Source organism: Streptomyces sp. NPDC002825, from assembly GCF_040295385.1.
Lineage (GTDB): Bacteria > Actinomycetota > Actinomycetes > Streptomycetales > Streptomycetaceae > Streptomyces.
Genome location: NZ_JBEOVH010000037.1, coordinates 1 through 55,110, shown reverse-complemented (window position 1 = coordinate 55,110; position 55,110 = coordinate 1). Strand labels below are relative to the sequence as shown.

The 55,110-nt window shown below is 73.1% G+C and carries 52 protein-coding genes and 4 pseudogenes (1 of these 56 only partly in view); 17 read left to right on the top strand and 39 right to left on the bottom strand.

Going from position 1 to position 55,110, the window contains the following annotated elements:
- From ABT041_RS33840 to ABT041_RS33830, 3 genes are all read right to left on the bottom strand, one after another.
- Positions 1–669 carry the 5' portion of a universal stress protein gene (locus ABT041_RS33840; RefSeq protein WP_351191748.1) on the bottom strand. It extends 204 nt beyond the left edge of the window, so only the first 669 of its 873 coding nucleotides appear in the window; its start codon is at positions 667–669; its stop codon lies off the left edge, out of view.
- 141 nt (positions 670–810) lie between these two features.
- The gene (locus ABT041_RS33835; protein ID WP_351191746.1) at positions 811–2,292 is read right to left on the bottom strand and encodes an acyl-CoA dehydrogenase family protein; all 1,482 of its coding nucleotides are present in this window, start codon (positions 2,290–2,292) and stop codon (positions 811–813) included.
- Positions 2,293–2,450: 158 nt separating this feature from the next.
- The gene (locus tag ABT041_RS33830; protein ID WP_351191744.1) at positions 2,451–2,906 is read right to left on the bottom strand and encodes an RrF2 family transcriptional regulator; all 456 of its coding nucleotides are present in this window, start codon (positions 2,904–2,906) and stop codon (positions 2,451–2,453) included.
- A 449-nt stretch (positions 2,907–3,355) separates the two neighbouring features.
- Between ABT041_RS33830 and ABT041_RS33825 the strand changes: the two genes are divergently transcribed.
- The gene (locus ABT041_RS33825; RefSeq protein ID WP_351191742.1) at positions 3,356–4,222 is read left to right on the top strand and encodes a glutathione S-transferase C-terminal domain-containing protein; all 867 of its coding nucleotides are present in this window, start codon (positions 3,356–3,358) and stop codon (positions 4,220–4,222) included.
- Between the two features lie 114 nt (positions 4,223–4,336).
- Here ABT041_RS33825 and ABT041_RS33820 read toward each other — a convergent pair whose 3' ends face one another.
- The gene (locus tag ABT041_RS33820) at positions 4,337–5,374 is read right to left on the bottom strand and encodes an NAD-dependent epimerase/dehydratase family protein (RefSeq protein ID WP_351191740.1); all 1,038 of its coding nucleotides are present in this window, start codon (positions 5,372–5,374) and stop codon (positions 4,337–4,339) included.
- Between the two features lie 142 nt (positions 5,375–5,516).
- On the opposite strand from ABT041_RS33820, the gene ABT041_RS33815 reads away from it, so the two are divergent.
- On the top strand, positions 5,517–5,762 hold the full coding sequence (locus ABT041_RS33815) for a DUF5133 domain-containing protein (protein ID WP_351191738.1): 246 nt from the start codon (positions 5,517–5,519) through the stop codon (positions 5,760–5,762).
- Between the two features lie 88 nt (positions 5,763–5,850).
- Positions 5,851–8,238 (top strand): ATP-binding cassette domain-containing protein, encoded by a 2,388-nt coding sequence (locus tag ABT041_RS33810; protein ID WP_351191736.1) that lies wholly within the window; start codon positions 5,851–5,853, stop codon positions 8,236–8,238.
- Between the two features lie 46 nt (positions 8,239–8,284).
- Here ABT041_RS33810 and ABT041_RS33805 read toward each other — a convergent pair whose 3' ends face one another.
- Together ABT041_RS33805 and ABT041_RS33800 are read right to left on the bottom strand one after the other, a co-directional pair.
- On the bottom strand, positions 8,285–8,896 hold the full coding sequence (locus ABT041_RS33805; protein WP_351191734.1) for a DUF6058 family natural product biosynthesis protein: 612 nt from the start codon (positions 8,894–8,896) through the stop codon (positions 8,285–8,287).
- Between the two features lie 314 nt (positions 8,897–9,210).
- Positions 9,211–10,491: a D-alanyl-D-alanine carboxypeptidase family protein gene (locus ABT041_RS33800; RefSeq protein ID WP_351191732.1), complete on the bottom strand. Its 1,281-nt coding sequence runs from the start codon at positions 10,489–10,491 to the stop codon at positions 9,211–9,213.
- 319 nt (positions 10,492–10,810) lie between these two features.
- Between ABT041_RS33800 and ABT041_RS33795 the strand changes: the two genes are divergently transcribed.
- Together ABT041_RS33795 and ABT041_RS33790 are read left to right on the top strand one after the other, a co-directional pair.
- Positions 10,811–12,712: an NAD-binding protein gene (locus ABT041_RS33795; RefSeq protein ID WP_351191806.1), complete on the top strand. Its 1,902-nt coding sequence runs from the start codon at positions 10,811–10,813 to the stop codon at positions 12,710–12,712.
- Between the two features lie 206 nt (positions 12,713–12,918).
- On the top strand, positions 12,919–14,124 hold the full coding sequence (locus ABT041_RS33790; RefSeq protein WP_351191804.1) for a cytochrome P450 family protein: 1,206 nt from the start codon (positions 12,919–12,921) through the stop codon (positions 14,122–14,124).
- Between the two features lie 109 nt (positions 14,125–14,233).
- Here ABT041_RS33790 and ABT041_RS33785 read toward each other — a convergent pair whose 3' ends face one another.
- From ABT041_RS33785 to ABT041_RS33765, 5 genes are all read right to left on the bottom strand, one after another.
- Complete coding sequence (locus ABT041_RS33785; protein WP_189806716.1) at positions 14,234–14,479, bottom strand: hypothetical protein; 246 nt, start codon at positions 14,477–14,479, stop codon at positions 14,234–14,236.
- Between the two features lie 62 nt (positions 14,480–14,541).
- A complete protein-coding gene (locus ABT041_RS33780; protein ID WP_351191729.1) occupies positions 14,542–15,018 on the bottom strand; it encodes an NUDIX hydrolase in 477 nt (158 codons plus the stop codon).
- Between the two features lie 60 nt (positions 15,019–15,078).
- The gene (locus tag ABT041_RS33775; RefSeq protein ID WP_351191727.1) at positions 15,079–16,284 is read right to left on the bottom strand and encodes an FAD-dependent oxidoreductase; all 1,206 of its coding nucleotides are present in this window, start codon (positions 16,282–16,284) and stop codon (positions 15,079–15,081) included.
- Positions 16,281–17,720, bottom strand: a complete 1,440-nt coding sequence (locus ABT041_RS33770) for an FAD-dependent oxidoreductase (RefSeq protein WP_351191725.1) — start codon at positions 17,718–17,720, stop codon at positions 16,281–16,283. Before ABT041_RS33770 ends, ABT041_RS33775 begins: the two co-directional genes overlap by 4 nt.
- Positions 17,717–19,231, bottom strand: coding sequence for an FGGY family carbohydrate kinase (locus ABT041_RS33765; protein WP_351191723.1), 1,515 nt, complete (start codon positions 19,229–19,231; stop codon positions 17,717–17,719). The genes ABT041_RS33770 and ABT041_RS33765 overlap by 4 nt, the downstream gene beginning before the upstream one ends.
- 302 nt (positions 19,232–19,533) lie before the next feature.
- On the opposite strand from ABT041_RS33765, the gene ABT041_RS33760 reads away from it, so the two are divergent.
- Together ABT041_RS33760 and ABT041_RS33755 are read left to right on the top strand one after the other, a co-directional pair.
- Positions 19,534–20,508, top strand: coding sequence for a hypothetical protein (locus ABT041_RS33760; RefSeq protein WP_351191802.1), 975 nt, complete (start codon positions 19,534–19,536; stop codon positions 20,506–20,508).
- A 71-nt stretch (positions 20,509–20,579) separates the two neighbouring features.
- Positions 20,580–22,109: an amino acid permease gene (locus ABT041_RS33755; protein WP_351191721.1), complete on the top strand. Its 1,530-nt coding sequence runs from the start codon at positions 20,580–20,582 to the stop codon at positions 22,107–22,109.
- A 57-nt stretch (positions 22,110–22,166) separates the two neighbouring features.
- Here ABT041_RS33755 and ABT041_RS33750 read toward each other — a convergent pair whose 3' ends face one another.
- Entirely contained in the window at positions 22,167–22,919 is a 753-nt protein-coding gene (locus tag ABT041_RS33750; RefSeq protein WP_351191719.1) for a GntR family transcriptional regulator, read from the bottom strand.
- A gap of 183 nt (positions 22,920–23,102) precedes the next feature.
- Here ABT041_RS33750 and ABT041_RS33745 point away from each other — a divergent pair, with 183 nt between their 5' ends.
- Positions 23,103–24,443 (top strand): DUF2252 domain-containing protein, encoded by a 1,341-nt coding sequence (locus ABT041_RS33745; protein ID WP_351191717.1) that lies wholly within the window; start codon positions 23,103–23,105, stop codon positions 24,441–24,443.
- Between the two features lie 93 nt (positions 24,444–24,536).
- On the opposite strand, the gene ABT041_RS33740 is transcribed toward ABT041_RS33745, so the two are convergent.
- The 5 genes from ABT041_RS33740 to ABT041_RS33720 form a co-directional block, all read right to left on the bottom strand.
- Positions 24,537–25,928, bottom strand: coding sequence for an NAD(P)/FAD-dependent oxidoreductase (locus tag ABT041_RS33740; protein ID WP_351191715.1), 1,392 nt, complete (start codon positions 25,926–25,928; stop codon positions 24,537–24,539).
- A gap of 139 nt (positions 25,929–26,067) precedes the next feature.
- On the bottom strand, positions 26,068–27,258 hold the full coding sequence (locus ABT041_RS33735) for a GTP-binding protein (RefSeq protein ID WP_351191713.1): 1,191 nt from the start codon (positions 27,256–27,258) through the stop codon (positions 26,068–26,070).
- A gap of 4 nt (positions 27,259–27,262) precedes the next feature.
- Positions 27,263–27,433 carry a 50S ribosomal protein L32 gene (rpmF, locus tag ABT041_RS33730; protein WP_351191711.1) on the bottom strand — a complete coding sequence of 57 codons (171 nt, stop codon included), beginning with the start codon at positions 27,431–27,433 and terminating at the stop codon, positions 27,263–27,265.
- A 67-nt stretch (positions 27,434–27,500) separates the two neighbouring features.
- Positions 27,501–28,046: a PadR family transcriptional regulator gene (locus tag ABT041_RS33725; protein WP_351191710.1), complete on the bottom strand. Its 546-nt coding sequence runs from the start codon at positions 28,044–28,046 to the stop codon at positions 27,501–27,503.
- A 46-nt stretch (positions 28,047–28,092) separates the two neighbouring features.
- A complete protein-coding gene (locus tag ABT041_RS33720) occupies positions 28,093–30,114 on the bottom strand; it encodes an oxidoreductase (protein ID WP_351191708.1) in 2,022 nt (673 codons plus the stop codon).
- A gap of 280 nt (positions 30,115–30,394) precedes the next feature.
- On the opposite strand from ABT041_RS33720, the gene ABT041_RS33715 reads away from it, so the two are divergent.
- On the top strand, positions 30,395–31,723 hold the full coding sequence (locus ABT041_RS33715) for a hypothetical protein (RefSeq protein ID WP_351191706.1): 1,329 nt from the start codon (positions 30,395–30,397) through the stop codon (positions 31,721–31,723).
- Positions 31,724–31,762: 39 nt separating this feature from the next.
- On the opposite strand, the gene ABT041_RS33710 is transcribed toward ABT041_RS33715, so the two are convergent.
- From ABT041_RS33710 to dhaK, 3 genes are read right to left on the bottom strand one after another with little or no spacing between them, the layout of a single operon-like run.
- Complete coding sequence (locus ABT041_RS33710; protein ID WP_351191704.1) at positions 31,763–32,170, bottom strand: PTS-dependent dihydroxyacetone kinase phosphotransferase subunit DhaM; 408 nt, start codon at positions 32,168–32,170, stop codon at positions 31,763–31,765.
- The gene (dhaL, locus tag ABT041_RS33705; RefSeq protein ID WP_351191702.1) at positions 32,167–32,802 is read right to left on the bottom strand and encodes a dihydroxyacetone kinase subunit DhaL; all 636 of its coding nucleotides are present in this window, start codon (positions 32,800–32,802) and stop codon (positions 32,167–32,169) included. The genes ABT041_RS33710 and dhaL overlap by 4 nt, the downstream gene beginning before the upstream one ends.
- A gap of 12 nt (positions 32,803–32,814) precedes the next feature.
- Positions 32,815–33,807, bottom strand: a complete 993-nt coding sequence (gene dhaK, locus ABT041_RS33700; protein ID WP_351191700.1) for a dihydroxyacetone kinase subunit DhaK — start codon at positions 33,805–33,807, stop codon at positions 32,815–32,817.
- A gap of 450 nt (positions 33,808–34,257) precedes the next feature.
- On the opposite strand from dhaK, the gene ABT041_RS33695 reads away from it, so the two are divergent.
- Entirely contained in the window at positions 34,258–34,680 is a 423-nt protein-coding gene (locus tag ABT041_RS33695) for a hypothetical protein (protein ID WP_351191698.1), read from the top strand.
- A gap of 692 nt (positions 34,681–35,372) precedes the next feature.
- Here the strand turns inward: ABT041_RS33695 and ABT041_RS33690 are convergent.
- Positions 35,373–35,729, bottom strand: coding sequence for a hypothetical protein (locus ABT041_RS33690; RefSeq protein ID WP_351191696.1), 357 nt, complete (start codon positions 35,727–35,729; stop codon positions 35,373–35,375).
- Between the two features lie 200 nt (positions 35,730–35,929).
- Here ABT041_RS33690 and ABT041_RS33685 point away from each other — a divergent pair, with 200 nt between their 5' ends.
- A complete protein-coding gene (locus ABT041_RS33685; protein ID WP_351191694.1) occupies positions 35,930–36,295 on the top strand; it encodes a hypothetical protein in 366 nt (121 codons plus the stop codon).
- Positions 36,296–36,421: 126 nt separating this feature from the next.
- On the opposite strand, the pseudogene ABT041_RS33680 reads toward ABT041_RS33685, so the two are convergent.
- The 12 genes and pseudogenes from ABT041_RS33680 to ABT041_RS33625 form a co-directional block, all read right to left on the bottom strand.
- A pseudogene (locus tag ABT041_RS33680) lies at positions 36,422–36,622 on the bottom strand (transposase family protein); the annotation flags it as partial.
- A 46-nt stretch (positions 36,623–36,668) separates the two neighbouring features.
- Positions 36,669–37,955 (bottom strand): phytase, encoded by a 1,287-nt coding sequence (locus ABT041_RS33675; protein ID WP_351191692.1) that lies wholly within the window; start codon positions 37,953–37,955, stop codon positions 36,669–36,671.
- Positions 37,956–38,127: 172 nt separating this feature from the next.
- Positions 38,128–39,195, bottom strand: coding sequence for a M4 family metallopeptidase (locus ABT041_RS33670; protein ID WP_351191690.1), 1,068 nt, complete (start codon positions 39,193–39,195; stop codon positions 38,128–38,130).
- Positions 39,192–39,266, bottom strand: coding sequence for a hypothetical protein (locus tag ABT041_RS33665; RefSeq protein ID WP_351191800.1), 75 nt, complete (start codon positions 39,264–39,266; stop codon positions 39,192–39,194). Before ABT041_RS33665 ends, ABT041_RS33670 begins: the two co-directional genes overlap by 4 nt.
- A gap of 71 nt (positions 39,267–39,337) precedes the next feature.
- Positions 39,338–39,532: pseudogene (locus tag ABT041_RS33660) on the bottom strand (universal stress protein); the annotation flags it as partial.
- The gene (locus tag ABT041_RS33655) at positions 39,529–40,209 is read right to left on the bottom strand and encodes a CBS domain-containing protein (protein WP_351191688.1); all 681 of its coding nucleotides are present in this window, start codon (positions 40,207–40,209) and stop codon (positions 39,529–39,531) included. The pseudogene ABT041_RS33660 and the gene ABT041_RS33655, both read right to left, overlap by 4 nt.
- Positions 40,209–40,478: a phosphopantetheine-binding protein gene (locus tag ABT041_RS33650; RefSeq protein ID WP_351191687.1), complete on the bottom strand. Its 270-nt coding sequence runs from the start codon at positions 40,476–40,478 to the stop codon at positions 40,209–40,211. Before ABT041_RS33650 ends, ABT041_RS33655 begins: the two co-directional genes overlap by 1 nt.
- A complete protein-coding gene (locus tag ABT041_RS33645) occupies positions 40,475–41,818 on the bottom strand; it encodes a dihydrolipoamide acetyltransferase family protein (RefSeq protein WP_351191685.1) in 1,344 nt (447 codons plus the stop codon). The genes ABT041_RS33650 and ABT041_RS33645 overlap by 4 nt, the downstream gene beginning before the upstream one ends.
- Before the next feature lies 1 nt (position 41,819).
- Entirely contained in the window at positions 41,820–42,830 is a 1,011-nt protein-coding gene (locus ABT041_RS33640; RefSeq protein WP_351191683.1) for an alpha-ketoacid dehydrogenase subunit beta, read from the bottom strand.
- The gene (gene pdhA / locus ABT041_RS33635) at positions 42,827–43,783 is read right to left on the bottom strand and encodes a pyruvate dehydrogenase (acetyl-transferring) E1 component subunit alpha (protein ID WP_351191681.1); all 957 of its coding nucleotides are present in this window, start codon (positions 43,781–43,783) and stop codon (positions 42,827–42,829) included. Before pdhA ends, ABT041_RS33640 begins: the two co-directional genes overlap by 4 nt.
- 122 nt (positions 43,784–43,905) lie before the next feature.
- On the bottom strand, positions 43,906–45,708 hold the full coding sequence (gene acsA, locus ABT041_RS33630) for an acetate--CoA ligase (RefSeq protein ID WP_351191679.1): 1,803 nt from the start codon (positions 45,706–45,708) through the stop codon (positions 43,906–43,908).
- A complete protein-coding gene (locus tag ABT041_RS33625; RefSeq protein ID WP_351191677.1) occupies positions 45,705–46,382 on the bottom strand; it encodes a CBS domain-containing protein in 678 nt (225 codons plus the stop codon). Before ABT041_RS33625 ends, acsA begins: the two co-directional genes overlap by 4 nt.
- Positions 46,383–46,630: 248 nt before the next feature.
- On the opposite strand from ABT041_RS33625, the pseudogene ABT041_RS33620 reads away from it, so the two are divergent.
- Positions 46,631–46,810 (top strand): annotated as a pseudogene (locus tag ABT041_RS33620) (DUF1918 domain-containing protein); the annotation flags it as partial.
- Positions 46,811–46,883: 73 nt separating this feature from the next.
- Here ABT041_RS33620 and ABT041_RS33615 read toward each other — a convergent pair.
- Positions 46,884–47,483 (bottom strand): CBS domain-containing protein, encoded by a 600-nt coding sequence (locus ABT041_RS33615; protein ID WP_351191675.1) that lies wholly within the window; start codon positions 47,481–47,483, stop codon positions 46,884–46,886.
- A 250-nt stretch (positions 47,484–47,733) separates the two neighbouring features.
- On the opposite strand from ABT041_RS33615, the gene ABT041_RS33610 reads away from it, so the two are divergent.
- Positions 47,734–48,636, top strand: a complete 903-nt coding sequence (locus tag ABT041_RS33610; protein ID WP_502976657.1) for a universal stress protein — start codon at positions 47,734–47,736, stop codon at positions 48,634–48,636.
- Positions 48,633–49,346, top strand: coding sequence for a helix-turn-helix domain-containing protein (locus ABT041_RS33605; RefSeq protein WP_351191671.1), 714 nt, complete (start codon positions 48,633–48,635; stop codon positions 49,344–49,346). Before ABT041_RS33610 ends, ABT041_RS33605 begins: the two co-directional genes overlap by 4 nt.
- Positions 49,347–49,471: 125 nt before the next feature.
- On the opposite strand, the gene ABT041_RS33600 is transcribed toward ABT041_RS33605, so the two are convergent.
- From ABT041_RS33600 to ABT041_RS33590, 3 genes and pseudogenes are all read right to left on the bottom strand, one after another.
- Positions 49,472–49,732 carry a hypothetical protein gene (locus tag ABT041_RS33600; RefSeq protein WP_351191810.1) on the bottom strand — a complete coding sequence of 87 codons (261 nt, stop codon included), beginning with the start codon at positions 49,730–49,732 and terminating at the stop codon, positions 49,472–49,474.
- A 283-nt stretch (positions 49,733–50,015) separates the two neighbouring features.
- Positions 50,016–50,351 (bottom strand): annotated as a pseudogene (locus tag ABT041_RS33595) (recombinase family protein); the annotation flags it as partial.
- A gap of 117 nt (positions 50,352–50,468) precedes the next feature.
- Positions 50,469–50,885, bottom strand: a complete 417-nt coding sequence (locus tag ABT041_RS33590) for a MarR family winged helix-turn-helix transcriptional regulator (RefSeq protein ID WP_351191669.1) — start codon at positions 50,883–50,885, stop codon at positions 50,469–50,471.
- A 107-nt stretch (positions 50,886–50,992) separates the two neighbouring features.
- On the opposite strand from ABT041_RS33590, the gene ABT041_RS33585 reads away from it, so the two are divergent.
- Together ABT041_RS33585 and ABT041_RS33580 are read left to right on the top strand one after the other, a co-directional pair.
- A complete protein-coding gene (locus ABT041_RS33585; protein ID WP_351191667.1) occupies positions 50,993–51,907 on the top strand; it encodes an alpha/beta hydrolase in 915 nt (304 codons plus the stop codon).
- 8 nt (positions 51,908–51,915) lie between these two features.
- The gene (locus tag ABT041_RS33580) at positions 51,916–52,302 is read left to right on the top strand and encodes a PPOX class F420-dependent oxidoreductase (protein WP_351191665.1); all 387 of its coding nucleotides are present in this window, start codon (positions 51,916–51,918) and stop codon (positions 52,300–52,302) included.
- 57 nt (positions 52,303–52,359) lie between these two features.
- Here the strand turns inward: ABT041_RS33580 and ABT041_RS33575 are convergent, their stop codons facing one another.
- Together ABT041_RS33575 and ABT041_RS33570 are read right to left on the bottom strand one after the other, a co-directional pair.
- Positions 52,360–53,007, bottom strand: coding sequence for a DUF305 domain-containing protein (locus ABT041_RS33575; protein WP_351191663.1), 648 nt, complete (start codon positions 53,005–53,007; stop codon positions 52,360–52,362).
- A 277-nt stretch (positions 53,008–53,284) separates the two neighbouring features.
- Positions 53,285–54,142: a universal stress protein gene (locus tag ABT041_RS33570; RefSeq protein ID WP_351191661.1), complete on the bottom strand. Its 858-nt coding sequence runs from the start codon at positions 54,140–54,142 to the stop codon at positions 53,285–53,287.
- 388 nt (positions 54,143–54,530) lie between these two features.
- Here ABT041_RS33570 and ABT041_RS33565 point away from each other — a divergent pair, with 388 nt between their 5' ends.
- Positions 54,531–54,791 (top strand): hypothetical protein, encoded by a 261-nt coding sequence (locus tag ABT041_RS33565; RefSeq protein ID WP_351191659.1) that lies wholly within the window; start codon positions 54,531–54,533, stop codon positions 54,789–54,791.
- Positions 54,792–55,110 lie beyond the last annotated feature (319 nt).

The following is a 55,110-nucleotide window of genomic DNA, read 5'->3' as shown; positions in this document are numbered from 1 at the left end:
GCGCCAGGGGGCGAGCGCCTCGCGCAGCGCCTTCTCCTCGTACGGGACGAGCCCGCCGGCCTCGTCGGCGAGCCGCATCGACCCGGGGCTGTACGCGTAGAGCGGCGGTAGGCTCCACGCGCGCACGGCCCGCACCGCGGCCCCGCGCGCGGCGGCGGTCCCGAAGGCGAAGCCGAGCGTGGCCGCGCTGTCCTCCGGGCTGCCGTGCTGACCCACGAGCACGTACCCCGAGGGCGGTTCGGTCCGCTCTCCGTCGCGGGACCGGACGGCGACGACCGGCCGGGTGGCGCCGGCGATGATCTGCTGCCCGTACGAACCGAGCAGGAAGCCGGTGACGGCGCCGTGTCCGCGCGAGCCGATGACGAGCAGCTCGGCCCGCCCCTCGGTGCCGAGCAGCGCGGCGACCGGGGTGTCGGGGAGCAGCTCGGCCGTGAGCGCGAGGCCCGGGTGGCGCTCGGCGATCTCGGCCTCGGCCTCGCGCAGCACGGCGTACGCGGCGCGCTGCTGTTCCTCGGGGTCCTGCACCAGGGGGATGTCGAGCGGTTCCCAGCGCCACGCGTGCGCGAGCCGTAGCGGGAGGCCCCGGTGCAGGGCCTCGCGGGCGGCCCAGTCGGCCGCGGCGAGGCTCTCCGGGGAACCGTCCACTCCTGCGACGATCTCACGACTCATCAGGCTGCCTCCGTCGGTGCGGTGACGGGCCCGCCGGGCGGCCGGCCCTGCTCCGTCCAGCTTGGGCCCTGAGGCGGCTCGACGAGAGGGCCGGAGGTCCCGACATGCCGGTCCTTCCGGCGCTCCGCGCCGTACCGCTGCTCAGGCGAGCAGGGTGAGCCGGGCGTGGGTGCCGTTGAGGTAGTGGTCCCCGATGTCCCGGAGGCGGTGGGCCGCCTGGGTGGGGGCGGTGAGCGCGCGGGCGTTGCGCCAGAAGCGGTCGAAGCCCGGCCCGCCGCCCCGGACGTCGGCGCCCGCCGTGCCGTCGACGAGTTCCAGGATGCGGGTGGTGATGTGGACGGCCGCCCGGCCGGTGACGGTCTCGGCCGCCGCCACGAGGACGGCGATGTCGGCGCGTTCCTCCAGACCGAGCGACCACTCGGCGAGCAGTCCACGGGCGAGGGCGTCCGTCGCCCGCTCCACCACCGCGGCGGCGGCGTGCGCGGCCGTCGCCAGCTCCCCGTAGGCGAGCAGGAGGTACGGATCGTCCCCGGCCCCGGCCGACGCGGTGCCGTCCGCACGGGAAGGGCCGCCCCCATCGTCGGCGACGGCGGGTCCCGCCTGCTCGGCGCGGCTGATGTCCCGGGCCTCGGCGAGCGCCCCCTCGGCGATGCCGAGCCCCACCTGGACGAGGAGCAGCCGCAGGACGAGCGGGGCGAGGGTGGTGAAGGGCGCGACGGCGTGCTCGTCGTGCGGGAGGACTCCCAGGACGTGCGCGGGATCCACCGGCACGTGGTCGAAGGTGACGGTGCCGGCCCCGGCCAGCCGCTGACCGACCCGGTCCGTGCCGGCGTCCGTGAACACCCCCGGGTGGGCGGGGTCCACGAGGACGACGTGCAGGTCGCCGGTGCCGCCGGGACGTGCGCCGACGACGAGCCGGTCGGCGACGGTCACCCCTGAGGCGAAGGTGCGGCGCCCGCCGAGGATCCAGCCGCCGCCGGAACCGTCGGCGGGGGTGAGCGTGAGTCCGGGCTCGGTCTCGGCGCGCGGCGGTTCGACGCCGCCGGCGAGCAGCCAGCGCTCCTCGGCCGTACACACGTCGAGGGAGAGCACGGGGGCGCCGGCGTCTCCGCGCTCGTGTGCGCCGCCCTGGCGCGCACCGGCCTCGCGCGCACCGGCCTCGCGCGCACCGCCCTCGTGCGCTCCGGCCTCGTGCGCTCCGGCCTCGCGCGCGCCGCCCTCGCGCGCGCCGCCCTCGCGCGCGCCGCCCTCGTGCGCGCCGCCGAAGAAGCGGCTGCTCCAGGAGAGCGCGTAGTGGTGGGCGAGCAGTTCGCCGACCGAACTGTCGGCGGCGGAGATCTCCCGTACCACCGCACAGGCGGCCCGCCAGTCCGCGCCCCGGCGGGTCGGCCCCGGCGCGGTGAGGAGGGCGGGCAGGCCCGCCTCCTGGAGCCGCGCGACCTCGTCGAAGGGGGCCTTGCCGGCCCGGTCCCTGGCGAGGGCGTCGACGGCGAGGTCGTCGGCCAGCTCGCGGGTGACGCGGGGCCAGATCTCGTCGTCCGCCGGCCGGTCGACAGGCCGGCCGGGTGGTGCGGAGGCGGTGCGTATCGCTGGTCTTTTCGGCGATTTCCTCGGCGTACTCACGTCACCTCACCTGATCCCCACTATCCCCACTGGAATAGTAGGGATAGTGGCAGAGGTGACCGTGTGACCCCAAGGGGCGTCCACGGGATGGACAAGCTCGTATCGGCGAGCGAGACGGCGTCAGATCGACGCAGCCGGCGGGAGGTCCCCCCCACGGCTCAGGGGTTGGTCCAGGCCTCCGGATCGTCCGCGAGCGCGACGATCTCCGCCGGGAGCTTCGCCGCCGCGAGCTCCGCGAGGGACACCCCGAGCACCCCGCGGACACTCGCCCGCAGCGCGATCCACAGCGTGAGCAGCGACTCGGCGGGCCCCGTGTACGACAGCTCCGGCGGCCGCTCCCCGCGCACCGAGACCAGCGGGCCGTCCACGCAGCGGATGACGTCCGCCACCGAGATCGTCTCGGCCGGCCGGGCCAGCCAGTACCCGCCGTTGCCGCCGCGCTGGCTCTGCACCAGACCCCCCTTGCGCATGTCGCCGAGGATGCCCTCCAGGAACTTGTGCGAGATGTCCTGGTCCACCGCGATGGCCTCGGCCTTCAGCGGCCCCGCGTCCTGGGCGGCGGCGAGCTGGAGGGCGGCCCGCACCGCGTAGTCGGCCCTGGCTGAAATGCGCATGCGCGCATTATTCCGCACGGACGTGACCGGATCCCGTGCGGCCGTCCCGCGCCGTGAGACGGGCCGCACCGCACCCTTGACGTCACCCATGACCCGCCGGACACTCATGGACGGGAAACCGAGCGAACAGGTAGGAAACCATGGGACGCACCGGCCGGAGGGACACCTCACCCACCGCGCCCCTCCCGCGCTCGCTGCCCCTCACGTCCCGCAGGCACATCGATCTGCTGCGGGTCTGCAGCGCCGCGAGTCACCGTTCCCGCCCGGGCGTCCACCCGTCCGCCGGAGCCTGATCCGCCGGGCCGGCCCCGGGCGCCCGCCGCGATCCGCCCGTCTCCTCTTCCCGTACCTCTGCTGCCTCCGGGCCCCGCGCGACCCCGCGTCACACCGCCGTGACCGGGCCGCCGCGCGCCGCCCGACCCAGCACCGAGCACCCCCGAGGGAGAAGCATGCCCGTCGTCGTCCCGTCCTGGCTCCTGCCCGCCTCCGCCGTACCCGCCTTCCGGGGCCGGATCGGCCGCGACGCGTGCAGCGGCCACTACGCCGTGCCGCACCGCTACCGCCTCCACGTCGACCCGTCCGACCCCCGGTGTCTGGGCATCGCCCTCACCCACAGCCTCCTCGGACTCGACGACACGCTCCCGCTCGACGTGCTCCCCGGCACCCCCGACACGCCCGACGGCGGGTACGCCGCGCTCCGCCCGCTGTACGAGGCCAGCGCGCACCTCTACGCCGGGCCGGCCGCCGCGCCCGTACTCAGTGACGGATGGACCGGACGGATCGTCAGCACCCACGTCCCCGACATCCTGCGGGACCTCGCCCTGCGCTTCCGCGGCGACGGCCCCGACCTGCTGCCCGAGGAGCACCGCGACGCCGTCGACGCCATCGCCGACCTGTGCGAGCGCAGCGTCAACCGGGCCGCCCAGCGCGCCGGCGAGCTCGGCCTCGACGGCGAGGACGCCCACCGCGACCCGCTCACCGTCCTCTTCGCCGCGCTCGGCTCCCTCGAACGCCGCCTCGCCCGCGGGCCGTACGTCCTCGGCGACGCGCCCACCGCCGCCGACGTGCACGTCTGGGTCACCCTCGTCCAGCTCGACACCGTGCACCGCTGGCACCTCGACGCCGCCGCCATGGACCGGGTCGCCGGACACCCCGCCCTGTGGGCCTACGCCCAGCGCCTGGCCGCCCGCCCCGAGTTCGCCCGCCACCTGGACATCGAGGCCCTCCTGCGCCGCCACCGCGCCCACTGCCGCGGCCGTGAGGCCGCCGGCGCCGGGATACGCCTCGTCGACTGGACCGCCGCCGCACCGCGCTGACGCGCGGCAGGGCGGCGCATAGCACCGCACAGCACCGCACCACATCGCGCCGACGCACGCCGCACCGTGCCGACGCGCGGCAGGGCGGCGCACCGCACCGCGCCGACCCGTGCGTCAGCCGACGCGGTGGCCCGCCAGCGGTGCCGTGTCGTCGCCCGAGCCCGCGCGGACTCCGCGCAGGAACGCCTCCAGGGCCTCGAGGGAGCTCGCCGCCGGCTCCCACCCCAGCTCCAGGCGGGCCCGTTCGGTGGCGAGGATCGGCAGGTGCCGCAGGGCGTCGAAGAGCCCCGGGGAGGCCGGGGCGAGCCGCAGCTTCCAGGCCGCCGACAAGGCACCCCGTACCGCACCGGCCGGGACCTTCACCGGCCGGGCGTGCAGCAGCTCACCCAGCGTCGCGCCGTCGATCACCGGCTCCGCGGCCAGGTTGAACGCGCCCCGGACGTCCCTCAGGAGCGCCCGGCGATAGGCGTCCGCCGCGTCCTCCGTGTGCAGGACCTGGAAGCGCAGCCCCTCGAACTCCGGGAGCAGCGGCAGCAGATCGGGCCGCACCAGCTGCCCCGGGAAGAACCGCCCGGCGAAGATCCGCCGCTGCCCGCTCGCCGACTCCTCCTTGAAGAGGAACGCCGGACGCATCCGCACCACCCGGGTCATCGGATGGTCCCGCTCGAAGGTGTCGAGGACCCGCTCCAGATAGGCCTTCTCCCGGGTGTACGCGGCGCCCGGCCAGCCGTGCGTCGGCCACGCCTCGGACACCGGGGCGCCGCCCTCGGGGCCGGGGGAGTAGGCGCCCACGGAGGAGGCGCACACGAGCACCGGGACCCGCGCCGCCGCCACCGCGTCGAAGACGCGCACCGCGCCCAGGACGTTGGTCCGCCAGGTCTCCACCGGGTCGTGCGTCGGACCGAACCGCCAGGCCAGGTGCACCACGGCGTCCGCGTCCGCCACGTACTGCGCGAGCCGGGGCTCGTCCCCCTCCCGGGAGAGGTCCAGTTCGGCCCACTCCACGCCGGGGAGATCGAGTCCCGGCCTGCGCCGGGCGAGACCGAGGACCGAGCCGACGCCCGGATCGCGCCCCAGGATCCGGACCAGGCTCGTCCCCACGTTGCCGGTGGCGCCCGTGACGACGACGCGCGAAAGCGTGCTCGGGTTCATGTCTCCGACCCTCCGCCATCGGCGGCGGAAGCGCATTCCGGCAGCTTCCCCGACAGCCCTGCTCACGGAGCGTGGCCGTACGGTTCGCGAGTGTGGCCGACGACCGGGAATATGAAGCGACTCAGGAGACAGGAGAACGGCCATGCTGCTGCCCGACAGGAACACCGTCGAACGGCTGCTCCGGCACTTCCGCGCCCAGGAGCGGAGCGTCCTGGACAGGCCGGGCGACCTGTCGGCCCGCCGGCGCTTCGAGGACACGGCGTACACCCTGTGCGTCCTCATGGGAGAGCGCACCGCCCGCGAGGCCGTCCTCGCCGCCGAGCGGTACGTGGCCTCGGGAGGAGATCAGGAATCGAGAAGCATCGTCATCGTGCCGCCACTAGCGTGACAGTCACGACCTTCGCCCACGTGCTCGACGTGCTCGGCCACGGGCGCGAAGGATCACCGTCAGGAACCGCGCGAAGGCTGGAGACACGATGAGCAGGGCCCCGAGGGCGGACAAGCAGGCGTCCGTGCCGCACGCCGCCGACCGACACGACCTGATCCGCGTGCACGGCGCGCGCGAGAACAACCTCAAGGACGTGAGCATCGAGATCCCGAAGCGCCGCCTCACCGTCTTCACCGGCGTCTCCGGCTCGGGCAAGAGCTCCCTCGTGTTCGACACGATCGCCGCCGAGTCGCAGCGGCTGATCAACGAGACGTACAGCGCCTTCGTCCAGGGCTTCATGCCCACCCTCGCCCGGCCCGAGGTCGACGTCCTCGAAGGCCTGACGACCGCGATCATCGTCGACCAGCAGCGCCTCGGCGCCGACCCCCGCTCCACCGTCGGCACCGCCACCGACGTCAACGCCATGCTGCGGATCCTGTTCAGCCGGCTCGGCAAGCCGCACATCGGCCCGCCCAGCGCCTACGCCTTCAACGTCCCCTCCGTCCGGGCGAGCGGAGCCATCACCGTCGAGCGCGGGAACAAGAAGACCGAGCGGGCGACCTTCGAGCGCACCGGCGGCATGTGTCCGGGCTGCGAGGGCCGGGGCACCGTCTCCGACATCGACCTCACCCAGCTCTACGACGACTCCAAGTCGCTCGCCGAGGGCGCGCTCACCATCCCCGGCTACACCCCCGGCGGCTGGAACTACCGGCTCTACAGCGAGTCCGGCCTCGTCGACCAGGACAAGCCGATCCGCAAGTACACCAAGAAGGAACTCCAGAACTTCCTCCACCACGAGCCCGTCCGGATGAAGATCGCCGGGATCAACATGACCTACGAGGGTCTGATCCCGCGCATCCAGAAGTCCTTCCTGGCCAAGGACAAGGAGGGCATGCAGCCCCACATCCGCGCCTTCGTCGAGCGGGCCGTCACCTTCACCACCTGCCCCGACTGCGACGGCACCCGGCTCAGCGAGGGCGCCAGGGCCTCCAAGATCAAGAAGATCAGCATCGCCGACGCCTGCGCGATGCAGATCAGCGACCTCGCCGACTGGGTCCGCGCCCTCGACGAGCCTTCGGTGGCGCCGCTGCTCACCGCGCTCCAGCTGACCCTCGACTCCTTCGTGGAGATCGGCCTCGGCTACCTCTCCCTCGACCGGCCGTCCGGCACCCTCTCGGGCGGTGAGGCACAGCGCGTCAAGATGATCCGCCACCTCGGCTCCTCGCTGACCGACGTCACGTACGTCTTCGACGAACCGACCATCGGCCTGCACCCGCACGACATCCAGCGGATGAACGACCTGCTGCTCCAGCTGCGCGACAAGGGCAACACCGTGCTCGTCGTCGAGCACAAGCCGGAGGCCATCACCATCGCCGACCACGTCGTCGACCTCGGCCCCGGCGCCGGCACGGCGGGAGGCACCGTCTGTTTCGAAGGCACCGTCGACGGCCTGCGCGCCGCGGGCACCGTCACCGGCCGCCACCTCGACGACCGGGCCGCCGTCAAGGAGTCGGTGCGCACGCCCACCGGCGCCCTGGAGATCCGGGGCGCGTCCACGCACAACCTGCGCGACGTCGACGTCGACATCCCGCTCGGCGTGCTCACCGTCGTCACCGGTGTCGCCGGCTCGGGCAAGAGCTCGCTCGTGCACGGCTCGATCCCCGCCGGCGAGGAGGTGATCTCCGTCGACCAGAGCCCGATCCGCGGGTCCCGGCGCAGCAACCCCGCCACGTACACCGGGCTCCTCGACCCGATCCGCAAGGCCTTCGCCAAGGCCAACGGCGTGAAGCCGGCGCTGTTCAGCGCCAACTCCGAGGGCGCCTGCCCCACCTGCAACGGCGCGGGCGTCATCTACACCGACCTCGGGATGATGGCCGGCGTCTCCTCCACCTGCGAGGACTGCGAGGGCAAGCGGTTCCAGCCCTCCGTGCTCGAATACCTCCTCGGTGGCCGGGACATCAGCGAAGTCCTGGAGATGTCCGTGACCGAGGCCGAGGAGTTCTTCGGCTCCGGCGAGGCCCACACCCCGGCCGCGCAGCGCATCCTCGCCCGGCTCGCCGACGTCGGGCTCGGCTACCTGAGCCTCGGCCAGCCCCTCACCACCCTCTCCGGCGGCGAGCGGCAGCGGCTCAAGCTGGCCACGCACATGGCCGACAAGGGCGGCGTCTACGTCCTCGACGAGCCGACCACCGGCCTCCACCTCGCCGACGTCGAGCAGCTCCTCGGCCTCCTCGACCGGCTCGTGGACTCAGGCAAGTCGGTCATCGTCGTCGAGCACCACCAGGCGGTCATGGCGCACGCCGACTGGATCATCGACCTCGGCCCCGGCGCGGGCCACGACGGCGGGCGGATCGTCTTCGAGGGCACGCCCGCCGAACTCGTCGCGGCTCGCTCGACCCTCACCGGCGAGCACCTCGCGGAGTACGTCGGCGCCTGACCCGTCCGACGGCGGCGACCCGGGGCCCCGGCCACCGGGTCGCCGCTCACCCCCGAGTACGGGGGAAGAGCGCCCGGGGCGCGTCCACGCAGGTGTCCCGCGAGACGGGGCCGCCGAACCGCAGCCGGTCGTACGCCGTGAACGCCGGCTCCAGGACGTCGAGCGCGTCCACGCGCGCGTGGAGCGCGTCGCGCCACTCCGGCGAGGGATCCGCCCCGGCGGCCGCGAGTCGCGCGGTGATCTCCGCCGACAGCCGCTCCTTGCGCCGGATGTTCGCCGGAGTCACCTCGTGCAGGCACACGTACTGGCCGCTCAGATACGCCCCCCACTCCTCCTCGCCCCGGACCGGGTCCTCCCAGTGCCCGGTGAACCACGCGCGCAGCCGGCCGGGACCGCCCGCCGCATCCGCGAGCGCGAACAGATCGCGCGGCACCATCTCGGCGCCGTCCGACCGCAGATAGCCAGGCAGCGGCAGCAGACCCGCGAGCATCAGCCCCCGGACCTCGTCGGCGTCCCGGCCCAGCCGGGCGCACAGCGTGTCCAGCGGGACGAACTGGGCGGAGACGTACGCGTCGTCGGCGGCGGTCATCGGATGGTCGCCGTTCACCTCGCGGAACCGCTCGGCGATCCGTACGGAGGCGGGCGTACTGTCCGTCATCGGGCACTCCTCGGGAAGGCCGTCCGGGCCGGTCCCGGACGGTGTTCCCGCAGGCTAGAAGCCGGACAGTGCGGCGCCCACCGAACCGTCACCGACCCGGCCCGGGCCCGGTGTCCCCCGTGACACCGCACGACCGGCGGCCTCGAAGCGGGACGTTCAGGACCGGCGGGCCGTCCTGCGCCCACCCCCAGCGAGGGAGCGCGGGACGTTGAGGACTGGCCCGGCGTCCTGCGCCACCCCTCAGCGAGGGAGCGCGGGACGTTGAGGACTGGCCCGGCGTCCTGCGCCACCCCCACAGGGCGAGCGCGGGACGTTCAGGACTGGCGCGCCGTCCTGCGACGCCAGCCCCACAGGGCGAGCGCGGCCGCGCAGGCCGAGCCCACCAGGGCCAGCGGAAGCCCGGCCGACGGGCTCGACGCCGCCGCCTCCGGGGCCCTCTTCCCGGGCGCTGCCAGGGCCTCCGCACCCAGCTCCGCGCCTGCCCGGGGCGGCGCCACCGGCGCCACCGGCGCCGGCTTCGCCTCGTGCCCCTCGCGGGCCACCGACACGGCCCGCGTGCCCGCGTCCTCCTTCGCCTTCGCCCGTACCGGCGCGAGCGAGCCCACCGGCTGCACCCGCCCCGCCGCCTCGAAGCCCCAGTCGAGCAGCTCCCGCGCCTCCTCGTACACGGCGAAGCCACCGCCCTCCTGAGGGTTCATCACCGAGACGACGAGCGTCCGGTCGCCCCGCCGGGCCGCCGAGATCAGGGTGTTGCCCGCGTTGCTCGTGTAGCCGTTCTTGATCCCCAGGAGCCCCGGGTAGCGCTCCACGCCGTCCGCGCCCGTCAGGAGCCGGTTGGTGTTGGCGATCCCGTACGACCAGGAGCCCGCCGGGAAGTCCGCGTACGCCGTGGAGCAGTACCGGGCGAACGCCGGGTCCTGGAGCCCCGTCCGGCCGAACACGGCCAGGTCGTATGCGGAGGACACCTGGCCCGGTGAGTCATAGCCGTCGGGGGACACCACATGGGTGTCCTCGGCGCCCAGGGAGCGGGCCTTCTCCTGCATCTGCCGGGACATCGACTCCCAGCCGCCGTTCATCTCCGCCAGCACGTGCACGGCGTCGTTCCCCGAACTGAGGAACACCCCGTTCCACAGGTCCGAGACCTTGTACGTGTACCCCTCCTTCACGCCCACCAGGCTGCTCCCGGCCCCGATCCCGGTCAGCTCGGAATCGGCCACGGTGTGCAGCTCGGAGGGCTTGTGGTGGGGGAGCGCGGTCAGCGCGAACAGGGCCTTGAGGGTGCTGGCCGGCGGCAGCTTCCGGTGCGCGTTCCGCGCGGCGAGCACCTCGCCCGAGGTGGCGTCCGCCACCACCCACGACAGGGCGGAGACCGAGGGCACGGAGGGTGCGCCCGGCAGCCGCTGCACCTGCGTGCCCTTGCGGTCGAGCCGCGCAGGATCGACGTACTGGCGCGCGGGCGGGGTGGGCTCCCCGACCGAGGCCGTGACCGGGGAGACGGAAGTGGCCGGAGAGGCGGCGGCCGCCGGAACGGGCAGCACGAACAGCAGCGCCGCGGAACCGGCGGCGGCATGACGGACAGCTGACGTGACAATCATTCAGCCACCGTAGGAAGGAGGCCGGGACCCCGCAGATCGGAGTGCGCCGACCGGCGTAGCGCGTGTGGCGTTCGGCGGCGCGTCGTGCGTCCGCCCGGGTGGTGCGGACCCGTCGAGCGGGCCCGGACCCGCTGTCGGTGGCGCAGGGCATCCTTGTGACGTGCCCTCATATCCGCATCACAGCAACGCCGTTCCGGACGGGACACCCGCCTCGGCCCCCGCCGGGCCGGCGGCCAGGTCCGTTCCCAGCCCCGCCGGTCCCTTCGGCGCGCCCGCGCTCCGGACCGAGCGGCAGTCCCGCACGGCCCCCGTCGGGCACATGATCGTGTGCGGCGACGACGCCCTCTCCCACCGTCTCGCGCGCGAGCTCCACGAGGTGTACGGGGAGCAGGTCACCCTCCTGGTGCCGGCGCTGCCCGACGCACCCCGCACACCCGCGGGACGCGCCGGCGGGCGTGCGCTCGCCCTCTTCGGGCGGGTCACGGCCGCCGTCACCCGCACCACCGGGACCGGGGCCACGACCGGAACCTCCGAGGACGGCAGCGAGCCGGCCGGCACCCTGCGGGTCGTCGAGGCGGCGGAGGCGGACGACCGGGCGCTGAGGGACGCCGGAGTGGAGCGCGCCGCCGCCCTCGCCCTCGTCCACGAGGACGACGAGACGAACATCCGGGCTGCGCTCACCGCCCGCCGCCTCAACCCCCGGCTCCGTCTGGTGATCCGGCTCTACAACCGCAAGCTCGGCCAGCACCTCGAAACGCTCCTCGACCAGGCGGCGGCCGTCGCCGAACCCGGACTCGACCCCGAGAAGCTCGACGCCGCCACCACGGTCCTGTCCGACGTCGACACCGCCGCCCCCGGTCTGGCCGCGGCCGCCGTCGCGGGCACCAGCAAGGTGGTCCAGGCCGGGGGCCTGCTGCTGCACGCCGTCGACCGGCCGCCCGTCGCGGGCCAGGCACCCGACCCCGGGCTCTGCACACTCGCCCTGCTCTCCGCCACCGCGGGCGACCCGGCCGGCTGCGAGGGCTCCGAGCGCAGCGGCGACGCGGGCCCCAGGCTCCTGCCGGACGACCGGACGGTCGCGGCCGCCGTCGGGCGGGCCGCCGTCACCCTCGAAGCGGTCACCCCGGCGGGTCCGGCCCTCCCCGCGGCCCGGCTCGCCGCTTCCGCGCTGCCCGTCGCCTCGCTCTTCTCCCGCCGGCTGCGCTGGTCCCTCGCGGGCGCCTTCGCCGCCGTCCTGGCGCTCGCCCTCGCCTCCACCCTCACCACCGGCGACCACCCCCTGCACGCCGCCTATCTGACGCTCCTCGACATCTTCGCCATCGGCGACCCGGCCGTCGGGGAGCCGACCAGCCGCCAGCTGCTCCAGATCCTCGCCGGGTTCGTCGGCCTGCTCCTGCTGCCGGTGATCGTCGCAGCGCTCCTCGAAGGCCTCGGCACCTTCCGCACCGCGACCACCCTGCGCCGCCCTCCGCGCGGACTCTCCGGCCACGTCGTCCTCCTCGGGCTCGGCAAGGTCGGCACCCGCGTCCTCGCCCGGCTCCGCAGACTGAACATCCCGGTGGTGTGCGTCGAATCCGACCCCGAGGCCCGGGGCATCGCCGTCGCCCGCCGGCTGCGCGTGCCCACCGTCATCGGCGACGTCACCGAGGAAGGCGTCCTGGAGGCCGCCCGCATCCACCGCGCCCACGCGCTCCTCGCCCTGACCAGCGTCGACATCACCAACCTGGAGGCCGCGCTCTCCGCCCGCGCCGTCACCCCCGACCTGCGGGTCGTGCTGCGCCTGTACGACGACGACTTCGCCACCGCCGTCTTCCGCACCCTGCGCACCGCCCACCCCGGGGCCCTCACCCGGAGCCGCAGCGTCTCCCACCTCGCCGCGCCGGCCTTCGCGGGCGCCATGATGGGCCGCCAGGTCCTCGGCGCCGTGCCCGTGGAGCGCCGGGTCCTGCTCTTCGCCGCCGTGGACGTCGCCGACCATCCGCTCCTGGACGGCCGGACGGTCGCCGAGGCCTTCCGCCCGGGCGCCTGGCGGGTCATCGCCCTCGACGGACGCGCGGCCGGCTCCGGCGGGGGCCGGGGCCTGCAGCCGGAGCGGCTGCTCGGGGTGGGGGACCGGGTCGTGGTGGCCGCCACCCGCCGCGGCCTGGCCGAGCTCCTCGGCCGCGGCGGCCGGGACGAGCACAGCGCGCCGGACAACTCCGTACGAACGGAGCGGGGTTGACCGTAGGATCTGACCGCTCACGTGCCGGAACAGCCCTCGACGACCCCTCCGGGGCCGGCGAGGGGCCGCACGTGCCCGCATGTGCCCGCAAGAGCCCTCACCGGGTCCGCATCCGCAGTGCCCGCGCCGGTCCGCATCCGCAGTCAGGAGTCCCTTCCTTGAACACACCGCACACCACGCCGGCCGCCGGCCGCCCGCCGTACCGCATGGACCCGGCGGGCGGCTGCCCGCACGCGCCGAACGCCCGGCTGCTCGCCGAAGGCGCGGTGGCCCCGGTGATCCTGCCCGGCGAGATCGAGGGCATGGCGGTGCTCGGCCACGACGCGCTGCGCGACTTCCTCACCCACCCCGACGTCGCCAAGGGACCCCAGCACTTCACCGCGCTCGCCGAGGGCCGCATACCCCAGGGCTGGCCGCTGCTGACCTTCGCCACCGTCCCCGGCATGATCACCGCGGACGGCGCCGACCACCGCAGGCTGCGCACCCTCGTCAGCAGCGCCTTCACGGCCCGCCGGGTCGAGGAGCTCCGCCCGCGCGTCGAGACGGTCACCGCCGGACTCCTCGACGGACTCGCCGAGGCCGCCCGCGCCGGCGACGGCGTCGCCGATCTGCGCCGCCACTACGCGCTACCGCTGCCCCTCGGCGTCATCTGCGAACTCCTCGGCGTCGACCCGGCCCACCAGGACCGGCTGCACCACCTCTCCAGCGTGGTCGTCGCCACCGACACCGAGCCCGCCCGGGCCGTCGCCGCCAATCGCGAACTCGTCGAGCTCCTGGGCTCCATCGCCGCAGCCAAGGCCGCCGCCCCCGGCGACGACCTCACCAGCGCCCTCATCGCCGCCCGTGACGACGGCGGCGACCGGCTCAGCCAGCCCGAGCTCATCGGCACCCTGCTTCTGATGATCATCGCGGGCCACGAGACCACCCTGAACCTGGTCACCAACGCGGTCCGGGCGCTCTGCGCCCACCGCGACCAGCTCGCCCTGGTCGTCGAGGGCCGCGCGGACTGGGCCGACGTCGTGGAGGAGACCCTCCGCTGGGACAGCCCCGTCAGCTACTTCCCGTTCCGCTACCCCACCCGCGACCTGACGGTCGACGGCACGGTCATCCCGAAGGGCACGCCGGTCCTCGCCGGATACTCGGCGGCGGGCCGCGACACGAAGGCCCACGGCCCGGACGCCGACCGCTTCGACATCACCCGGCCCGCGACGGTGAAGCACCTCTCGCTGGGCCACGGCCCCCATTACTGCCTGGGCGCCCCGCTCGCCCGGATGGAGGCCGCGATCGCCCTGGAGGCGCTCTTCACCCGCTTCCCCGACCTGGACCTGGCGGTCCCGGAGACCGAGCTGACCCGCCACTCCGGCTTCGTCGGCAACAGCGTCCGGACCCTCCCCGTCCGGCCGGGCGTCTGACGAGGCGGCAGGACGGCCACGGCCGGGCTTCCGTCCGCCCCCCACGAGGCCGGGGCCGCGGGTGACGGGCACCCGGACACGCCCCGGCCGCGTCACGGGGCGTGCCGCGTCAACCGGTGCGCCCCCAGGCGGTCGCGGGGGAGGCCCGGAGGGAGGAGACGAGGCGCAGCAGCCGGTCCTCGTTGCCCGCGAGGCCCGCGGCGCGGAGCGCCTCGTCCGCCTCCGCCATCGGATGGGTGAGCATCACCCCGGCGTACGGGGCGAGCTGCGGGTCGGTCAGCACGGCCTGAGTGGATTCGAGCAGCCGCAGGTACGCCTGGGCGGCCGCGCGCTCGCTGGCGGTGATCGTGGTCATGTCGGGCTCCCTCTCGACAGTTCGGCGCTCACCACCCTCTCGTACGGGTCTGACAATCGGGCTCAGGCCCGCCCGTCGAGGTGCTCCGCCAGCCGTTCAAGGAAGACCCGCTGTCCGGAGACCAGCAGCGGAGCGGCGGCCTGCGGGGCGAACCAGCCCACCCGGTCGATCTCCGGGAACTCCCCCTGGATCCCGGACCGGGGCGGCCACTCCATGACGAACGTTCCCGGCACCACCTCGGCGGGGTCGAGATCGCCCTCGACGGCCCACACGGTGACGAGCTTTCCGTTCCGCTGGCGGGACTCGCCGAGGGCGAACCACTCGCCGTCCGGGGCCGGGAGCCCCAGCTCCTCCAGGAACTCACGGGCGGCCGCGGCCTCGGGGGCCTCGTCCGGTTCGTACTCACCCTTGGGGATCGACCAGGCCGACTCCTCGCGGGACGCCCAGAAGGGCCCGCCCATGTGACCGATGAGGACCTCGACGCCACCGTCCGTCGTACGGCGGAAGACCAGGAGACCCGCGCTGCGCTTGTCCGGCATGCGCACCAGTGTGTCCGAAGGGCCCGGCCGACGCAGCCCCCCGCGCGCGTGGTCCCGCCGCTACTCGTCCGCGTCGACCGTCACCGGGCCGCCCGCCGGGTCCACGCCGCTCGTCCACCGCTCCCCGAGCCGTAGCGAACGCCAGGGGAGGAGCGTCCCGCCCAGCCGCTCCCGCCGCAGCGGGACGCCGTTCTGGGCGACGGTCAGGACCGGGCGCACGAGCCGCCGCTCCGGCCGGACGAGCAAGGGGGCGGCCTCCGGCCCGAGGAGACCGGGCGTCACCCAGCGCAGCGGGTCCCGCGCGGTCACCGGCACGCCGCCGGCCGGCCAGGCGGCGCCGCCGAGCCGTTCGAGCACCGCATCCGCTGCCGCCCGCCCCTCGGCGGCCGCCACGAGCGCGGGCTCCACCCCGCGCAGCAGATTGCCGACGGCGAACACCCCCGGCTCGGAGGTGCGGAAGCCATGGTCCGTCACGGGTCCCCGGGTGCCGGGGGCGAGGGCGAGGCCGCGGGCGCGGACGAGCTCGTGGTCCGGGATCCAGTCGCCGGTGAAGACGACCGTGTCGCATCGCAGCACGCCCGTCCGCGCGTCCGGGCCCCGCACGGCGACTCCGGTCAGCCGGCCGCGCCCGAGCAGTTCCGTCACCACCGTGCCGGTGAGGACCGGGACCCGCGCGAACGCGACGGTGGCGGAGGGCAGTCCGGTGACGACGGCCGCCACCTCCACCCCCGCCGCACGCAGTGTCCGCAGCGCGCCCCGGGCCACCGGGTCGCCGCCGACGATCAACGCCCGCCGCCCTACGGACTCCCCGCGGAACCCGAACCGCGCGACCGTCCGCTGGAGTTCGCCCGTGGTCAGCACCCCGGCGGGCCGCGTGCCCGGCACGAGCCGGGCGCTGCGGGGCCGTTCGCGGGCGCCGGTGGCGAGGACCACCACCTGGGCCCGGACGCGTTCGAGGCCGGTCGGGGCCGTCACGTCCAGGGTGAGGGGCCCGGCCCAGCCGGTGGCCGAGACGCCGGTACGGACGACCGCGCCCGCCCGCAGCGCCTCCCGCACCGCGCGCCGTGCGAACGCCGGGCCGTCCAGGGCGCGCCCCCTGGCGTCCGCGCCGAAGCCCGGCCGGACGCAGTGGCGCGGCACTCCGCCCGCCGCGGACTCCCGCTCCAGGACCTCGACGCGGCCCGCACCGGCCGCCGCCAGCCGGGCGGCCGCGGCGAGCCCGGCGGGTCCCGCGCCCACGACGAGGACGTCGACCGTGCGGTTCACCGTGCCCCCTCCCCGTACGGCCGCTGCTGGGGCGGCCGTTCCTCGAACAGCGCCCGCACCTCCGTGCCGCAGTGGTTCCCCTGGCAGCGGCCGCCACGGGCGCGCGTCCGGCGCCGCAGCCCGTCGAGGCCGCCGGGCGGGATCGTCGAGGCGAGCGCGGCCCGGATCTCGCCCCGGGTGACCCGCTCGCAGTGACAGACGATCGTCCCGAACTCCGGGTCGCGCGCGATGAGCGCGGCGTCGCGGTACGGGCGGGGGAAGGCCTCGCCGAGGTTCGGCATCCGGACCGGGGCGAGCGGGCGGGCCGGCCCCGGGTCGAGGCCGCAGTCGGCGAGCAGGCCGAGCACGTGCTCGGCGATGGCCAGGGAGGCGGTGAGCCCGGTGGAGCGGATCCCGCCCACCGTCACGTACCGCAGGCCCGGGTGGGCGGCGATCCGGTAGTCCTCCTGACCGGTGGCGGCCCGCAGCCCGGCGTAGACGGCGGTGACCTCCTCGTCGAGCAGGGCGGGGAGGATCCGGCCGCCCTGCTCGCGCAGCCCGGCGAGCCCGTCCGCCGTCGTGCCCGTGGCGGTCTTGTCGTCCAGGTCCTCGGCGGTGGGCCCGAGCATGACGTTCCCGTACACCGTCGGCGAGATGAGCACGCCCTTGCCGAGCGGCCCGGGCACCGGCAGCAGGATGTGGCGGACGAGATCGCGGGCGAACTTGTCGAAGACGAGCAGCTGGCCGCGGCGCGGGGTGACGGTGAAGTCCTGCCTGCCGACCAGCGCGTCGAAGGCGTCCGCGTGCAGACCGCAGGCGTTGACGAGCAGACGCGCCCGGAGGACCCCGCGCCGGGTGACGAGCCGGTGGTACGGATCGCCCGGACGCACCTTCTCCACCCGGCAGTTCAGATGCAGGTCCACCCCGGAGCGGACGGCCTGCGTGGCGTACGCGAGGGTGGTGGTCCACGGGCAGATCACCGACTCGCCGGGCACTTCGAGCGCACCGACCGCGCCGGGACCCAAGTGGGGTTCGCGCACGCCCAGTTCGGCGGCCGAGAGGAGGCGCGTGGTGTGGTGGCCGTTGCGCTCGGCCTTCTCCGCGAGACGGGGGAGCGTCGCCCGCTGCTCCTCGTCCCAGGCGACGAGCAGCGCGCCCAGCGGCTCGACGGGGATGCCTGCCTCGCGCGCGTACGCGGTGAGCAGCCGGTGGCCCTCGCGCACGAGACGGGCTTCCAGGGTGCCGGGCGCGGCGTCGAAACCGGTGTGCAGGATGGCCGTGTTGGCCTTCGAGGTACCGTCACCGACGTCGTTCGCGGCCTCCACGAGCGCGACGCGCAGCGGGTGACGGGCCAGGGCGCGGGCGATCGCGGAACCGACGACCCCGGCGCCGACGACCACGACGTCGTACTCCGCGGCCTCCCCGGCGGGGAACGGCCCGGTCCTGGTGACGCTCATACGGACCCGGCCGCGGGGTCCGCACCGGCACCTTCCGTGCCCGCCGACCGTTCCACCAGCGCCGACGCCTCGCCCCCCGACCGCTCCACCAGCGCCGACACCTCCCTACGGAAGCGGGCCAGGCGCTCCGCCGCCTCCGCGGCCGAGATCCGGGGCTCGTACACGGCCGAGGGCTTCCACTCCGGTACGGCCTCGCGGAGCGTGAGCCCCTGGTGGTGTCCGAGCCGGGCGGCCGCGCCGACCCCGAGCGCCGTGGCGTCCGGCAGCGAGGCGACCTCGACGGGGAGTTGCAGCAGATCGGCCTGGGTCTGCATGAGCAGGGCCGAGCGGGTCAGGCCGCCGTCGGCGCGCAGCGCGGTCAGCGGCGCACCCCGGTCCGAGGCGGCGGCCGCGGCGAGCTCCACCACCTGGGCGGCGACGCCCTCGCACAGGGCGCGCACCAGATGGCCGGGCCCGGTGTCGAGGCCGAGGCCGGTGAGCGAGCCGCGCACGTCCCCCCGCCACCACGGCGCGGCGAGCCCCGCGAAGGCGGGGACGAAGGTCACGCCGCCGGCGTCCGGCACGCCGCCGCCGACCGCGTCGAGCTCCCCGGCCCCGGCGATCACGCCCAGGTCGGTGAGCCAGCGCACGGCCGAGGCGACCGTGTACACCTGGCCGTCGAGGCAGTGCGTGACGCGCCCGCCGAGCCGCCAGGCCACGCAGCTCACCAGGCCCGAGGCGGCGCGCCGGGGTTCGGGGCCGGTCTGCGCGAGGAGGAAGGCGCCGGTGCCGTAGGTGCACTTGGCGGCGGCGGGGTCGTCGGCGCTCTGGGTGAGCAGCGCCGCCTGCTGGTCCACCATGAGCCCGGTCAGCGGCAGCGGCGGGCCGAACGCGGTCGTGGTGCCGACCGGGGCGTCGCAGTCCACGACCCGGGGGAGCGCCTCACCGCCGAGCCCGTACAGGTCGAGGGCGGTCTCCGACCAGGCGACCGTGTCGAGATCGAGGAGTCCCGTGCGTCCGGCGGTGGCCGCGTCCGTGACGAACGCGCCGGTGAGCCGGTGGACGAGCCAGGCGTCGCTGGTGGTGACCACGCCGGCGCCGGTCGCGTGGCGGCGGATCCAGGCCATCTTGGGCGCCGCGAAGTACGGGTCCAGCGGAAGCCCGCTGATGCGGCGCAGCTCCTCGGCGTGGGCGTCGAGCCCGGCGCAGACGGAGTCGGCCCTGCGGTCCTGCCAGACGAGGGCGTCGGTGAGCGGTTCCCCGGTGGCGGGGTCCCAGGCGAGCACGGTCTCGCCCTGGTTGGCGAGGCCCACGGCGACCACGGGCGTCCCCGCCTCGGCGAGGGCGGCGCGCCCGGCGGTGACCACCGAGTCGTACAGCTCACGCGGGTCGACCTCGACCAGGCCGCCGGGGAGGTACCGCGGCCGGACGGGGGCCGTCCCGGTGCCGAGGACTCCGCGCTCGGGGCAGAGGACGAGCGCCTTCGTGCCGGACGTGCCCTGGTCGACGGCGAGTACCGCTCCGCCCGTCATCCCACCGCTCCCGTCGTTCGACCGCTCCGTGATCATCCGATCACCGAAAAGGGTCAGGGTGCCGCCGCCCGGGGCCCGCGTCAAGCCTCGGCGCGTCAGCCCGTCAGGTTGCCCGCTCTACCTGACAGTAAGTCAAATTCAGTCGTTGGCTTGATAGTTACTGTCAAGAAAGAAAGTGGACCGGTCGCGTCCAGAGCCCTCTATAGTGATCGCCGATCAACGGCCGGGACGCCCGCCGGGGGACTGACCACCCTTTCCATCCACCGAGGACCCATGACATCCACACCATGCCCCAGCCCCTGATGGCCGGACACGGATTCCGGCCCGTCTACCACCCGGCCGGCCACGACCACGCCCTGCGCAACGCCGTCCAGGACTTACGCACCGGCCGTTGGGTGTCCATGGCCCGGCTGCTCGACGAGACGTCCGACTGGGAGGCCTGGACCCGGCGCACCCAGGTCCTCGGCGCCGTCGCCGCGGGCAGTGACGTCGTCCCCATCTGGCGGGCCGAGCAGCCCGAGAGCCTCGCCGCCGCCGTGATGCACAGCCGGGTCGCCGTCGAGCGGGCCGTCCGCGCCCACCGCGCCGCCCACGCCCGGACCGGGGAACTCTGGCAGGAGGCCTGGACCGCCTGCCGCGAGGCCTCCGAGCGCTCACCCGCCGACCCCGTGCCCTGGGTCGGGCTGCTCGCCCTCGCCGCCCTCGACGAGCAGCAGCGGATGGCCGAGCACCGGCTCACCCCTCCGGCGCCCATGCTGCCGCCCGGCCCCTGGGGCCTGCTCGCCGAGGTGGAGAAGCGCGATCCGCACAACCGCGAGGCGCACCACCGCATGCTCCAGTTCGTCTACGCGCGGCGCTCCGGACCGCTCTCCGAGGCCGTCAACTACTCCTACTGGGCCGCCGGTTCCGCGCCCGTCGGCTCCGCCCTGCACGCCCTCCCGCTCTACGTCCGCGTCGAGCGCTACCGGCGCGAGCGAGGCCACGAGCGCGCCCTCGACCTGCACTGGGTCGCCGAGGACGCCGTACGCGACGCCCAGCGCGCCCTGGACACCTGGTTCCTCTTCTGCGCCACCGACGAGGCCTCCCTGCTCGACCTCAACCACCTGGCGCACGCCCTCTTCGGAGCCCTCCGCTTCGCCGACGCCGCCCGGGTCTTCGAGGCCCTCGGCCCGTACTACACGACCCTCCCCTGGGCCTACCGCACCGCCCACCCGGACGACCGCGCCCTCGCGGAGGAGGTCTTCCTGCGCGCCCGCGCCCGCTGTCTCAGCGGCTGACGCGCCTGCCGCACCCCGGCGCCCCCGCTTCCACCCCCACCCCCGCTCCCCCCCCGTCCCCGGAGGTCCCCATGTCCCGCACCGAAGCCCCGATCGACGCGATACGCAAGCCACCCTCCCAGGACGAGGAGGCGAGACTGAGAGAGCTCGGCTACCAGCCCGTCCTCGCCCGCCGCATGGACGGCTTCGGCAACTTCGCGATCAGCTTCTCGGTCATCTCCGTCCTCTCCGGCTGCATGACCCTCTACGGCTTCGGCCTGGGCACCGGCGGCCCCTCCGTCATGCTGTGGGGCTGGGTCGGCGTCGGCCTCTTCGTCCTGTGCGTGGGCCTCGCCCTCGCCGAGGTCACCAGCGCCTACCCGACCTCGGGCGCCCTCTACTACATGGCGGACCGGCTCGGCGGGCGCCGCTGGGGCTGGTACACCGGCTGGCTGAACCTGCTGGGCCTGCTCGGCGCGATCGCCGGCATCGACTACGGCGCCGCCCTCTTCACCGGAGCCTTCCTCAACCTCCAGTGGGGCTTCGTGCCCACCCCCGGCTCCACCTTCCTCATCTTCCTCGCGATCCTGCTGCTCCACGCCGGGCTCAACCTCTTCGGCGTGCGGCTCGTCAGCGTCCTCAACTCGCTCAGCGTCTGGTGGCACCTCATCGGCGTCGCGGTCATCGTCGGCGCGCTCGCCTTCGTCCCCGACCGGCACCAGTCCGTCGAGTTCGTCTTCACGAAGTTCGTCAACGACACCGGCTGGGCCAACCCGTTCTACGTCGCCGCGATCGGCCTGCTCCTCGCCCAGTACACCTTCTCCGGCTACGACGCCTCGGCCCACCTCTCCGAGGAGACCTCCAACGCCTCCGTCAGCGCGGCCAAGGGCATCGTCCGGTCCATCTGGGTCTCCTGGCTCGCCGGGTTCGCCCTCCTCGCCGGACTCACCTTCGCCATCCAGGACTACGCGGCCACGCAGAACAGCGCCACCGGCGTCCCGCCCGCCCAGATCTTCCTGGACGCGCTCGGCTCCGGCGGCGCCGCCGCCCTGCTGCTCGTGGTGATCGTCGCCCAGCTCTTCTGCGGCAACGCCGAGGTGGCCGCCGCGAGCCGCATGGTCTTCGCGTTCAGCCGGGACAACGCCCTTCCCGGCTCCTCGCTCTGGCGCAAGGTCGACAGCGGCACCCAGACGCCCGTCGCCGCCGTCTGGCTGGCGGTCGTCGTGGCCGCGCTGCTCGCCGTCCCCTCGCTGTACTCGGCCACGGCCTACGGCGCCGTCACCGCGATCAACGTCATCGGCATCACCCCCGCCTACGCCATCCCGATCTACCTGCGGCTGCGCGCCGGGAACCGCTTCGTCCCCGGCCCGTGGAGCCTCGGCCGCTGGAGCAGGCCGATCGGCTGGATCGCCGTCGTGTGGGTGGCCCTCGTGACCGTCCTCTTCTGCCTGCCGCAGAAGTCCCCGGTGAACGTCGACACCATGAACTACGCCGCCATCGCGCTCGCCGTCGTGCTCGTCCTCGCCAGCGTCTGGTGGTACGTCGCCCGCCGCTCGTACGGCACGCCGACCACGTACGGAAGCGCCCGCGAGGAGGCGGAGATCTCCGAGGGCATCATCTGAGGACGGAACCCGGCTCCCGCCCCCGGTCGGGGCCGGGAGCCGGGAGCCGGAGCGTCGTCAGGCGCTGAACTCGTAGGTCCAGGAGGCCGACTGGGCCGAGAAGTCGATGTCGGTGATCTCCAGGGCGTGCCCGTGCTGGTCGCTGACGACCCGGTGGACGACCAGCCGGGCCGTACCGCCCTCCGTCGTCGCGGCCGCGGTGGGCGGGACGCCGACCGACTCCCGGTGGGTGATCCGCAGCCCCGCCCGGTGCATCCAGTGGTAGAGGAGCCGCAGGTCCGGCTGTTGACGGCAGTCCCTGCCCCGCCGGTACCGGGAGAGCTGCGGGATCTCGGCGAGGGCCGGCCGGGAGAACCACGACACCGCCCGCTGGAGCGCCGCCCCGTGCGGCCCGAGCACCGTGTGCCGGTGGACGAGCGTCGGCTCGCCCGGGGTGAGCAGGAGCCGGGCCGCCAGGGGAGTGGGCGGCGGCTCCCACGTGAGCGAGGCCCGTACGAGTGCCCCGGCCGCCCGCGGCCCGCCCGGAAACGTCGGGCGGCGGGCCGTGAGGGCCGGTGCGGACGGCTCGGGCTCGGCCTCCTCGGCGGCGAAGGTGCCGCGCCGGTCGGTCACCACGAGCCCTTCCTCCCTGAGGAGTTGGAGCGCGCTGCGGACGGTCTGCCGGTTGACGTGGTAGTGCTGGGAAAGCGATCGCTCCGAAGGGAGCCGGCTCCCGGGGGAGATGCGCCGCTGGGTGAGGTCCTCGCGCAGGGCGGCGGCGACCCGGAGATAGAGCGGCACTTCCGCCGCCTCGGAATCGGGCTCGGCCATGATCAACCCTCTCTTTGCTCAGCGTGACAGCAGGGGGCGCCTGGGTGATCAATTCCTATCATTGGTCTAAACCATTTCGCCAGACCGGTCCGGCAGAGTGGCCGAAACGAGCGTCGCGCCTTGTAATGAGGTCACAGGTGACGGGCCGGTGGCTCGGCTGCGGACAGAAGCGGGTGAGGCCGGATGACGACTCCTTCGGAACGGGCCGCGAAAGGCAGGGCGGCCCGCAAGCGTGTCCCCCGCTCCTCCCACGGGCGGTGGATACCGAGCTCTCAGCGGCCCACCCCGCTGGACGTCCTGGAGCGCGAGTCCCAGGACCGGCTGCCCGACCTCGTCCCCCTCCGCTACGGCAGGATGGCCGTCTCCCCCTTCGCGTTCCTGCGCGGCGCGGCAGCCGTCATGGCCGCCGACCTCGGCGCCCAGCGGCACACCGGGCTCACCGTGCAGCTCTGCGGCGACGCCCACCTGCTCAACTTCGGGGTGTACGCCTCACCCGAACGGACGCTCCTCTTCGACGTGAACGACTTCGACGAGACCCTCCCCGGCCCCTTCGAATGGGACGTCAAGAGGCTCGCCGCCAGCGTCACCGTCGCCGCCCTCCAGAACGGCAGCGCGAAGCCCAAGGCGCACCGCGCGGCGCTCGTCGCCGTCGAGTCGTACCGCACGGCCATGCGCCGCCTCGCGGAACTGGGTGAGCTGGAGGTCTGGTACGAGCGGATCTCCGCCGACGACATCCTGCACGTCGTACGGGGCCAGGACCGCGCCCGCCTCACCAAACGGCTCGCGGGCGCCCGTCGCCGCACCAGCCTCCAGGCGCTCGCCAAGCTCACCGAGCGGGACGAGGCCGGGAACCGGCACATCGTCGACGACCCGCCGCTCCTCGAACGCGTCGCGGACATCGACCGGGCCACCCTCGGCAAGATCTTCAGCGACTACCGCAGCTCCCTCCCCGAGGAGCGCCGCGTCCTCCTCGACCGCTACCACTACGTCGACGCCGCACGGAAGGTCGTCGGAGTCGGCAGCGTCGGCACCCGCTGCTTCGTGCTCCTCCTCGAAGGCCGGGACGACAGCGACCCCCTCATCCTGCAGATCAAGGAAGCCGGCCGCTCCGCGCTCGAACCGTATCTGCCGCCGTCCTCCTACTCCCACCAGGGCCATCGCGTCGTCTGCGGACAGCGGCTCGTCCAGGCCGCGAGCGACATCTTCCTCGGCTGGATGACCGGACCCGAACAGCGCCACTTCTACTGGCGGCAGCTGCGCGACATGAAGGGCTCCGCCGAGGTGGAGACCATGTCCCCGGCCACCCTGCGGGACTACGCGCGGCTGTGCGGCCGCGCCCTGGCCCGCGCGCACGCCCGCACCGGCGACCGGATCGCCATCGCCGCCTACCTGGGTGCCTCGGACGTCTTCGACCGCTCGGTGGCCGACTTCGCCCTCGCGTACGCAGGGCAGAACGCCGACGACTACGCGGCGCTGGGCGCGGCCATAGCCGCGGGCATGGTGACGGCGGCCCCAGGCGCCTGAACGGGGTGACGGCCACCCCAGGGCGCATGAACACCGTGACGGCGGCCCCCGGCGCCGGTACGCGCCGGGAGGGCCGCCGTCACCCGTACGGCTCTACGCGTTGCGGCGCAGCGGCGGTTCCGCCGGCGTCTCGGACACCGGTCCGAAGAGGACCGCCCGCGCCACCGCGGGGGCGAACAGGGCCGTCATCGGGGCGGTGAGGGTGAGCGCCCGGCGGAAGGGGATGCCCACGACCGGGTCACCCGCCGCCCGCTCCTGCACCCGGCCCAGGTACCAGCCGACCGCCTTGTCCAGCGCGCCGGGACCGGCCGCACCGCCGACGGCGCCGGGCATCTTCTTGTCGGCGCCCGTCGAGATGTCCCAGGCCTGCCGGGAGGCGTCGAGCAGCGCGCGCTGCACCCGCCGGGTGGTCGGGGTGCGCCTCGGGTCGGCGAGCGCCCGGCGCAGGGCGACCGCGGAGATCGCGGCGACCGCCATGCCCTGCCCGTAGATCGGGTTGAAGGCGCAGAGCGCGTCGCCGGTGGCGAGGAAGCCGGCCGGGCGGCGGCCCGGACGGTCGTACCGGCGACGGATGTTGGCGGTCTTGCGGAAGCCGTACACCGGGGACACCGGCTCCGCCTCGGCCAGCCACTCGCTGATCACGGAGTGCGGCATCCGCTTGGCGTACTCCTCGAACGCCCCCTCCTCCGTCGGCGGTTCGTTGCCGCGCAGCCCGGAGAGGGTCACCAGGTGGGTGCCGTCGCCGACGGGCAGGACGACGGCCCCGTACTCCTGCGCGGGGTTGGGCACGATGAAGTAGCCCCTGGCGTCGCTGTCCAGGACCCCGGCCGGGGCGCGGTAGACCCGCGTGCCGTACGCGAGACCGGTGTCGATGGTCTCCTCGTGCGGCGCCTCGGCGCCGATCCCGGCGAGCCAGTCGGCGGACTTCGTGGACCGCCCGGACGCGTCGACGACGAGATCGGCCTCCAGGACCCGGGTCTCCTTATCGGCGCCCGCGCCGCGCTCGCGCAGCCGTACGCCGCGGACGCGCGAGGAGTCGCCGGTCAGGCCCACCGTCTCGTGGCCCTCGATCAGTTCGATGCGCGGGTCGGCGAAGACCCGCTGCCGCACCAGCCACTCCAGCTGCGGGCGCGCGCCCGAGTAGAAGTGCGCGCTCGCGGGCGTCCGGCGGAACCACTTGCCGTTCTGCCACTGGACCATGTCCTCCGGGACGCCCACCTTGGGCGCGCCGAGCTCTCCGAGCTCCTTCGTGAAGCCGGGGAGCAGCTCGTCGAAGGCCTGCTGCCCGCCCGCGATGAGGACGTGGAGGTGCCGGCCCTGCGGGACGCCGGGCCGGGCCTCGGGTCCCTCCGGGAAGCGGTCGCGCTCGACGACCGTCACCTTCTCGGCGTGCTCGGCGAGGACCCGAGCGGCCAGCAGTCCAGCGAGACTTCCCCCGATGACCACCGCGTGACGTGTCGCGCGGCGCCCCAAGTCGTCGGCCATACCCGCCCTTTCGTGTCGTGGAACTACAACTGACCAGTATCCACGCCGCTGCGGGCCGCGTCGCGTGTGCCGAGTCACTCGATGCGGCGGCCCGGCACCGGCCCCGCTCTGGAGGGCCGGGGTCGGACCGAGCCCGCTCCTACGTCTCCGGGCCCGCCTCAAGGGCGCAGGCTTCCTCCAGGCCGTGCACGGCCCACGCGGGGAACGGGTCCTCCCACGGGCCGGTCTCCCCGTCGGCGACCAGGCACCGGTCGAGCGCCGCGGTCAGGGCGGCGGCGTCGAGCTCCGTCCCGATGAACACCAGCTCCTGCGCGGCCGGGCCGTCGGCCGCCGCCACCCCGGAGGGCTCGAACCGTGCCACGGCACCCGCCTGCGACCACAGCCCGGTCACCGGCTCCCGGCCGGCCAGGGCGAAGAAGCCCTTGGAGCGCAGGATCCGCCCGTACGCGCCGCTGTCCATGCCCGTGGCGCCGTCGGTGACGAACCGCCAGAGCCGCGCCGGGTGGAAGGGGCGGCCGGCGCGGTAGACGGTGGACGAGATGCCGTACTCCTCGGTCTCCGGCGCGTGGTCCCCGTTGAGCTCCCGGACCCAGCCCGGCGCCTGCTGGGCCCGGTCGAGATCGAAGAGCCCGGTGCCGAGCAGCTCGGCGGTGGGGACGCGGCCGTGCGTGGCGGTCACGATCCGGGCCGCCGGGTTCAGCCTTTCGAGGGTCGCGGCGAGCCGCTCCGCGTCCTCGTGACCGACCAGGTCGAGCTTGTTGAGGACGATGACGTCGGCGAACTCGATCTGGTCCATGAGCAGATCGCTGACCGTGCGCTCGTCGTCCTCGTAGGGGGCGAGGCCGCGCTCGGTGAGCCCGTCCCCGGCCGCCAGCTCGGGCAGGAAGTTCGCGGCGTCGACCACGGTGGCCATGGTGTCGAGCCGGGCGAGATCGCCGAGGGTCGCGCCGTCGTCGCGCGGGAAGGCGAAGGTGGCGGCGACCGGCATCGGTTCGGAGATCCCGCTGGACTCGATGAGCAGGTGGTCGAACCGCCCCTCGCGGGCCAGCCGGTCGACCTCCTCCAGGAGGTCGTCGCGCAGGGTGCAGCAGATGCAGCCGTTGGTCATCTCGACGAGCCGCTCCTCGGTCCGGGAGAGCGCGGCGTCGCCGCCCCGCACCAGGGCGGCGTCGATGTTGATCTCGCTCATGTCGTTGACGATCACCGCGACGCGCAGGCCCTCGCGGTTGGCCAGGACGTGGTTGAGGAGCGTCGTCTTCCCGGCGCCGAGGAAGCCGGAGAGCACGGTGACGGGCAGCCGGACGTCGGCGGCCGGGTCGGCGGTGGGCACCGGCTCAGCCCTCGGGGCGGAGCAGGCCGCGCTCGTACGCCCGCACCAGGCGCTGCGGGACCTGGTGGACGACTCCGTCGACCGTGACGGGGACGAGCTGGACGGTGCTCGCCTTCCACTGGGAGCGGCGGTGGCGGGTGTTGGAGCGGGACATCTTGCGCTTGGGCACGGCCATGGGAAACGGACCTCCATCGTCGGGACGTGACGGTCACGCTACATGAAAATGATTCCCATTAACAAAGTCAGGACTCCTCCTCCGGCCCGAGCTCGGCCAGCGCGCCCGTCAGCCACTCCACCCAGAACCGCTCCAGATCCACCCCGCCCCGCAGGACGAGATGCCGCAGCCGGTCCGGTTCGGTCCGGCGGCGTTCCGCAGGGAAGTCGCGGGCCTCGATGACCAGGTACTCGTCCAACTGGGCCCGGTGCAGGGCGAGATGGCGTCGGAGCTCGGCCCGGAGCCCCGCCGCGCCCACCATCGCCGCCGCCCGCATCCGCAGCAGCAGCGCCGACCGGAGCGGCTTCGGGTCCTCCACCCTGCCCACCCAGTCGCTCAGCTCGGCCCGGCCCGCGGGCAGCACCTCGTACTCCTTCTTCTGTCCCCGGGCCGGCACGGGAGCGGGCAGGGCGCGGATGTGCCCCGCCTGCTCCAGCTTCCCGAGCTCGCGGTAGATCTGCTGGTGCGTGGCCGACCAGAAGTAGCCGATCGACTTGTCGAAGCGGCGCGTCAGTTCGAGGCCGGAGGACGGCTTTTCGAGCAGCGCGGTGAGGATCGCGTGCGGGAGGGACATGCTCGCATCCTAGGTTCGGCCGGCCACGGTGATCACGGGGTGGAGGTCAGAGGGTCGCCGCGAGCCGCGTGCCCTGGTCGATCGCCCGCTTCGCGTCCAGCTCGGCGGCGACGTCCGCGCCGCCGATGAGGTGTGCCGAGCGGCCGGCGGCGACCAGCTCCTCGTACAGGTCGCGGCGAGGCTCCTGTCCCGCGCAGAGCACGATCGTGTCGACCGGCAGGAGCTGCGCCTCGCCGTCGACGGTGAGGTGCAGGCCCGCGTCGTCGATCCGCTCGTACGACACCCCGGCCACCATGGTGACGCCGCGGTGCTTGAGCTCGGTGCGGTGGATCCAGCCGGTCGTCTTGCCGAGGCCCGCGCCGACCTTGGAGGTCTTGCGCTGGAGCAGGTGGACCTGGCGCGGCGGGGCGGTCCGCTCGGGCGCGCGCAGTCCGCCGCGGTTCTCGTACGAGGTGTCGACGCCCCACTGGCGGAAGTACGTCTCGGCGTCCTGGCTCGCGCCCTCGCCGCCGTCCGTGAGGAACTCGGCGACGTCGAAGCCGATGCCGCCCGCGCCGATGATCGCGACCCGCTCGCCGACCGGCGCGCCGTCGCGCAGCACGTCGAGGTAGCTGAGGACGCTCGGGTGGTCCTCGCCGGCGATGCCGGGCGTGCGGGGGGTGACGCCGGTCGCGACGACGACCTCGTCGTAGCCCTCCAGGTCGGCGGCGGAGACGTACGTGTTCAGACGGACGTCGATGCCGCGCTCGGCGAGCTGGACGCGGAAGTAGCGCAGCGTCTCGTCGAACTCCTCCTTGCCCGGGACGCGCTTGGCGATGTTCAGCTGGCCGCCGATCTCGGCGGCGCCGTCGAACAGGGTGACGGAGTGGCCGCGCTCGGCGGCGGACACCGCGCAGGCCAGTCCGGCCGGGCCCGCGCCGACGACCGCGACGCGCTTGGCGAGGCGGGTGGGGGAGAGGACCAGCTCGGTCTCGTGGCAGGCGCGCGGGTTGACCAGGCAGGAGGTGATCTTCAGGTTGAAGGTGTGGTCGAGGCAGGCCTGGTTGCAGCCGATGCAGGTGTTGATGGTGTCCGCGCGGCCGGCCGTCGCCTTGGCGACGAAGGCGGGGTCGGCGAGGAACGGGCGGGCCAGCGACACCAGGTCGGCGCGGCCGTCGGCGAGGATCTCCTCGGCGACCTCGGGGGTGTTGATGCGGTTGGAGGTGACGAGCGGCACGGAGACCGCGCCCATCAGCTTCTTCGTCACCCAGGTGTAGGCGCCGCGCGGCACGGAGGTGGCGATGGTGGGGATGCGCGCCTCGTGCCAGCCGATGCCGGTGTTGATGATGGTCGCGCCGGCGGCCTCGATCTCCTTGGCGAGCTGGACGACCTCCTCCAGGGTGGAGCCGCCGGGGACGAGGTCCAGCATGGAGAGGCGGTAGACGAGGATGAAGTCCTCGCCGACGCGCTCGCGGATCCGGCGGACGATCTCCAGCGGGAAGCGGACGCGGTTCTCGTACGAGCCGCCCCAGCGGTCGGTGCGCTGGTTGGTGGCGGCGGCGATGAACTCGTTGATGAGGTAGCCCTCGGAGCCCATCACCTCGACGCCGTCGTAGCCGGCCTCCTTGGCGAGTTCGGCGCAGCGCGCGTAGTCCTCGACGGTCTGCTCGACCTCGGCGTCGGACAGCTCGTTGGGTACGAAGGGGCTGATGGGCGCCTTGATCGGGCTGGGGCCGACGAGACCCGGGTGGTAGGCGTACCGGCCGAAGTGCAGGATCTGCATGGCGATCCTGCCCCCCTCGGCGTGCACGGCGTCGGTGATCAGCCGGTGCTCGGCGACCTCCTCGGCCGTGGTCAGCTTGGCCCCGCCGTCCCAGGGGCGGCCGGCCTCGTTGGGCGCGATGCCGCCGGTGACGATGAGGCCGACGCCGCCCCGGGCGCGCTCGGCGTAGAAGGCGGCCATGCGCTCGAAGCCGTGCTCGGTCTCCTCCAGGCCGACGTGCATCGAGCCCATGATCACCCGGTTGGGCAGGGTGGTGAACCCGAGGTCGAGCGGGCTCAGCAGGTGCGGGTACGGGGTCGGGGTCATGGGGGCGCCTCCTCGCGCAGGGGTCGTCGACCTCTGTTCTAGGCGACCCCGCGCGTCTTCTGCAACTAGTTGCAGAAGAATCGGGGAGTGACATCTACTACTCGGTAGCCTCCGGGTCGGCAAGGAGATCGCGCGCATCGGGGGTGCCGGCCACGCTGACTCCCTCCAGGGGAGGGGAACGGGCGACACCGGCGTGGCGCCCGGGGAACGGAAACCGACGGGCGGATCGTCACCGTGTCCGAGCCGGACGCAGGGCCGGCTCCCGAACGGGACGGTGATCATGAGACACGGGTTCACGCGCGGCCTGCCCCTCGGAGGCGTTCTCCTGGCAGCGGCGCTCACCCTGGCGCCCGCGGTCGGCGCCGAGGCCCACCACGGCCCCGGACACGCGGCCGACCCGAGGCTCTCCCTCACCAAGGTCGCCGACGCCGCCTCGGCCGACGCGGGATCCGCCGTCGGCTACACCCTCACGGTCACCGGTCGCGGACCGGGCAGCGCCGTCCGCGCGGCCCTGACCGACCCCCTGCCGTCCGGCGCCGGTGTCGAGTGGCGGATCTCCCCTTCGTACAGCGGACCCGGGAGGTGCGTCCTCCAGGGGCCCGTCGGCAGCCAGACCCTGCGCTGCTCCTTCGGCAACCTCCGGCAGGGCGCCCGGGCCGTCGTCCACGTCGCCGCAACGACGACGGCGGCGAGCTGCGGCGCGTACCCGAACACCGCGACGGCGACGGCCCGCAACGGCCCGCCCGTCAGCGCCTCCGCCTCGACGACGGTCGTCTGTCCTCCACCGTCCCCCGAGCTGAGCCTGGGCAAGACCGCGGATGCCGCGTCGGTCAGCGCCGGCGACCCGATCGGCTTCACCGTCACCACACACAACGGCGGCGGCGACGCCACCGGGGTCACGGTCACCGACCCCCTGCCCGCCGGCCCCGGCATCAGCTGGACGATGGACCCGGTCGACGAAGCGTGCACGCTCGTCGGGCAGACCGGTTCCCAGACCCTCTCCTGCTCCTATCCCGACCTCCCGGCCGGAGCGAGCCGATCCGTGCACGTCCAGAGCCTCACCGTCTTCGCGAGCTGCGGGAGGTACGGCAACACCGCCACCGTCACCGGCGACAACACCGGCAGCGCGCGGGCCACCGCCGACACCACCGTGCTGTGCCCGTCGATGGCCCTGGCCGAGACCGCGGACGCGACGTCCGTCGACGCCGGCGGCGAGATCGGCTTCACGGCCACCGTCGCCAACGGCGGCCCGGGCACACTCAGGAGCGTCACCCTGAACGACGCGCTCCCGGCGGGCCCCGGCATCCAGTGGTCGCTCAGCCCCGCCGTCACCGGGTGCGTGATCAGCGGCGCGGCCCCCGGCCAGGTGCTCGCCTGCGACTTCGGTGACGTACCGCCCGGCGGATCGGTCTCCGCGCACGTGGCCGCCCTCACGACCACCGACAGCTGTGGAACGTACGACAACACCGCCAGGGCCTCCGCCGCCAACGACGACACCCGAAGCGCCGCGGCGTCCACGACCGTGGTGTGCCCCGCGGCGGCCGTCCGCACGGTCCCGGCCGCGTCGGCCACCCGCCCCGGTGCCCGGGCGCTGACACAGGGCTCGTGAAGCTCCGTGGGCGGGCCGACGCCGTCGGCCCGCCCACGCTCACACCTTGCGGTAGCCGTACGCCTCCGAGGCCGCGGCCGCCACCGCGTCGAGGTCCCCACCGGCGCTCGCCGTCACCAGCGCGGCGACCGCGCCCTCGACGAACGGCGCGTCCACCAGGCGGCAGCCCTCGGGCAGTTCGTCACCCTCGGCGAGCAGCGCCTTCACGGTGAGGACCGCGCTGCCCAGGTCGACCAGGAGCGCCACCCCGGCCCCCCGGTCGACGGCCTTGGCCGCCTCGCAGATCAGCTCGGCACTCGTCCCGAGCCCACCGTCCGGCGTGCCGCCCGCGGGCAGGACGGGCGCCAGGTCGCCGCCGCCGGCGAGGCCCCGGGCCAGCTCGGCCACCGCCGTGGCGACCGCGGCGCTGTGCGAGACGAGCACGATGCCGACGGGAGACGGGCTCATGCCACTCCCTCCGCCCCGGCCGTCTCGGCGAGCGCGGCGAACAGCAGCGCCGACGACGTCGCGCCCGGATCCTGGTGCCCGATCGACCGCTCCCCGAGATAACTGGCCCTGCCCTTGCGCGCCTGGAGGGGTACGGTCGCCAGGGCACCCTCCTCGGCGGCGGCGCGGCCCGCCTCGTACGAGCTCCGCAGCCCCGCCACGGCCGGCACGAGCGCGTCCAGCATCGTCTTGTCGCCCACCTGGGCACCGCCCAGCCGCGACACCGCCGCCACACCGGCGTCGAGCGCCTCCGCCAGCCGCTCCCGGGTGACGTCCGCCTCCTCGCCCAGGGTCTTCCCGGCGCGCCGGAGCAGCGTCCCGTACAGCGGTCCCGAAGCGCCGCCGACCGTCGAGATGAGCTGCCGCCCTGCGGCGGTGAGCACGGCGCCGGGAGTCGGCGGCGGTTCCTTCTCGAGGATCTCCGTCACGGCGGCGAAGCCCCGCTTCAGATTGGCGCCGTGGTCGGCGTCGCCGATCGCAGAGTCCAGCTCGGTGAGCCGGTCGGCCTCCCGGTCGACGTCCTCGGCCACCGCGGTCAGCCAGCGCACCAGGAACCCGGCGCCGAAGGTCTCCGTCACGTCGTCACTCCCCATGCCCATCCCGTCTCACCGGCCCCAGCGCAGCGCGGGCGTCTGCACCGGAGCGTCCCACAGCCGCAGCAGCTCCTCGTCGACCTCGCACAGGGTCACCGAGCAGCCCGCCATGTCGAGCGAGGTCACGTAGTTCCCGACCAGTGTGCGGGCCACCGGGACATGCCGCTCGGCGAGCACCCGCTGCACCTCGGCGTTGAACCCGTACAACTCCAGGAGCGGGGTCGCGCCCATCCCGTTGACGAGGGCGATGACCGGTCCGGACGGGCGCAGATCCTCCACGACGGCGTCGACGGCGAAGTCCGCGATCTCCCGCGAGGTCATCATGGCCCGCCGCTCCCGGCCCGGCTCGCCGTGGATGCCGATGCCCAACTCCAGTTCTCCCTCGGGGAGATCGAAGGTCGGGCTGCCCTTGGCGGGGGTCGTGCAGGCGCTCAGGGCCACCCCGAAGGACCGGGACCGCTCGTTGACCCGGCGGGCGATCGCCTCGACGCGCTCCAGCGGGGCGCCCTCCTCGGCGGCCGCGCCCGCGATCTTCTCCACGAACAGGGTGCCCCCGGTACCGCGGCGCCCCGCCGTGTACAGGCTGTCCGTGACGGCCACGTCGTCGTCGACGAGGACCTTGGCGACCTGGATGCCCTCGTCCTCGGCGAGCTCCGCGGCCATCTCGAAGTTCAGCACGTCGCCGGTGTAGTTCTTGACGACGAACAGCACCCCGGCGCCGCTGTCGACGGCCGCGGCGGCCCGCACCATCTGATCGGGCACCGGCGACGTGAACACCTCGCCCGGACAGGCGGCGGCCAGCATCCCGGGCCCCACGAACCCCCCGTGCAGCGGCTCGTGCCCGGACCCGCCGCCGGACACCAGCGCCACCTTCCCCGCCACGGGCGCGTCCCGCCGCACCACGACACGCCGCTCCACGTCGACGGTCAACTCGGGATGCGCGGCGGCCATCCCCCGCAGCGCGTCGGCGACGACCGTCTCCGGAACGTTGATGAGCATCCTCATGGATACCTCCAGGTGGGAGCAGCAGGCAAGTAACTGACCTGTGTCTTTGCAGGTCAGGGCAGGTGTGCCGGTTTGTCGTTCTTGGTGGTCCGTGGCGTTTGGGGGCGGTTCCGTGCGGTCCTGATGCCGACTTGATGCCGACTTTCCGATGGTGCATCAGCTTTGGGTTGCGAGAGCGAGCTTCGCGCATGCGCATCCCGGAGCGATTATCGGCGCTAGGACGCGGGTGCGCACCGATGCCCCACCGGTTGAATCCGGCCGGTCTCGCACCCGGGGTGCTCTGGGGTCGGCGTGCCGCGAGGGTGTGTGTCGAGGTGGTCATGGTGATGGGACGGATGCCTTCCGGGCAGCGACCGCCCGATGAGGCTTGCTGCTTGATGCGTCGATCGCTGCAGGCCCCGGCAGCGCCCTGCCCGGCCCGGCCGCCGCCGCGGCAGACCTAAGGAGCTGGTGGAGCGGTCGCTGTTCCATCTGCCCGACGCGCGTCCGGCGTCGCATGAAGCGCTCTTCTCGGCGCTTGTCGAGGCCCGGACGGTGTTCCAGGCGGCGGAGTACAGCAAGCTGGGGCGGACGTTGCCGTCGCTGATCCTCGGCTCCCTCGCCTCGCAGGCCCACGACATCGCGGCCCGTGCGTACGTCCTGCTCGCGCAGCTCGCGATCAAGAGCTACCAGGGCATGGCGTGGGTGGCGGCCGAACGGGCACGGGCTCAGGCGGAGCTGACCGGCAACCCGGTGGTGACGGGCGAGGCCGCGCACTCGACGGGCGTCTCCCTGCGCCGCAGCGGTGACTACCAGGCCGCGATCGACCATCTCCAGGAAGCGGCCGCACGGTTGGGACGGCATCCTGAGGAACTCGCCATGCGGACACGCTGATGCTCTGACGGCCTCGTACAGCGCCGCGCAGGCCGGATGGCGGGGCCGCGCGAGGGAACTGATCGGAGAAGCCGAGGAGACGGCGAAGCGGAGCGAGACGGCCGCACAGCACCTCTCCATCCCCGGCGGGTTCGGCCAGGCTCAGACGCGCGGCTTCCTCCGTCCACACGCCTTCGGCGAGGTCGACCAGGCGCTGATGTACGCGGAGAAGCTCGACCCGTGCCGGCTGCCGACGTCCGAGCGGCGGGGACGTCCCGTCAGCGCTACAGCGGCACGGCCCAGTGCCAGGCGCCCGCACGGCAGTGCACGTGCTGGAGGGCCCATTCCGGGCCTTGTCAGTCCCGCGCCGTATGAGTGGCTCTGCCTGCAGATCGGGCAGCGCGACGAGGGTCCAGGTGTCGAGGGGGGCGAGGGAGGTCGTGGCCGGCACGCGGCCTCGCGCAGCAGCCTGCTTCGGCTCACCTCCACCGGGAACCTGCGCGTCCCGGCGGGGGAGGGGGTCTCCTTCCGCGGCGTGGACATGATGGTGGTGGAGATCCAGGAGACCCGCATCACGTACGACATCGACGGCATCATCCAGGACATCACGGTGGCCGTGGACACCAAACCGGAGATCTGAGGGGCCGGCCCGAGGAGGAGGATCGGCACGGCCGGTGGCGGCAACGGGCCGATCCTCCCCGGAGGCAACCCCGTCAGTGCTTCTCGGAGACGGCGGAGAACGTCGGGTTCATCCCGACTGTGTTGGCCTTCACAAGGCCGGCCTCGACGAGCTGCCACATGCCGCGCTTGACCTCGTCCAAGTCCACGTCGAGGCCCTGTTCGCCCAGCCATCGTGCGATGCGGTCCGCCGTCTTGTCCCGGTGGCTCCTCCCCTGGAGGTAGGCGAGCGCCGACTTCTGCCACCGCACGGCGCCCGGCACCGGAGCCGCGTTCGTGCCCGCCGGTGCGATGGTCTCGGCCAGGTGGAGAAGGGCGGCGATGATGCCGCGAGTGTCCTTCGAGCGTGTCGTCTCGTAAGCCTCGATCGCCTCGGCGCGGAAGTCCGCCACAGGTCCCCCTAGGGTCGCGGATCAGTTGAACTCGCAGGGTAAAGCGGGGAGTTCAGCAAGGGACAGGCCGCCTCTTCTGTAAAAGCGGCCCGACCTCGGCTTGGCCTCGGAAGAGTGAACCAGTGGAGGGCTGCGTTTCACTTGCCAATCCCGGCTGCATATTTCCCCTCGTTGGATCCGACGAAGGGGTAGGTAAGCCGTTGCCCACGCTCAAGATGTCCTTTGCCTCCGCGCTGTCGGCAGTTGTCTTCGCATCGGGGCTGGCGCTCGGTACAGCTGGCACGGCCGGCGCCGCCACCTGCCCCTCCGAGGCGTCCCCCACTGCCCGCGGCGGCGACGCCCACTGGAAGATCGCCTGCACCAGTACGGGGGTGAAGGTCTACGGCTGGGTCCAGGACACGGCCGCGGACGGCCGGTGCGCAACCGTGACCGCTACATCCGACGGCGGTCCCGGATGGATCGACATGGTGGAAGCGTGCGGCTCCGGTGTCCGGAAGAACTTCGACTGGTCCATCCCGGGCACCAAGGCGGCCAAGGTCTGGCTGCGCATTCTCGACACGGACTGACGCGCTGCTGTCTTGGCCGGCAAGCCGATTCGGCCCTGGAGGCGGTGACGCAGCGGGAGAACGTTCTCCACGGAGGTGGTCCCACGGCTGCGAACGCCCGTAAGACGCACTGACTCTTTTCCCACCTCACGTTGAGGTGTGGTGAAGGATGGCGACCGCCTTCACCACGCCCGTGATCCGGGTCGTGCTGCAGCGGAGCTTCCGGAGGAGGCTCCAGGCCTTGAGGGTGGCCATGGCGCGTTCGTCGGGGCAGCGGATCTTGGCGTGGGTCGTGTTATGACGACGCTTCCATCGCTTGAGGCGACGGCCGCGAAAGGACACCCGGACAGGACGGGCGCACGGTGTGGTCACGTGCGCCCGCGGCGTTCGCTGGTCAGTCGATGGTGTCGATGACCTCGCCGAGGTCGACGAACTTGAAGCCGGTGGCCTCGCGGTCGCCGTCGCTGGGGGTCTCCTGACCGTCCTGGACGACGAGGAGGCCCTTGGGGTAGCGCGTGCCGAGCGGGGCGTTGAGCGCGGCGGCGCCGTCGCAGACCTCGGAGCCGTCGAGGGTGGGGGAGGCCGCGGCGATGCGGAAGGCGTTCTCGTACTCGTTGTCCTCGTCGCGCTCGCGGTCGTAGGCGACGAAGGTGTTGTCGCCCTGGCTGGAGGCGAGCAGGTAGCCGTCGCCGTCCGGCTCGTTGACCAGGGTCAGGCCCTCGACGTCGGCCGTCAGGTGCTTGCCGCCGAAGCCAGGGTCGGCGCCGGGCACGCACTCCTCGGTCTGCGCGTCGTACGTGCCCGGGACGCCGTACTCACGGACCTTGTCGATCAGGATCGGCGTGCCGGTCAGACCCGCGTCGATGCGCCAGATGCCGACGTCCTCCTGCCCCGCGTACAGGGTGCCGTCCGAGGGGTCGACGACCATGCCCTCGACCTGCGGCAGTTCGCCCGGCTCGGCGCAGGGCGTCCAGGAGTCGCCGTTGGGCAGGCGGAAGGAGGCGGGCAGGTCCAGGGTGCGGACCTGGCGGTAGTCGACGGTGCCGGCCGGGGTGGGGAGCAGTTCCAGCAGGGCGATCCGGGTGCGGTTGCGCTGGCTGACCAGGGCGTAGGAGCGGCCGGTGGTGCGGTCGGTCCAGGTGGCGAGGCCGTACGCGGTCTTCTGCTTGTTGATCTCGGCCTGGTCGGCGGAGAAGACGGGCTGCGCTCCCGGGTCGGTCACGTCGGTGAGCGGGCCGCCGGGCTTGTCCCGGTCGATGCGGTAGATCCGCAGCCGGTCGTTGCCGCGGTCGCTGACCACCGCGACGTCCGTGCGGACGCCGCCCAGGCGCAGGCCCTGCACCAGGTCGACGTTGTTGAAGCGGCCGGGCTTGTCGTCGGCGCTCGGCCCGGCCGGGACGGGGATCGACTGCACCTGGCGCGCGTCCAGGTCATAGGCCCGCAGGCCGCCCTGCTTGGCGGCGGCGATCACCAGGCTGCGGCCCGGGTCGGCGGGGTTGCGCCAGATCGCCGGGTCGTCCGCGTTGGCGTTGCCGCCGGCCTCGTCGTCGAACAGCGGGGCGGTCTCGGCCTTCGGTCGGACGCTGTCGATCCCGGAGGCCTGTGCCGGGAGGGCGAGCAAGGTCGCCAGTGTCGTGCAGAGAACGAGCGTGGAGGCGCGAGATGTCAGACGTATCGTCATGGTTCTTCCTTGTATGAGGAACTTTGCCCTAACGAGAAGACCCTCACGATCACGGCTGTCATGTCCACGACTGAAAGGTGGACGGCGGTTGAACACGCCCCGAAGGCTCCTGCGGTCGGAGCACCCGATCAGGGGCCCCGGCCGCAGGAGCACTGGTGGTGAGCGGAACCGGTCAGCTGATGGCGATGCCGTCGAGCAGGAAGACGGTCGACAGGTAGGTGTCTTCGGTACCGGCGAACTCCAGCTTCACCGTCTGCCCCTTATAGGCGGACAGGTCGACGGTCTTCTGGACGTATCCGGAGCTCGCGTCGGCGTTGGAGTAGGTGGCCAGCGTGGTGCCGTTGACGTTGACCTTCAGGGTGTCGTAGGCGGTGGAGCCGGACTCCTGGGTCGTGACCCTCAGCCAGAAGGTGAGCTTCGGGGTGCCGGTGGAGGGCACCGCGATGTTCGACTGGGACAGGGACTCGACGGCGTCAGCGCCGTAGCCCATCATCCAGGCGTACCAGGACCCGTCACGCGCGGCCTGCAGGGACGAGTTGGTGATGATGCTGTCGCTCTGGGTCCAGCCGCCGGTGCCCTGCTCGAAGCCGCCGTTGGCCAGTGCGTTCCCGCTGGGAGGCGTAGTCGGCGAGGGGGTGGGGGTGGACGGCGAGGGGGTGGGGGTGCCGGTGCCGGGGTCGGGCAGCGCGGTGCCGACGCTGACGGCGGCCCACGCCTTGGAGACGAGGTACCCCTCCTGGGAGTTGGTGCCGTACAGGTCGGCGGCGGCCTGCAGGGTGGCGGTGCGGGCGCCGGCGTAGTTGGTGGTGGAGGTCATGTAGGTGGACAGCGCGCGGTACCAGACCGCTGCGGCCTTGTCCTTGCCGATGCCCGCGAAGGTGTCGTTGTTGCAGGTGGTGCCGGTGTGCGAGCGTCCGCCGATGGTCTTCGCCCCGGTGCCCTCGGCCGCCAGGTAGAAGAAGTGGTTGCCGATCCCGGAGGAGAGGTGCACGTCCACCGAGCCGGCGCTGGAGTTCCAGCAGGACAGCGATCTGCCGTCGGCGGCCGGGTTGTCCATCCGGCGCATGTAGCCGCCCGACATGTTGAGCTTCTCGCCGATGTAGTAGTCGCCCGGGTCGCCGGTGTTGTCGGCGGAGAACTCGACCATGGTGCCGAAGATGTCGCTGGTGGCCTCGTTCAGGCCGCCGGACTCGCCGGAGTAGGTGAGGTTGGCGGTGGCGGCGGTGACGCCGTGGCTCATCCGTGCCCGGCCACGTCCACCGCGGTGACCGGGGTGTTGCTGTTCTGCGAGGAGCCGTCGCCGAAGTACATGCAGAAGCAGTTGTCGTCGTAGAAGGCGTCACCGGCAGTCCGTGATGGCGCTTGCGCAGGTCGTGGGCGGTGCGCGCCGGCATCTCCTCGGCCCACGCGTCGTCGAACCCTCGTGGCATGAAGGGCAGCACAGCCTGCGGTACCGGTTCCTTGGCATGGATCAGGTGCACGCCGGTGCCGCGCAGCACCGCCTCGTCGGCCGCCCACTCCGCGGCGGCGTTCGCCTGTTCCGTGCCGTCCGGGCCGACCGCGGTGCTCCGCGTCATGACCGCGTGCCTCCTCGTGCGGTGTCATCCGTGTCGTACGTGAGCCGGGTGGTGGAGACCGAGACCACGCCGTCGACGGTCGCGCACATGCGCGCGACCGCCGGGATCATGCCCCGGAAGCGCAGCCTGCCGGCGAGGTCCACCCGCCCGTCGTGGACTTCGACGGTGAGCGCGGTCGGTCCGAGACGCAGGGTTTCGCCGAGCACGTCCTCGACGATCTCCCGGCGGATGTCGTCGTCCTCGCGGAGGAAGACGCCCAGCAGATCACGGCGGCTCACGATGCCCACCGGCTGCTCCTCGTCGTCGACGACGACGAGCCGTTTGACCTTCTGGACCTCCATCAGCCGCGCCGTCTCCGCCACGGTCCAGTCCGGGCGGGCGCACACGGCGGGTGCCGACATCAGCTCCTCCGCCCGTGTCCCCTCGGCCTTGGCCCGCTCCCATGCCTCCAGCTCCGGGACGGCCGGCAGGTCTCCCGGTGCGGCGGCCTGGTCGGCGGTCTTGCGCAGCAGATCCCCCTCCGAGACCACCCCGACCACCCTGCCCCCGCCGTCCAGCACGGGAACAGCGGTCACCCGGTGCTGCGAGAGCGTGCGGGCGATCTCCTTGAACGGGGCGTCGCCGCGGACACTCACCACCTCGCGCGTCATCAGCTCGCCGATCCTGCGGTGACTCATCACCCTCTCCTTCCCCGCGCGGTCGCACGTCCCCCGCCCACCAGGCGAGCGGCGCAGCCGTCCCAGGTGTCGAGGGCCGGATAGTCGTCCTCGGTGAGTTCCGTCCCGCTGAGTTCGGCGAGCGCCTCGACGAACTCGAGGAAGTCCAGCGAATCCATCTCGAACGTGTCCCGCAGGGACACTCCGGGATCGAGCCCTGTGAACTCCGCGCCGGGCACGACACGTTGCACGGCTTGCCGGACGAACTCCTTTGCCTGGTCGTGGTTCACAGTTCCTCCGGTTGTTGCAGAAGCCGGTCCATGGCGGTCAGGAAACGCGCGCCGGTGGCACCGTCCGCGGCTCGGTGATCGGCGGACAGCGTCGCCGTCAGCACGGGACGTACTCCCAGCAGGCCGTTCACGGCCACCGGCCGCTCGACGATCCTGCCGAGGCCGACGAGTGCGACCTGCGGCGGGTAGACGACGCCGAACACCGCCTCGACGCCCTGGTCGCCGAGGTTCGTGACGGTGAGACTGGGATCGGCCGTCTGCGACGCTCGCATCCGGCCGCCCCGTGCCCGTGCCACCAGATCCCTGAGCGACGCCATGAGCTCGGCCACGGAGAGCGTGTCGGCGTGTGCGAGGGCAGGGGCGACAAGGCCACCGCCCCGCAGGGACACGGCGACGCCGAGCCGTACCTCCTCCGCCGGGACGAAGCCGTCGTCGCCCCAGTGCCCGTTGAGCTCGGGTACTTGGCGCGCTGCCATCGCGATGGCCTTGAAGGTGAGTGCGGCGGGCACCAGACGGGCGGACAGCGGCAGTTCGCGGTTGCGCGCGTGCATCCACTCCAGTGCCGCTGCCATGTCCACGGTCGTGGAGAGGTAGAAGTGCGGGATCTCCCGCTTGGACCGGCTCATGAGCCGGGCGGTCGCCGCCCGTGCCGCATCCGGGACGGCCGGCCGCGGTGCGCTCTCGGCGGCTGCGGCGGCACGGACGTCCCCGGCACGGACGGTGCCGTCCCGCCCCGTGCCGGTCACCTCGGTGAGGTCGACGCCGAGTTCCGTGGCCAGCCGCCGCGCGAGCGGTGAGGACTTCACCCGCGCCGGAGTGGGACGCTTCCCCGTCGCGTCGTCGCTGCGCGCCGGCTTCGTGGGCCGTGGCGTCGGCGCGGCCTTGTCGTGTTCTGGTGCCGGGGCGGTTTCCGGCTTCGGTTCCGCGTGTTCCACGTCCGCGCGTGTGATCCTGCCTCCCGGGCCCGAACCATGGACGGCGGCGAGGTCGACGTGCCGGTCCTCGGCGAGGCGGCGGACCAGGGGCGTGGACTGCGGTGGGCTTTCGACGGGCTGCCTCCGGGCCGTGGGCCGGCTCTTGGCGGGCCGGCTCTCGGTGCGCTCGGCGGTCGTGCCGATACGTGCCAGCGCGGTGCCCACCGGCACGGTGGTGCCCTCGTCGACGAGGAGGGTCTCGACCGTACCGCTGTCGAAGCACTCCACCTCGATCGCGGACTTGGCGGTCTCGACCACGGCGATGACGTCGCCCCGCGTCACCTGGTCACCAGGGTGCACCAGCCACTCGGAGAGCAGGCCCTCGTCCATGTCGGCGCCGAGCGACGGCATGGTGAACTCGGCCATCTCAGCTCACCACTCGGCGCGCCGCCGCCACGATTCCGGACGCCTGGGGGAGTGCCGCCTCCTCCAGCCGGCGGGCGTACGGAATGGGGACCTCCGCGCTGCACACCCGTTCGACGGGTGCGTCGAGATCGAAGAACGCCTGTTCACAGATACGCGACTCGACCTCGGCCGCCAGACTGCCGCTGCGCCAACCCTCGTCCACCACGACGGCCCGGTGCGTCCGCCGGACCGAGCCGACGATCGTGGCGTCGTCCAGGGGCCGCAGCGTCCGCAGGTCGACGACCTCCGCGCTGATCCCCTCCCCGGCCATCGCCTCCGCGGCTTCGAGAGCCTTGGACACACAGCCGCCGTACGCGACGACCGTGACGTCGGTGCCCTCGCGGCGGACCGCCGCGCGGTCCAGTTCGACGTCGTGGACCTCCGGATCGAGCAGGCCGGCCGTGTTGTAGAGGCTGCCGTGTTCGAAGAGCAGGACCGGGTCGGGGTCGGCGAGCGCCGCCGCCAGCACATGGCGGGCGTCGTCGACCGTGGCCGGGGCCAGGACCCGCAGCCCGGGGATGTGTGCGTACCAGCCTTCGAGGCTGTGGGAGTGCTGGGCGGCCAGCTGCCGTCCGGCGCCCGTCGTCATGCGGATCACCAGCGGCACACCGAGCTGTCCGCCGGACATGTGTCGCAGAGTGGCGGCGTTGTTGAGGATCTGGTCGAGCGCCAGGAGGCTGAAGTTGACCGTCATGATCTCGACGACCGGCCTCATCCCGGCCAGGGCGGCGCCGATGCCGGCTCCGACGAACGCGGACTCCGACAGGGGCGTGTCCCGGATCCGATCCGGTCCGAACTCCTCCAGGAGGCCGAGGCTCACGCCGAAGCATCCGCCGTAGCGTCCCACGTCCTCGCCCATGAGGAAGACCCGGTCATCCGCGGCCAGGGCCTCGCGCAGCCCTTCGCGCAGGGCTTCCCTGTATGTGGTGGTGCCGTCGTCGGGATGGGCCCGCGGTCGCGTGCGCGTGCTCATGACGCAGCCTCCTCGTGTCGGCCGGTGACATGGAGCAGCAGGTCTTCGGCCGGTTCCTCGGGCGCCTGCTCGGCCGTCCGGACGGCTCGGTCGATCTCTTCCATGACGTCGTGGTCCAGAGCCTCCAGCGCGGCGGTGTCGAGGAGACCGGCCGCACGCATGCCGTCGGCGAGGCCCGTGACGGGGTCGTGCCGCTTCCACGCCTCGATCTCGTCCTTCGGCCGGTAGCGGTCGGGGTCGTACATCGAGTGTGCTCGGAAGCGATACGTCCGCATCTCCAGGAAGTGCGGTCCGTTGCCGGCGCGCATGGACTCGACTGCCCCACGCGCCGCCTTCTCGACGGCGTGTACGTCCATGCCGTCCACGGCCCAGGCCGCCATGCCGTACGACGCGGCCCGCATGGCGAGGTCGGTCTGGGCGTGTTCGCGGGCGAGGGCCGTCCCCATCGCGTACAGGTTGTTCTCACAGACGAAGAGCACCGGCAGTCCCCAGAGGGCCGCCAGGTTCGCGGTCTCGTGGAACTCGCCCTCGGCGAAGGCTCCGTCACCGAAGAAGCAGCAGGTCACGCGGGACTCGCCGCGCATCCGGTCGGCGAGGGCGAGACCGGCCGCGAGCGGCAGCCCGCCCCCGACGATCGCGTTGCCGCCGTAGAACCGGCGGCCGGCGTCGAAGAGGTGCATGGAGCCGCCGCGGCCGTGGCTGCAGCCGGTGCTCTTCCCGTACATCTCCGCCATCACGGCCTCGGGCGGCACCCCACGGGCCAGGGCGTGGCCGTGTTCGCGGTACGTGGAGACGACCGCGTCCCGCTCGTCGAGCGCCTGGTGGACGCCGACCGCCACCGCCTCCTCGCCGATGTACAGGTGGACGAAGCCCCGGATCGCCGCCGCGCTGTACAGCTCGACGCACCGTTCCTCGAACCTCCGGATGAGCAGCATCTGCCGCAGCAGGTCCATGTCGTGGGACGCAGCAGGAGCCGGGGAGGGTGTCGCGGCTCCACGAGTGCGACGGGGCCGCTTCGTCTGCAACGTGCCGTCGTGGTCAGCCCTCGCGGACCTGCCGTCCTGTGCGGTGGCCATCACAACTCCTTCCCGGACATGCCGGCCGTCCCGGCCGGTTCGGGTGTCTCCAGCGTGGACACATCGCCCTCGGGCAGGCCCAGTTCCCGGGCCCGGAGCAGACGGCGCATCACCTTGCCGCTGCGGGTGTGGGGCAGGTCCTCGACGAACTCGATCTCCCGGGGAGCGACGGCCGGGCCGAGGCGCCGACGGGCGAACGCCAGGACGTCGCGCCGCAGTTCGCTGTCGGGCGGATACTCGGGGCGCGGCAGCACGAACGCCTTGACGATCGAGCCGGCCAGCGGATCCGGACGCCCGATGACACCGGCCTCGGCGACGGCCGGGTGCTCCATGAGCGCGCTCTCCACCTCGAAGGGCCCGATGAGGTGGCCCGCGGACTTGATGACGTCGTCGGCCCGGCCCACGAACCAGTACCAGCCGTCGGCGTCGCGGCTGACGAGGTCGCCCGTCAGGTACCACCCGTCCGCGAAGCACGCTTCGTACCGGCTCGGTTCATGCAGGTAGCCGCGGAACATCGACGGCCAGCCCGCTCGAAGGGCGAGCTCGCCCTGGGCACCCGGCTCCTGGACGATCCGGACGCGCCCGCCGGTGACCGCGGCCCGGTCGTCCTCGCCGCACGCCAGGACGGCGGCCTCGACACCGGGAAGCGGTCGGCCCATCGAACCGGGCCGCACAGGGTCGGCCGCGAAGTTGGCGATCATGATGGCGCCCGTCTCGGTCTGCCACCACGTGTCGTGGACCGGCAGCCCGAGCGCCTCCCGGCCCCAGTGCACGGCCTCGGGATTCAGCGGCTCGCCGACGCTCGCGACGAACCGGAGCGCGGAGAGGTCGTGGCGCGCGCCAGGCGTCGCGTCGCCGCTGCGTGGTGCGGCCCGCATGAGCATGCGCAGCGCAGTGGGAGCCGTGTACCAGACGGTGACGTGCTGGTCGGCGAGGATCCCGTACCAGCGTGCGGGGGAGAAGTCCCCTGCGTCGACGACGGTCGTCACCCCGTGGGTGAGCGGGGCGATGATGCCGTACGACATGCCGGTGACCCAGCCGGGGTCGGCGGTGCACCAGAAGACGTCGCCCTCGTGCAGGTCCAGGGCGTAGGCCGCGGTGACGTGATGGGCGAGGACCGCCTCGTGCACGTGGATCGCGCCCTTGGGGGTGCCCGTCGTGCCGCTCGTGAAGTGCAGGAGCGCCGGTTCGGCCGGATCGGTCGGCGCCACGGTGTACTGGTCCGGCGCGGCGGACAGGAGAGCGGGGAAGGAGAGGGTGTCCGGGGGCGGGTCGGTGCCGGGGTCGAGGAGCAGCACGTGGCGCAGATGCGGAAGACGGGACCGTACTGGGGCAACCTTGCGCTCGTACAGCTCCCGGGTCGTGACCAGAGCCCTGGCGTTGCCCAGTTCCATGCGCAGCGCGACGGGTTCGGGTCCGAACGCGGTGAACAGGGGGCACAGGACGCGTCCGGCACGCAGGGTGCCGAGGACGGTGCTGTACAGCTCGAAGCGGCGGCCGAGCAGGGTGAACACCCGCTCGCCGCGTTCCACGCCCAGCATGTCCAGCACGTGCGCGAAACGGGAGCTCTCGGCCGCGAGCCGGGTGAAGGTCACCGTCTGCACCGATCCGTCGCGGGCGATGCAGCGCAGCGCGACGTGGGCGCCGTGGCCCTCGCGCAGGTGCCGGTCGACCGTCTCGTACCCGATGTTGACGCCGCCGTCCGGCAGCCCGGCGAGCCGGGACCGCTCGCGTCCCCACGAGAACGTGGCCAGAGCGCTTTCGTAGTCGGGCATGACGGGTGCCACCCAGAGGGCGTTCATCGCGGTGGCTCCACGTCGAGCGCGAGGTTGTCGTAGGAGTACTCGATCGATTCGTGCAGGGCGACGACTCCGTCGACCGAGCGGCAGAGCCGCACGATCACGGGGATGTCGGCGCGCTCGTCGACCCGGCCCGTCAGCCTGACCACTCCGTCGTCCACGGTCACGCGGATCGTGTCGGGCGCGAGGCGCAGAGTGGCGGCCAGGACGTCGTGCTCGATCTCGTCACGGATCGCGGTGTCACTGCGCAGGTAGGGACGCAGCAGGTCGCTGCGGCTGATGATCCCGACGAGTCGACCGGTCTCGTCGGTGACGGGGAGCCGCTTCACCCCCCTGAGGTGCATCGTCCGGGCCGTCTCGACGAGATTCCAGTTCGGCTGGGCCGTGACGGCGGGCGAGGTCATCAGCTGGGCGGCCGTCTCCGCACCGGGCGGCGCTTGCTCCTGGGACGGCGATCGGACGCCCGTCGGGCGGCCCTCCGGATCGGGGAGGTCGGCGGTGGTCCGCAGCAGGTCGGCCTCCGAGACCACGCCGAGCAGGCGTCGGTCCTGGTCGACGACCGGGACCGCCGAGACGTCGTTCTCGGCGAAGAGCCGGGCGATCTCCTTGAACGGGGTCTGCGGGCCGGCGGTGACCACGGAGTGGGTCATCACCTCGAAAACCGTACGGTGCTGCATGACGGTCCTCCTTCACGGGACGTGGCGGCCCCGGTAGATCTCACCCTGCTGCGCGGAGCCCACCCCGAGGCAGTGCCGAATGGTCCCCTTCCGGGACTGTTCGCCCCTATGGCGGTCTGCAGTGCGGGAGGCACGGTGGAAGGCGAGAGCACCGGTCTCGCCCGGCCGCGGCCGGGCGCGTGGGCAGGGAGGCGAGGACCATGACCGTGACCGGAACACGGCGAGGCCAGGACGAGCCACGCGCCGGGCTGTGGGCTCATGTCGGCGACCGGCTGATCGTGGGTGGTGCCACGGTCGGGGACGAGGGACGCGACGGCGAGATCGTCGGGCTGCACCACGCAGACGGCACTCCCCCCTTCGACGTCCGATGGTCGGACACGGGCCGGGTGACTCTGGTGTTCCCGGGCCCGGACGCGCGGGTCCAGCACTTTCCGGCGCATGACGCGGCGCATGACGCGGCGCATGACGCGGCGCATGACGCGGCGCATGACGCGCAGGCCGCTACGCGGTCGTGAACTCCCAGGCCGCGTCCACCACGCCGGGCACCGCCCGGGCGAGCCGCAGGGCCAGATCCACGGTCACGGACTCGGGCAGGCGCCCGGAGAGCGTCACCGCGCCGTCCGCGACACGTACGGTGAGTGCGGCGTCGCCTTCAGCGATCAGGTGCGTGAGGAGCTCGTGCCGCACGTCCTCGGCGACTTCGGCGTCTGCGCGCAGGTAGACCTTGAGCAGGTCGCCCCGGCTGACGACACCGACCGGGCGGCCGTCCTCGTCCACGACGGGAAGCCGCTTGAGATGTCCCCGCCCCATCAGCCGCGCGGCCCCCGCGATCGTGGCATCGCGCGGCACGGTGACGGCCGGAGCCGACATCAGGCTGCCCGCCGTCACCGGAACCCCGCCGTCGCGGCCCTCTCCCGGAACCTTGCCGAGCATGTCCGCCTCGGACACCACGCCGACGACCCGCCCCTCGGCCGACAGCACGGGAACCGCGCTCACGCCCCAGCGCTGCATGGACCGGACGATCTCCTTGACGGGTGCGTCGAGTCTGGCGGAGACCACCGCGTGGGTCATCACGTCGTCGACGGTGCGTGGGTGCTTCATGACCGGCCTCCGGTACTCCTGCGCCCCGAGTCCTGTTACTGAGAGCGTGCCGCCGCGGAATGGCGCCGGCAAGGGCCGAAGGGGGCACGTCCGGCCCCGGGCGGCCGCGGCACGTATGTGTCCCGAGCAGCGGTGGTACGTACGTGTCCCGAGCGGACCACGACCGGGACCGACCGGCCCTACCCCGCGCCTGCGGCCCGGTGCGAGCGTGGCAACAGGTCACCACTCGACCCGGAAGGCGGTGGGCATGATGGAGTCGCCCCTGGTGGTGGGTGTCGACGGGTCCGACGCCAGTCTCACGGCTCTGGACTGGGCCGTCGACGAAGCGGTACGGCACGGGCTTTCCCTACGGATCCTCCACGCCTCTCTGTGGGAGCGGTACGAAGGAGTCGTCCCGACCTGGGCCACGGACCGGCCCTCGGGCCAGGTCCTCGCCGAGAACATCGTCGGCATCGCGGCCGAACGCGCCCGGCGCCGTGCACCCGACCTCCCCGTCACCACGGACGTCCTCGCCGAGGACGCCTCCACCGGACTGCTCAGGGCGGGTCGGGAGGGCTCGATCCTCGTCGTCGGGTCCCGCGGGCGCGGCGAGTTCGCCGACCTTCTGCTCGGATCCGTCAGCCTCACCGTCGCCGCCCGGGCCCATGGCCCGGTCGCCGTCGTCCGTGGAGACCGACATGCCCTGGCGGGGAGCCACGGGCGCGTCCTGCTCGGCATCGGAGACGACGACGTCGACTCGCCGGCCGTCCGGTTCGCCTTCCGCGAGGCGGCGGTCCGTGACGCGGAACTCGACGTCGTCCGCGCCTGGCGGCGACCGGCGCACGGACCGGCCGACCACCTGCTGATGAAGCGCGCCGGGGGCGCCTACTTCGTGGAAGAGTCCACCGAACTGATCGACAAAGCCCTTGAGGCCGCGGCGTCCGAACATCCCCAGGTCCGCCTGCGCCGAAGCTCGGTCGAGGGCCCCGCCCGCACGATACTGACCGAGCGCTCCGCCGCCGCCGACCTCCTGGTCGTCGGGGCACGACGCAGGGACAGGCTCGTCGGCCTGGAACTCGGCAGGGTCGCCCACCGCACCCTGCACCACGCCTTCTGCCCGGTCGCCGTCGTACCGCAACGGAATCCGGAGCCCATGGAAGGAGACCTGCGATGAACACGGCCCATGACCGGCACGCGCCGCAGATCACGAGCGACCTGGGCCGTCGCGTCGCGGCACGGCGAACGCAGCTCGGCCTGTCCCGGGAGGAAGTGGCCGAACGGGCCGGCTCCGCGCCCGGCTTCATCGCCTACGTCGAGGAGCGGGTACCGACCCCGGGGATCGAATTCCTGGTCCGGCTCGCGAACGCCCTGGAGACCACCGTCCAGGACCTCACGGGGTACCGGGCGGACCTCGCGCCCGGAGGAGGCCACGCCGGACACCAGGCACGGATGGAGGAGATCGGCGAGGCCGAGTGCTGGGAGCTGCTCGACGGCCACGGCGTCGGCCGGATCGCCGTCGAGGAAGGGGACGGCCTGGCGGTCTTCCCCGTGAACTACCGAGCCGTCGACGGGGAGATCGTCTTCATGACCGCCGCCGACTCGTCCCTTGCGCGCGCTGCGGCGTCCGGCGCGGAAGTCGCCTTCGAGGAGGACCGCCTGGACGAGGCGTTCAGCCAGGGCTGGAGCGTGCTCCTCGTCGGTCCGGTGCGCACGGTGTCGGACGGGGCGTCGGTACAGAGGATCACGGACGCCGGCCGCCCGGAGCCGTGGGCCGGCGAGGGGCGCGACACCATGGTGACGCTCACGCCCCGCAGGGTGACCGGTCGCCGTATCCGCGTGCCGGGCGCGCCCGGCACGCCGTCCGGGGCTGCCGGCCAGGCGTGATCGATGGGATCGCCACGGGATTCCGCGTCCGAACGGCTAGGACCGGGCGTTGCCCGGAGACGCGACGCAGGACGAGCGGTACTCGGCCTCGGGGATCAATGGAACCTGGCTATCGGTGAGAACGATCATGGTTTGATCGGCACGAGGGCGCCGACGCGGCTCTCGTACTCGCGGCGGGCCTTGCGCTGGGCCGGAACAGCTGGGAGGCCCTGGCTGCCGTCGAGTGACTGGCAGCGGGCGAGGAGCTGGCGGTGCACTGCGGGGACGGCGCTGACGCGCAGGGTGTAGCCCTGCCCGCGCCGGACGGCCACGCCCTGGTCGAGCACTGCGCGTTCGGCGGGCCCCAGTTCGGCGGCGCGGAGGAAGTCGGCGGCTTTGCCCGGCATGTCGAGGGTGACTTGCAGCTCGGGGGACGGGCTGTCCGTGTCGGCGGCGGCGTGTTCGGGCAGGAGGTCGGCGACGGCGCCGCGCTTGGCGCCGCGGCTGACGTGGTGGTCGCGGGCGAGGGCGGCGATGGAGCGGCCCTCCAGGTGGGCCGTGCGGACGGTGCCGGTCTCGTCGGCCGGGACGGGGGGCGTCGGCCGCCCTTGCTGCCCTTGGCCTCGGCGGCCGGAGCCCGTCGTACGTCAGCTCCCGTTGGAGTTCGCGCTGGAGTTCGCCGGCGGCGGCGAGGGTCTGCACCATGAACTTCACCGTGGACAGCAGCTCTCCGGTAGGCGGGTGGCGGGCGGTGAGGTCCATCGCGGAGAACGCGCCGTCGTGGATGCGCAGCGCCGCCTGGTCGCGGTGGAGGACGTCGAGCACGTCGAGGATGTGCCCGGTGCCGCGCACGAGGCGGAACATCTCGGAGATGTGGACGGTGTCGCCCGGCCGCGCGTACGCCAGCAGCTCGCCGAACTTCGGCCGCTCTAGGGGATGGAGGCGGCTGGAGGTGCCGGGGGCCTCCTCGAAGACGACCGGGTCCTCGATGCCGGCGTGGATGCGCTGACCGCTTGAGCTCGCCATCGTTTGCCGACAGGCGGCCAGACTTGCCCGGGGCTTGGCGAGGTCAGTCGCCGGCGGTCACGCCTGGTACTGGCACCGAGCAGAGCACCGGACAGACGAATCACTTGCGCATACGGGCTACGCGGGCAAGGCGAGCATCGCTTTGAGGATGCGCTGCAGCTCAAGGCGGTCCTGGGGGGTGACCCTCGCCAACCTGCGGTCGTACTCCGCCGCGAGGGCTGCAAGTGCTCGATCGCGTGCTTTCGCGCCCTCGTCGGTCAGTACGAGCCGGTGACGCCGCAAGTCCGCCTCGTCGATCTCGCGGCGGATGAAGCCCTTGGTGACGAGGTTGCGAACGTAGACCGTCACGCTCGCCTTGGGCAGCAGTAGCGCGGTCGCGATCTCGGCCGGGTAGGGCGATGCCTCCACCTCGGCCAGAACGAAGAACTCCTTCGTCTCCAACCCGAGCTCCGCCAGCTCGCCCGCGCAGGCATCCATCACGACGCCCAGCAGTCGCTGGTTCAGCGTCCACAGCTGCGCCCCGTCGACCGACATGCGACCCCTCCACCCATGTAGTACAGTTTCGTATTAGTTCCAGATCGTACAAGATTCGTCTTGTACTGGACTCCTATGGAACAACCATCTCACGAAGAAAGCCAGCCATGATCCAGCACCTCACGATCCCGCGCGGCCCCGTCAACCTCGCCGCGGACCTCCACCTCCCCGGCAACGCCGACAGCGGCGCACCGCTGCCCGCCGTGGTGCTCTCCACCCCCGGCAGCAGCGTCAAGGAGCAGATCGGCGCCAACTACGCCGCCCGTCTCGCCGCCCGCGGCATCGCCGCGCTCGTCCTCGACCCCGCTCACCAGGGCCAGAGCGAGGGCGAGCCCCGCGACCTCGAAGACCCCTACCGCCGCGGTGAGGACATCTCCTACGCCATCGACGCGCTCACCACGACCCCCGGCATCGACCCGCAGCGCATCGGCGTCCTCGGCATCTGCGCCGGTGGCGGCTATGGCGTGCACACCGCCCGCACGGACCACCGCATCAAGGCGGTCGGCACGGTCGTCCCCGTCAACATCGGCGCCGCGTTCCGCAGCTTCTACCCCGGCGGTCCGGCCGCAGCACTCGACGCCCTCGCGGACGCACGGACCGAAGAGGCCCGCTCCGGCGAGACGACCCGCGTGAACTGGCTGCCCGACACCCTTGAGGACGCTGCGGCAGCGGGCCTGACCGACATCGACACCACTCAGGCCGTCACCTACTACCGCACCGAGCGCGGCGGTAACGAACACTCCACGAACCGGCGCCTCCTGCGCAGTGACTCACTCCTGCTGGGCTACGACGCGTTCCACCTGGCCGATCAGCTCATGACCCAGCCGCTGCAGGTCGTCCTCGCCGGACGCATCGGCAACACCGGCTCCTACGACATGGGCATGCAGCTGTGGAAGCTGGCCCCCAACCCGGTCGACCTCATGGTGATCGACGGCGCCGGCCACTACGAGATGTACGACGAACCCGCATACGTCGACGCCGCCGTCGAACGACTCACCAGCTTCTACGCGAACAACCTGTGAGTGCGGGCATGAACGACACCTCACTGGACCGGCTCGGTACGAGCAGGTATCTGCTGGTCACCAGCTACCGCAGGAACGGCGCCCCGGTCGCCACCCCCGTCTGGGTGGTGCGTGACGGCGACGCGCTCGGCGTCTGGACGGCCGCGGACTCCTGGAAGGTCAAGCGGATCCGGGCCCGCGCCGATGTCCTCGTCGGCGCCTGCGATCTGCGCGGCAATGCGACGGGCGACCAGGTTCCCGCCACCGCCGAGATCTGCGACGCCGCCACCACGGCCCGCTATCGGCAGCTCATCGCCCGCAAGTACGGCATCATCGGCCGCCTCAGCCTCCTCGGCAGCCGACTGCGCCGAGGTAAGGCCGGAACGCTCGGCATCCGGGTGACGCCGACGCCGTGACGCGCATGCGGAGCGCGGCACCGAGGTCGGTACCGCCCTCGGGCGCGAGAGCGCCGTTCAGGGGCCGTGGAGCATGTCGCGCATGTGGGCGATCTCGGCGGTCTGGGTCTTGATGATGTGCTCGGCGAGGTCCTTCGCCGGACCGTAGGCGCCGTTCTGCTTCTCCGCGCCGGCCATGGCGACCGCACCCTCGTGGTGTCGGATCATCATGGTCAGGAACATGGTGTCGAAGTTCCGGCCGGAGGCGTGGTCGAGGTCCGTCATCTGACGCGGGCCCATCATGCCGTGCATCATGCCGCCGTCGACCATGCCGTCCGTGCCCTGCATGCCGTACATGCCTTCGGGGACCTGCTCGCCCCATGCCTGCAGCCAATCGGTCATGGTCCTGATCTCCGGTTCCTGGGCCTTCTCGATCCGGTCGGCGAGTTCCCTGACGCCGCCGCTGGTGGCGTGGCTCTCGGCCATCCGGGACATGGCGATCGCCTGGCGGTGATGGGGGATCATCTGCTGGGCGAAGTCGACGTCGGTCTGGTCGTGGGCCCCGGGCTCGACGGTCGCCGACGCGGTCGTGCTGGTGGGGGACGTGGGGGCCGGCGTGCCCCTGCCGTCGTCACCGCAGCCGGTCAGGGTGAGTCCGGCGACGAGTGCGGCCGCGGCGACGGTGAGGGCGGTGCGTCGGCGGGCGGTACGGGTAGCGGTCTTCATGATCTGCCTCCAGGCATACGGCCGGCGCGGCGGAAACCGACCGGACCGACGACCTCACCGCCCGTCAGGGTCAGGTCCACCCCGCGCCACAAGGGGGCGACCGTCGGAGCGGCCCCGCGGCCGGGTCCGAAGACGCCCGTCGCGATCAAGCACGCGGCGACGGCGGCGATCACCCTCCTGCTGTTCCCCCGGTGACGGGGCCGAACGGTTCCGTCCAAGGGTCTGTCGGGCCCACGCGGGCGGGCGCCCACGAGGAGGTGAGCCGCAGGGCGGCCACTCACGTCAAGGGGACGACGGCGACCGGCGCGGGGCTGTGGTGGATGACCGCGTGGGCGACATGGCCGAGATGCGCGCCGAGCGGGACTTTGCGGTTCCGGCGTCCCACGATGACAAGCCGCGCGGTCTGTGCCGCGTCGACCAGCTGGTACGCGGGCGAGCCCACCACCGCCGCGCCCGCCGCCTCCACGCCCGGGTAGCGCTTCCGCCACGGGTCGAGGAGGTCGTCCAGGCCGCTCAGGAGGTGGCCGCCCAGCTCCTCGCCGATCCCGGGGTCCATGACGGCCGCGTAGCCGTACGAGACGGGAAGCGTCCAGCTGTGCAGGAACCGCAGCGGCGCGTTCCTGCGGGCCGCTTCATTGAACGAGAACGCGAGCAGGTCCTCGCACGGGTGGTGGACGTCGACGCCCACCACGATCCCGCCTTCGGGAGCCACGGGGGAGCTCTCCGCGCGCACGAGGACGACCGGCCGGCGCGCCGAACCGACGACGGCGAGGGAGACCGAGCCGACGATGAAGCCCCGGACGCCGCCGAGCCCGCGCGATCCGAGCACCGTCAGATCCGCCTCGTTCGCGGCGGCCGTCAGTTCCTCCGCCGCCCGGCCACGCGCGCGCTCGGTGATCACCTCCAGGCCGGGGTGATCCTTCCGTACGCGGCCCGTCGCGTCCTCCAAGAGACTTTCGGTCTGCTCGGCCAGGGCGCGGGCGTACGGCAGGGGCATCCTGGGGGTGTTCGGCCACTCCTCCACATGCACCAGACGAAGGGGCACTTCGCGCAACACCGCTGCCGTCGCCGCCCAACCCAAGGCGTCGAGGCTTTCCTTCGAGCCGTCCAGACCGACGGTGACCTGCGCCGTCATGGCGTGCCTCCTCAGTCGTGTCCGCCCGGTTCCGTGCGTGGGCCGGACCGAGGAGGACATCCCGGCCTTCAGACTGAGGGCCTCGCGCGTCCCGGCAGCAGGGCCGGGAAGGTCTCGATCGGGGCCGAACGGCCCATCCCGAGGAGTCCCACCACGATGTGACCGTGGGGGTGTCGCCCCCTGAAGGTGCCCCGCGCGAGGGGTGAACCTCGGAGGAGGAATCCATGACCAGCGAGATCGGCCACCCGCCGTGGGCCGGTCGGTCCCGTTCCAGGAAGACCGACCGGCCCTCGCCCGCAGGCCCGCTCGGCACGGGGGCACCGCGGCCTCCACGAGGGACGGTGGGGCGAGAGGACGACCCCCGTCCGCCCGCCGGTTCCCCGGAGGGATGAGCACCGACGTCGGCAGGGGGGGAGGCAAGAACGCCTCGCTGGGAGAGATGACCAAGGAGCTCGGCGCCGCGGGCATGCGCGTACCGCGGGCTTCGCGATCACCGCCGAGGCGTAACGAGGAACTTCTCGCGAGCCGTGGACTGCGCGACTGCGTCGAGGAGCGGACGGCAGGGGGCCCATCTGAATGGGCCGAGGACGACCTCACCGCCGAACTCTGGATCGTCCAGGTGAGCGGCACCGGACGAAGGGAGGAGTGACCATGCCCAGGAAGACACGGCACCGACTCGCCCAGGACACCATGCCTCCGGCCAGGCTCGGTCTACCGGCGGCCACGGACCCGCGGCGCGATCGCACCGAGAAGCACCAGCCACCGGCCGTGGCACCGAACGGACGTCCCCGGCGCCCGGTACACACCATCAGCGTGTCGACGCTCTTCCTCTGAATGATCGGCGAATCGGCCGGAACACGAGCGGGGGACTGGAAGGAGGCCGCGGTTATGACGACCGCAAGGGACATCATGCACCCCGGTGCGAGCTGCGTGCAGGAGGACGAGACCCTGATGGACGCCGCGCGGCG

Bases quoted from the DNA above. Each gene is read 5' to 3' on its own strand.
- ABT041_RS33590 (WP_351191669.1), bottom strand. From the start codon at position 50,885: ATGTCGGTCGACGGGGCGCAGCTGTGGACGCTGAACCAGCGACTGCTG.
- ABT041_RS33810 (WP_351191736.1), top strand. From the start codon at position 5,851: ATGAGCAGGGCCCCGAGGGCGGACAAGCAGGCGTCCGTGCCGCACGCC.
- acsA (WP_351191679.1), bottom strand. From the start codon at position 45,708: ATGAACGCCCTCTGGGTGGCACCCGTCATGCCCGACTACGAAAGCGCT.
- ABT041_RS33575 (WP_351191663.1), bottom strand. From the start codon at position 53,007: ATGAAGACCGCTACCCGTACCGCCCGCCGACGCACCGCCCTCACCGTC.
- ABT041_RS33570 (WP_351191661.1), bottom strand. From the start codon at position 54,142: ATGACGGCGCAGGTCACCGTCGGTCTGGACGGCTCGAAGGAAAGCCTC.
- ABT041_RS33760 (WP_351191802.1), top strand. From the start codon at position 19,534: ATGGCCGGACACGGATTCCGGCCCGTCTACCACCCGGCCGGCCACGAC.
- ABT041_RS33815 (WP_351191738.1), top strand. From the start codon at position 5,517: ATGCTGCTGCCCGACAGGAACACCGTCGAACGGCTGCTCCGGCACTTC.
- ABT041_RS33600 (WP_351191810.1), bottom strand. From the start codon at position 49,732: ATGCCGGGCAAAGCCGCCGACTTCCTCCGCGCCGCCGAACTGGGGCCC.
- ABT041_RS33765 (WP_351191723.1), bottom strand. From the start codon at position 19,231: ATGACGGGCGGAGCGGTACTCGCCGTCGACCAGGGCACGTCCGGCACG.
- dhaK (WP_351191700.1), bottom strand. From the start codon at position 33,807: ATGAGGATGCTCATCAACGTTCCGGAGACGGTCGTCGCCGACGCGCTG.
- ABT041_RS33820 (WP_351191740.1), bottom strand. From the start codon at position 5,374: ATGAACCCGAGCACGCTTTCGCGCGTCGTCGTCACGGGCGCCACCGGC.
- dhaL (WP_351191702.1), bottom strand. From the start codon at position 32,802: ATGGGGAGTGACGACGTGACGGAGACCTTCGGCGCCGGGTTCCTGGTG.
- ABT041_RS33670 (WP_351191690.1), bottom strand. From the start codon at position 39,195: ATGAGCCACGGCGTCACCGCCGCCACCGCCAACCTCACCTACTCCGGC.
- ABT041_RS33645 (WP_351191685.1), bottom strand. From the start codon at position 41,818: ATGGCCGAGTTCACCATGCCGTCGCTCGGCGCCGACATGGACGAGGGC.
- ABT041_RS33795 (WP_351191806.1), top strand. From the start codon at position 10,811: ATGATCGTGTGCGGCGACGACGCCCTCTCCCACCGTCTCGCGCGCGAG.
- ABT041_RS33615 (WP_351191675.1), bottom strand. From the start codon at position 47,483: ATGAAGCACCCACGCACCGTCGACGACGTGATGACCCACGCGGTGGTC.
- rpmF (WP_351191711.1), bottom strand. From the start codon at position 27,433: ATGGCCGTGCCCAAGCGCAAGATGTCCCGCTCCAACACCCGCCACCGC.
- ABT041_RS33725 (WP_351191710.1), bottom strand. From the start codon at position 28,046: ATGTCCCTCCCGCACGCGATCCTCACCGCGCTGCTCGAAAAGCCGTCC.
- ABT041_RS33790 (WP_351191804.1), top strand. From the start codon at position 12,919: ATGGACCCGGCGGGCGGCTGCCCGCACGCGCCGAACGCCCGGCTGCTC.
- ABT041_RS33825 (WP_351191742.1), top strand. From the start codon at position 3,356: ATGCCCGTCGTCGTCCCGTCCTGGCTCCTGCCCGCCTCCGCCGTACCC.
- ABT041_RS33805 (WP_351191734.1), bottom strand. From the start codon at position 8,896: ATGACGGACAGTACGCCCGCCTCCGTACGGATCGCCGAGCGGTTCCGC.
- ABT041_RS33580 (WP_351191665.1), top strand. From the start codon at position 51,916: ATGAACGACACCTCACTGGACCGGCTCGGTACGAGCAGGTATCTGCTG.
- ABT041_RS33585 (WP_351191667.1), top strand. From the start codon at position 50,993: ATGATCCAGCACCTCACGATCCCGCGCGGCCCCGTCAACCTCGCCGCG.
- ABT041_RS33605 (WP_351191671.1), top strand. From the start codon at position 48,633: ATGAACACGGCCCATGACCGGCACGCGCCGCAGATCACGAGCGACCTG.
- ABT041_RS33780 (WP_351191729.1), bottom strand. From the start codon at position 15,018: ATGCCGGACAAGCGCAGCGCGGGTCTCCTGGTCTTCCGCCGTACGACG.
- ABT041_RS33655 (WP_351191688.1), bottom strand. From the start codon at position 40,209: ATGAGTCACCGCAGGATCGGCGAGCTGATGACGCGCGAGGTGGTGAGT.
- ABT041_RS33755 (WP_351191721.1), top strand. From the start codon at position 20,580: ATGTCCCGCACCGAAGCCCCGATCGACGCGATACGCAAGCCACCCTCC.
- ABT041_RS33625 (WP_351191677.1), bottom strand. From the start codon at position 46,382: ATGCAGCACCGTACGGTTTTCGAGGTGATGACCCACTCCGTGGTCACC.
- ABT041_RS33770 (WP_351191725.1), bottom strand. From the start codon at position 17,720: ATGAGCGTCACCAGGACCGGGCCGTTCCCCGCCGGGGAGGCCGCGGAG.
- ABT041_RS33745 (WP_351191717.1), top strand. From the start codon at position 23,103: ATGACGACTCCTTCGGAACGGGCCGCGAAAGGCAGGGCGGCCCGCAAG.
- pdhA (WP_351191681.1), bottom strand. From the start codon at position 43,783: ATGGACCTGCTGCGGCAGATGCTGCTCATCCGGAGGTTCGAGGAACGG.
- ABT041_RS33715 (WP_351191706.1), top strand. From the start codon at position 30,395: ATGAGACACGGGTTCACGCGCGGCCTGCCCCTCGGAGGCGTTCTCCTG.
- ABT041_RS33785 (WP_189806716.1), bottom strand. From the start codon at position 14,479: ATGACCACGATCACCGCCAGCGAGCGCGCGGCCGCCCAGGCGTACCTG.
- ABT041_RS33610 (WP_502976657.1), top strand. From the start codon at position 47,734: ATGGAGTCGCCCCTGGTGGTGGGTGTCGACGGGTCCGACGCCAGTCTC.
- ABT041_RS33720 (WP_351191708.1), bottom strand. From the start codon at position 30,114: ATGACCCCGACCCCGTACCCGCACCTGCTGAGCCCGCTCGACCTCGGG.
- ABT041_RS33565 (WP_351191659.1), top strand. From the start codon at position 54,531: ATGAGCACCGACGTCGGCAGGGGGGGAGGCAAGAACGCCTCGCTGGGA.
- ABT041_RS33830 (WP_351191744.1), bottom strand. From the start codon at position 2,906: ATGCGCATTTCAGCCAGGGCCGACTACGCGGTGCGGGCCGCCCTCCAG.
- ABT041_RS33740 (WP_351191715.1), bottom strand. From the start codon at position 25,928: ATGGCCGACGACTTGGGGCGCCGCGCGACACGTCACGCGGTGGTCATC.
- ABT041_RS33675 (WP_351191692.1), bottom strand. From the start codon at position 37,955: ATGACGATACGTCTGACATCTCGCGCCTCCACGCTCGTTCTCTGCACG.
- ABT041_RS33710 (WP_351191704.1), bottom strand. From the start codon at position 32,170: ATGAGCCCGTCTCCCGTCGGCATCGTGCTCGTCTCGCACAGCGCCGCG.
- ABT041_RS33640 (WP_351191683.1), bottom strand. From the start codon at position 42,830: ATGAGCACGCGCACGCGACCGCGGGCCCATCCCGACGACGGCACCACC.
- ABT041_RS33750 (WP_351191719.1), bottom strand. From the start codon at position 22,919: ATGGCCGAGCCCGATTCCGAGGCGGCGGAAGTGCCGCTCTATCTCCGG.
- ABT041_RS33800 (WP_351191732.1), bottom strand. From the start codon at position 10,491: ATGATTGTCACGTCAGCTGTCCGTCATGCCGCCGCCGGTTCCGCGGCG.